Annotated in this window: 48 protein-coding genes (2 of these 48 only partly in view); 24 read left to right on the forward strand and 24 right to left on the reverse strand. The window is 67.1% G+C overall.

Going from position 1 to position 57,671, the window contains the following annotated elements:
• From VHP37_18950 to VHP37_18965, 4 genes are all read right to left on the reverse strand, one after another.
• Positions 1–734 carry the 5' portion of an aldolase gene (locus VHP37_18950; protein ID HEX2828440.1) on the reverse strand. Its footprint begins 43 nt before the window's first position, so the window shows 734 of its 777 coding nt (coding positions 1–734); its start codon is at positions 732–734; its stop codon lies beyond the left edge, outside the window.
• Positions 735–798: 64 nt separating this feature from the next.
• Positions 799–1,758 (reverse strand): tripartite tricarboxylate transporter substrate binding protein, encoded by a 960-nt coding sequence (locus VHP37_18955; protein ID HEX2828441.1) that lies wholly within the window; start codon positions 1,756–1,758, stop codon positions 799–801.
• Positions 1,759–1,884: 126 nt separating this feature from the next.
• Positions 1,885–2,850: a tripartite tricarboxylate transporter substrate binding protein gene (locus VHP37_18960; protein ID HEX2828442.1), complete on the reverse strand. Its 966-nt coding sequence runs from the start codon at positions 2,848–2,850 to the stop codon at positions 1,885–1,887.
• Between the two features lie 21 nt (positions 2,851–2,871).
• A complete protein-coding gene (locus VHP37_18965) occupies positions 2,872–3,633 on the reverse strand; it encodes a c-type cytochrome (protein ID HEX2828443.1) in 762 nt (253 codons plus the stop codon).
• 85 nt (positions 3,634–3,718) lie between these two features.
• On the opposite strand from VHP37_18965, the gene VHP37_18970 reads away from it, so the two are divergent.
• Positions 3,719–5,212: an aldehyde dehydrogenase gene (locus VHP37_18970; GenBank protein ID HEX2828444.1), complete on the forward strand. Its 1,494-nt coding sequence runs from the start codon at positions 3,719–3,721 to the stop codon at positions 5,210–5,212.
• A 124-nt stretch (positions 5,213–5,336) separates the two neighbouring features.
• On the opposite strand, the gene VHP37_18975 is transcribed toward VHP37_18970, so the two are convergent.
• The 3 genes from VHP37_18975 to VHP37_18985 are packed head-to-tail and all read right to left on the reverse strand — an operon-like array spanning position 5,337 to position 7,266.
• Positions 5,337–5,921 carry a thiamine pyrophosphate-dependent enzyme gene (locus tag VHP37_18975; protein ID HEX2828445.1) on the reverse strand — a complete coding sequence of 195 codons (585 nt, stop codon included), beginning with the start codon at positions 5,919–5,921 and terminating at the stop codon, positions 5,337–5,339.
• 14 nt (positions 5,922–5,935) lie between these two features.
• Positions 5,936–6,460 carry a thiamine pyrophosphate-binding protein gene (locus tag VHP37_18980; protein ID HEX2828446.1) on the reverse strand — a complete coding sequence of 175 codons (525 nt, stop codon included), beginning with the start codon at positions 6,458–6,460 and terminating at the stop codon, positions 5,936–5,938.
• Positions 6,461–6,519: 59 nt separating this feature from the next.
• Entirely contained in the window at positions 6,520–7,266 is a 747-nt protein-coding gene (locus VHP37_18985) for an SDR family oxidoreductase (GenBank protein ID HEX2828447.1), read from the reverse strand.
• 151 nt (positions 7,267–7,417) lie between these two features.
• Here VHP37_18985 and VHP37_18990 point away from each other — a divergent pair, with 151 nt between their 5' ends.
• Positions 7,418–8,164: a response regulator transcription factor gene (locus VHP37_18990; GenBank protein ID HEX2828448.1), complete on the forward strand. Its 747-nt coding sequence runs from the start codon at positions 7,418–7,420 to the stop codon at positions 8,162–8,164.
• On the opposite strand, the gene VHP37_18995 is transcribed toward VHP37_18990, so the two are convergent.
• Positions 8,138–9,364 (reverse strand): TIGR03862 family flavoprotein, encoded by a 1,227-nt coding sequence (locus VHP37_18995; GenBank protein HEX2828449.1) that lies wholly within the window; start codon positions 9,362–9,364, stop codon positions 8,138–8,140. The genes VHP37_18990 and VHP37_18995 overlap by 27 nt on opposite strands.
• 228 nt (positions 9,365–9,592) lie before the next feature.
• Between VHP37_18995 and VHP37_19000 the strand changes: the two genes are divergently transcribed.
• The 3 genes from VHP37_19000 to VHP37_19010 all read left to right on the forward strand — a co-directional run bounded on the left by VHP37_19000 (position 9,593) and on the right by VHP37_19010 (position 14,624).
• Positions 9,593–11,800 (forward strand): acetate--CoA ligase family protein, encoded by a 2,208-nt coding sequence (locus VHP37_19000; GenBank protein HEX2828450.1) that lies wholly within the window; start codon positions 9,593–9,595, stop codon positions 11,798–11,800.
• Positions 11,797–13,344 carry an altronate dehydratase family protein gene (locus VHP37_19005; GenBank protein HEX2828451.1) on the forward strand — a complete coding sequence of 516 codons (1,548 nt, stop codon included), beginning with the start codon at positions 11,797–11,799 and terminating at the stop codon, positions 13,342–13,344. The genes VHP37_19000 and VHP37_19005 overlap by 4 nt, the downstream gene beginning before the upstream one ends.
• A gap of 245 nt (positions 13,345–13,589) precedes the next feature.
• Complete coding sequence (locus VHP37_19010) at positions 13,590–14,624, forward strand: hydroxyacid dehydrogenase (GenBank protein HEX2828452.1); 1,035 nt, start codon at positions 13,590–13,592, stop codon at positions 14,622–14,624.
• A 48-nt stretch (positions 14,625–14,672) separates the two neighbouring features.
• Here VHP37_19010 and VHP37_19015 read toward each other — a convergent pair whose 3' ends face one another.
• From VHP37_19015 to VHP37_19025, 3 genes are all read right to left on the reverse strand, one after another.
• A complete protein-coding gene (locus tag VHP37_19015) occupies positions 14,673–15,617 on the reverse strand; it encodes a tripartite tricarboxylate transporter substrate binding protein (protein HEX2828453.1) in 945 nt (314 codons plus the stop codon).
• 112 nt (positions 15,618–15,729) lie between these two features.
• Positions 15,730–16,308, reverse strand: a complete 579-nt coding sequence (locus VHP37_19020) for a VOC family protein (GenBank protein HEX2828454.1) — start codon at positions 16,306–16,308, stop codon at positions 15,730–15,732.
• 145 nt (positions 16,309–16,453) lie between these two features.
• Positions 16,454–17,386 (reverse strand): fumarylacetoacetate hydrolase family protein, encoded by a 933-nt coding sequence (locus tag VHP37_19025; protein ID HEX2828455.1) that lies wholly within the window; start codon positions 17,384–17,386, stop codon positions 16,454–16,456.
• A gap of 111 nt (positions 17,387–17,497) precedes the next feature.
• Between VHP37_19025 and VHP37_19030 the strand changes: the two genes are divergently transcribed.
• From VHP37_19030 to VHP37_19060, 7 genes are all read left to right on the forward strand, one after another.
• Positions 17,498–19,609 (forward strand): ATP-dependent helicase, encoded by a 2,112-nt coding sequence (locus VHP37_19030; GenBank protein ID HEX2828456.1) that lies wholly within the window; start codon positions 17,498–17,500, stop codon positions 19,607–19,609.
• A gap of 534 nt (positions 19,610–20,143) precedes the next feature.
• A complete protein-coding gene (locus VHP37_19035; protein HEX2828457.1) occupies positions 20,144–22,507 on the forward strand; it encodes a Tex family protein in 2,364 nt (787 codons plus the stop codon).
• 787 nt (positions 22,508–23,294) lie between these two features.
• Entirely contained in the window at positions 23,295–29,276 is a 5,982-nt protein-coding gene (locus VHP37_19040) for a HAMP domain-containing protein (protein ID HEX2828458.1), read from the forward strand.
• A gap of 1 nt (position 29,277) precedes the next feature.
• On the forward strand, positions 29,278–31,065 hold the full coding sequence (locus VHP37_19045) for a response regulator (protein HEX2828459.1): 1,788 nt from the start codon (positions 29,278–29,280) through the stop codon (positions 31,063–31,065).
• A 57-nt stretch (positions 31,066–31,122) separates the two neighbouring features.
• On the forward strand, positions 31,123–31,518 hold the full coding sequence (locus VHP37_19050; GenBank protein HEX2828460.1) for a hypothetical protein: 396 nt from the start codon (positions 31,123–31,125) through the stop codon (positions 31,516–31,518).
• A 3-nt stretch (positions 31,519–31,521) separates the two neighbouring features.
• Positions 31,522–31,791: a DUF5985 family protein gene (locus tag VHP37_19055; GenBank protein HEX2828461.1), complete on the forward strand. Its 270-nt coding sequence runs from the start codon at positions 31,522–31,524 to the stop codon at positions 31,789–31,791.
• A gap of 2 nt (positions 31,792–31,793) precedes the next feature.
• Complete coding sequence (locus VHP37_19060; GenBank protein ID HEX2828462.1) at positions 31,794–32,057, forward strand: DUF5985 family protein; 264 nt, start codon at positions 31,794–31,796, stop codon at positions 32,055–32,057.
• A 117-nt stretch (positions 32,058–32,174) separates the two neighbouring features.
• Here the strand turns inward: VHP37_19060 and VHP37_19065 are convergent, their stop codons facing one another.
• On the reverse strand, positions 32,175–32,804 hold the full coding sequence (locus tag VHP37_19065; GenBank protein ID HEX2828463.1) for a hemerythrin domain-containing protein: 630 nt from the start codon (positions 32,802–32,804) through the stop codon (positions 32,175–32,177).
• A gap of 145 nt (positions 32,805–32,949) precedes the next feature.
• Between VHP37_19065 and VHP37_19070 the strand changes: the two genes are divergently transcribed.
• Positions 32,950–33,333, forward strand: a complete 384-nt coding sequence (locus VHP37_19070; protein ID HEX2828464.1) for a DUF2237 domain-containing protein — start codon at positions 32,950–32,952, stop codon at positions 33,331–33,333.
• A 212-nt stretch (positions 33,334–33,545) separates the two neighbouring features.
• Here VHP37_19070 and VHP37_19075 read toward each other — a convergent pair whose 3' ends face one another.
• Together VHP37_19075 and VHP37_19080 are read right to left on the reverse strand one after the other, a co-directional pair.
• A complete protein-coding gene (locus VHP37_19075) occupies positions 33,546–33,725 on the reverse strand; it encodes a DUF3606 domain-containing protein (GenBank protein HEX2828465.1) in 180 nt (59 codons plus the stop codon).
• 27 nt (positions 33,726–33,752) lie between these two features.
• Positions 33,753–34,352 (reverse strand): glutathione S-transferase N-terminal domain-containing protein, encoded by a 600-nt coding sequence (locus tag VHP37_19080; protein ID HEX2828466.1) that lies wholly within the window; start codon positions 34,350–34,352, stop codon positions 33,753–33,755.
• 59 nt (positions 34,353–34,411) lie between these two features.
• Here VHP37_19080 and VHP37_19085 point away from each other — a divergent pair, with 59 nt between their 5' ends.
• The gene (locus VHP37_19085; protein ID HEX2828467.1) at positions 34,412–35,968 is read left to right on the forward strand and encodes an ATP-dependent DNA ligase; all 1,557 of its coding nucleotides are present in this window, start codon (positions 34,412–34,414) and stop codon (positions 35,966–35,968) included.
• Here the strand turns inward: VHP37_19085 and VHP37_19090 are convergent.
• A complete protein-coding gene (locus VHP37_19090; protein HEX2828468.1) occupies positions 35,965–36,597 on the reverse strand; it encodes a hypothetical protein in 633 nt (210 codons plus the stop codon). The genes VHP37_19085 and VHP37_19090 overlap by 4 nt on opposite strands.
• Before the next feature lie 133 nt (positions 36,598–36,730).
• Between VHP37_19090 and VHP37_19095 the strand changes: the two genes are divergently transcribed.
• Positions 36,731–37,528: an enoyl-CoA hydratase gene (locus VHP37_19095; protein ID HEX2828469.1), complete on the forward strand. Its 798-nt coding sequence runs from the start codon at positions 36,731–36,733 to the stop codon at positions 37,526–37,528.
• Positions 37,529–37,798: 270 nt separating this feature from the next.
• Here VHP37_19095 and VHP37_19100 read toward each other — a convergent pair whose 3' ends face one another.
• The 3 genes from VHP37_19100 to VHP37_19110 form a co-directional block, all read right to left on the reverse strand.
• Positions 37,799–38,710 carry an adenylate/guanylate cyclase domain-containing protein gene (locus VHP37_19100; GenBank protein ID HEX2828470.1) on the reverse strand — a complete coding sequence of 304 codons (912 nt, stop codon included), beginning with the start codon at positions 38,708–38,710 and terminating at the stop codon, positions 37,799–37,801.
• A 64-nt stretch (positions 38,711–38,774) separates the two neighbouring features.
• Entirely contained in the window at positions 38,775–39,734 is a 960-nt protein-coding gene (locus VHP37_19105) for a tripartite tricarboxylate transporter substrate binding protein (protein ID HEX2828471.1), read from the reverse strand.
• On the reverse strand, positions 39,731–40,789 hold the full coding sequence (locus VHP37_19110; GenBank protein HEX2828472.1) for a metal-dependent hydrolase: 1,059 nt from the start codon (positions 40,787–40,789) through the stop codon (positions 39,731–39,733). Before VHP37_19110 ends, VHP37_19105 begins: the two co-directional genes overlap by 4 nt.
• 186 nt (positions 40,790–40,975) lie before the next feature.
• Here VHP37_19110 and VHP37_19115 point away from each other — a divergent pair, with 186 nt between their 5' ends.
• The 5 genes from VHP37_19115 to VHP37_19135 all read left to right on the forward strand — a co-directional run bounded on the left by VHP37_19115 (position 40,976) and on the right by VHP37_19135 (position 46,875).
• A complete protein-coding gene (locus VHP37_19115; protein ID HEX2828473.1) occupies positions 40,976–41,167 on the forward strand; it encodes a hypothetical protein in 192 nt (63 codons plus the stop codon).
• A 12-nt stretch (positions 41,168–41,179) separates the two neighbouring features.
• Complete coding sequence (locus tag VHP37_19120) at positions 41,180–43,075, forward strand: ATP-binding cassette domain-containing protein (GenBank protein ID HEX2828474.1); 1,896 nt, start codon at positions 41,180–41,182, stop codon at positions 43,073–43,075.
• Positions 43,076–43,115: 40 nt separating this feature from the next.
• Positions 43,116–44,522: an alkaline phosphatase gene (locus VHP37_19125; protein HEX2828475.1), complete on the forward strand. Its 1,407-nt coding sequence runs from the start codon at positions 43,116–43,118 to the stop codon at positions 44,520–44,522.
• A 104-nt stretch (positions 44,523–44,626) separates the two neighbouring features.
• Positions 44,627–45,547 (forward strand): methyltransferase domain-containing protein, encoded by a 921-nt coding sequence (locus tag VHP37_19130; protein HEX2828476.1) that lies wholly within the window; start codon positions 44,627–44,629, stop codon positions 45,545–45,547.
• 74 nt (positions 45,548–45,621) lie between these two features.
• A complete protein-coding gene (locus VHP37_19135) occupies positions 45,622–46,875 on the forward strand; it encodes a M48 family metallopeptidase (GenBank protein ID HEX2828477.1) in 1,254 nt (417 codons plus the stop codon).
• Here the strand turns inward: VHP37_19135 and VHP37_19140 are convergent, their stop codons facing one another.
• A complete protein-coding gene (locus VHP37_19140) occupies positions 46,876–48,654 on the reverse strand; it encodes a glycoside hydrolase family 15 protein (protein HEX2828478.1) in 1,779 nt (592 codons plus the stop codon). It abuts the gene before it with no gap.
• Between the two features lie 36 nt (positions 48,655–48,690).
• Between VHP37_19140 and VHP37_19145 the strand changes: the two genes are divergently transcribed.
• From VHP37_19145 to VHP37_19155, 3 genes are all read left to right on the forward strand, one after another.
• Positions 48,691–49,860: an alpha/beta hydrolase gene (locus tag VHP37_19145; protein HEX2828479.1), complete on the forward strand. Its 1,170-nt coding sequence runs from the start codon at positions 48,691–48,693 to the stop codon at positions 49,858–49,860.
• Between the two features lie 177 nt (positions 49,861–50,037).
• Positions 50,038–51,006 carry a tripartite tricarboxylate transporter substrate binding protein gene (locus VHP37_19150; protein HEX2828480.1) on the forward strand — a complete coding sequence of 323 codons (969 nt, stop codon included), beginning with the start codon at positions 50,038–50,040 and terminating at the stop codon, positions 51,004–51,006.
• 4 nt (positions 51,007–51,010) lie between these two features.
• Positions 51,011–52,495: a tetratricopeptide repeat protein gene (locus VHP37_19155; GenBank protein HEX2828481.1), complete on the forward strand. Its 1,485-nt coding sequence runs from the start codon at positions 51,011–51,013 to the stop codon at positions 52,493–52,495.
• Between the two features lie 29 nt (positions 52,496–52,524).
• On the opposite strand, the gene VHP37_19160 is transcribed toward VHP37_19155, so the two are convergent.
• From VHP37_19160 to VHP37_19180, 5 genes are all read right to left on the reverse strand, one after another.
• Entirely contained in the window at positions 52,525–53,514 is a 990-nt protein-coding gene (locus VHP37_19160; protein HEX2828482.1) for a tripartite tricarboxylate transporter substrate binding protein, read from the reverse strand.
• A gap of 17 nt (positions 53,515–53,531) precedes the next feature.
• Positions 53,532–54,926 carry an MmgE/PrpD family protein gene (locus VHP37_19165; GenBank protein ID HEX2828483.1) on the reverse strand — a complete coding sequence of 465 codons (1,395 nt, stop codon included), beginning with the start codon at positions 54,924–54,926 and terminating at the stop codon, positions 53,532–53,534.
• A 95-nt stretch (positions 54,927–55,021) separates the two neighbouring features.
• A complete protein-coding gene (locus tag VHP37_19170) occupies positions 55,022–55,342 on the reverse strand; it encodes a hypothetical protein (GenBank protein HEX2828484.1) in 321 nt (106 codons plus the stop codon).
• A 4-nt stretch (positions 55,343–55,346) separates the two neighbouring features.
• Positions 55,347–55,556 (reverse strand): hypothetical protein, encoded by a 210-nt coding sequence (locus VHP37_19175; GenBank protein ID HEX2828485.1) that lies wholly within the window; start codon positions 55,554–55,556, stop codon positions 55,347–55,349.
• 363 nt (positions 55,557–55,919) lie between these two features.
• Complete coding sequence (locus VHP37_19180; protein HEX2828486.1) at positions 55,920–57,086, reverse strand: acyl-CoA dehydrogenase family protein; 1,167 nt, start codon at positions 57,084–57,086, stop codon at positions 55,920–55,922.
• Between the two features lie 63 nt (positions 57,087–57,149).
• Here VHP37_19180 and VHP37_19185 point away from each other — a divergent pair, with 63 nt between their 5' ends.
• Positions 57,150–57,671, forward strand: partial view of a DEAD/DEAH box helicase gene (locus VHP37_19185; protein ID HEX2828487.1) — the start only. 3,954 nt of this gene lie beyond the right edge of the window; only the first 522 of its 4,476 coding nucleotides appear in the window; it begins with the start codon at positions 57,150–57,152; the stop codon falls past the right edge of the window.

Consider the following 57,671-nt stretch of genomic DNA (forward strand, 5'->3'; position numbering starts at 1 on the left):
AAGTAATGAAACGTCGCCCCGACCGCTTTCGGCTTGAGGCGATAGTCGTGCGCTTCCTTCGCGAGCGCGGGCTCCAGTTGCTTGATCGGCCCCACCGCGCGCGCGAGTAGCTGCATGCGCGCGGCGCGCTCGATGAAGACCGACAGCACCGCGGCTTCTTCCATCGTCGAGCATGCGCAGAGCTGGCCGTGGTGCGCGAGCAGGATCGATCGGTTGTCGCCGAGCGCGTTGTGGATGATCTCGCCTTCCTCGTCGCCGATGGGCGGCCCCGGCCAGTGCGGCAGGAACGCGCAGTCGTCGTAGAACATCGACGTGTCCATGTGCGCGGCGACCAGCGGCTCGCCGGTGAGCGACAGCGCCGAGCAATACGGCGGATGGGTGTGGATGATCGCGTTCACGTTCGGCCGGTGCCGGTAGATCCACAGGTGAAAGCGGTTCGACGGGTTCACCATGCCGTCGCCGTCGAGCAGGTTCAGATCGTCGTCGACGAGCACGATGTTGCTCGCCTGCGCTTCGTCGAACCCCAGGCCGAAGGAGAGCATCCAGTACGTGCCGGGCTTCTCCGCGCGCGCGGTGATCTGACCGGCCAGCGCCGACTCGTGGCCTTCGTCGGCGAGGATGCGGCACGCCAGCGCGATCTTCTGGCGCAGGTTCCATTCGGGGGTGCGCAGGTGCCTGGCCATCTCCTGCGTGGTGCGCTCGTGGTAGGCCTCTTTGGGACGGATGACTGCCATTCGGTTCTCCTCAGATCAAGTCAAAACCAGGGTCAGACCCCGGTGAAGCCGGGGTCTGACCCTTTTATTCGACGTGGGCGCCGGCCTCTTTCGCGGTCCGGCTCCATTTCGCGAGCTCCTTGTGCACGAACTCGCCGAGCTGCTCGGGCGAAGTGCCGATCACTTCGGTGCCGAGTCCCTGGAAGCGCTCTTTCACTTCGGGCTGCTTGAGCGCCTTCAGGATCTCGGCGTTGACGCGCGCGACGATCGCCTTCGGCGTGCCGCGCGGCGCATAAAAGCCGTACCAGTTCTCGGCGACGATGCCGGGGAAGCCGAGCTCGACCGTCGTCGGCACATCGGGCATCACCGACGAGCGCCTGGCGCTGGTGATCGCGAGCGCACGCGCGCGGCCGGCTTTGATGTGCGGCGAGAGCGCGAGCATGGTCTCGAACGCCGCGGAGATCTGTCCGCCGGCGAGCGCCGCGACGGTGGGGCCGCCGCCCTTGAAAGGCACGTGCGTCATCTGGATGCCCGCCTGCCGCTTGAAGAGCTCGCCGGCGAGATGGAAGACCGTCCCGTTGCCGGCCGAGCCGAAGGTGAGCTCGCCGGGTTTGGCCCTGGCGAGCGCGATCAGCTCCTTGAGCGTCTTCGCCGCCACCGAAGGGTGGGCCGCGAGCACGATCGTCGCCGACGCCGCGAGGGTGATCGGCGCGAAATCCTTCTCGGTGTCGTAGGACAGCTTCGAATAGATGCTGGGGTTGATGACGTGGCTCGTCGGCGCCATGAGCAGCGTATAGCCGTCCGGCGCGGCGTGCGCGACGATCTCGGTGCCGATCACGCCGCCCGCGCCGCCGCGGTTGTCCACGACGACCTGCTGTCCCAGTGCGTCGCCGATCTTCTGCGCGACGACCCGCCCGATGATGTCGGTGCCGCCGCCGGGCGGGTAGGGCACCACGAGGCGGACCGGGCGCGACGGATACGACTGCGCAGGGGCCGTCGAAGCGAAGCATGCTGCGAATGCTGCTGCGATGATGCGTGCGAACATCCGTGCCCTCCGTATTCGGGAAGACCCGTCATTCCCGACCGCGCGGAAGCGCGAAGCGATCGGGAATCCATTTTACAAATTGAAACGTCGAAATGGATTCCCGCATTCGCGGGAATGACGATCTGTTCAATCGGCTTTCATCCCCCGTTCCTTGATGACCTTGCCGTACTTCTGGGCTTCGCGCTTCAGATGCGCCGAAAGCTCCTCCGGCGTGCTCGCGATCACCTCGAGCGCGCGGTCGGCGAAGCGCTCTTTCTGCTCGGGCGTGCGGAAGGTCGCGCGGATCTTGTCGTTGAGCAGCGCGATCGCCGCAGGCGGTGTCGCCCTGGGCGCGACCAGCGCGTGCCACGTGGTGAACTCGTAACCCGGCACGCCCGCTTCGGCGATCGTCGGGACGTCGGGCAGCACCTTCTGCCGTGTCGTCGTGGTCACGCCGAGCGCGCGCAGGCGCTTGGAGAGCACGTGCGGATAGGTCTCGCTGACGCTGGTGAAGGTGATCTGCGTCTCGCCGCTCATCGTCGCGATCACCGCCGGCCCGCCGCCCTTGAACTGCACCGCGACCAGATCGGTCTTGGCGAGATAGTTGAAGAGCTCGCCCGAGATGTGCGGGTTGGTGGCGACGCCGGCCGAGCCGTAGTTGAGCTTCCCGGGATTGGCTTTCGCCAGCGCGATCAGCTCCTTCACGTTCTTCACCGGCAGCGACGGGTGCACCGTCAGGACCGACGACGATCCGCAGATGAGCGATATCGGCGCGAAGTCGTTGACCGGATCGTACGGGACGCGGCTGTAGAGGAACTGGTTGGTGACGAACGGCAGCGTGTTGATGAGCAGCGTATAGCCGTCGGGCGCCGCGTTCTTGACCACTTCGCTGCCGATGTTGCCCGACGCGCCCGAGCGATTGTCGACCACCACCTGCTGCCCGAGCGGTTTCGCGAGGTCGTTGGCGAGCAGGCGCGCGACGAGGTCGACGCTGCCGCCGGGCGGGAAAGGCGAGACGATGCGGATCGGTTTCGCCGGATAGGTCTGTGCGAACAGCGCGCCGCTGAAGGCGAGCGCGCAGGCGGCGCTCGCGGCGATACCTCTTCTTCGCATGCTTTCTCCTCCGTTATCGGGCTAGTCCCAGCCCATCTGATGGCCCGAGACGAGCCTCATGTCGATCTTCTTGATGCCGGCGATGCGCTTCACCGCGGCGTAGGCGTCCTTCACGACCTGCGGCGTGCCGACGATGCCGACGATGGCGACCGTGCCGCGCTCGGCTTCGACCTTCGTGTTCGGCAGGTCGACATCCTTCATCTTCGCGAGCGCCGCGCGCACCGCGGCGACGAGCGCTTCGTCGGGAACGTCGACCGCCGCACGCTCGCGCTCGAGCGTCGCTTCGGCGGTGCGGTACTCGGCTTCGGACAGCTTGCCGTCGCGGTTCGCGTCGAAGCGCGCGAAGTGCCTGGCGAGCACGGCATCGGCGGCGACCTCGTTGCGGGAAAGGCCGCCGTCGAAATCGCGGTCGAGCGCGATGAAATCGGCGTCGGTGATGCCGAGCGCGTCGTAGCGCGCGGCGTCCTTGAGGACGGTCGGCTCGATCCCCGCCGCGCCGATCATGTAGTCGACGATCGCCTTGATCTCCGCGTCGGAGAGATCGTCGTGGCCGCCTTTGGCCATCATCGCGGTGTTGGGGATACCCTTGATCGCGTTGCGATAGATCGTCGAGATACCGGGCCGTATGCGCGCGGTCCACTCCGCCTTGTCGCCGACCTTGGGCGCGCCGTTGATGCCCGGCAGGTGGCACACCGCGCAGTTCTTCATGTAGCTCTCTTCGAACGAGGCGCCGCCGGCGAGGGAGCTCGAGGTGAGAAGCAGCGCGGCGAGTGCGTGTCGCATGGAGTGACGGCCTTGTCCGTGACGGACGTAGAATAGCCCAAGCTTTCCCATCCCTTCATCACCTCATCACTTCATCACCCCAGATATGGATACTGCGACCGCCACACTCACGCGCTACAGGATGTACATCGGAGGCGAATGGGTCGACGCCGCCTCCGGCGCGACTTTCGAATCGTCCAACCCCTATACCGGCAAGCCGTGGGCGCTGATCCCGCGCGCGGGCGCCGAAGACGTCGACCGCGCGGTCAAGGCCGCGCACAAGGCGTTCAGCGAAGGGCCGTGGCCGAAGATGACCGCGACCCAGCGCGGCGCGCTGCTGCGCAAGCTCGGCGACCTCATCGCGCCGCAGGCGCGGCATCTCGCCGAGGTCGAGGTGCGCGACAACGGCAAACTCATCTCCGAGATGGGCGCGCAGACGCAGTACATGGCGCAGTGGTACTACTACTTCGGCGGTCTCGCGGACAAGGTCGAAGGCGCGGTGCTGCCGACCGACAAGCCCGACACGTTCAACTACACGCGGCTCGAGCCGCTCGGCGTGGTCGCGGCGCTCGTGCCGTGGAACTCGCCGCTGCTGCTGACGGCATGGAAGGTCGCGCCGGCGCTCGCCGCGGGCAACACGGTGGTGATCAAGCCTTCCGAGTTCACGTCGGCTTCGCTGCTGGAGTTCATGAAGCTCGTGGAGGAAGCGGGCTTTCCGCCGGGTGTGATCAACGTCGTCACCGGTTTCGGTCCCGAGAGCGGCGCCCCGCTCGTCGAGCATCCGCTGGTCGCCAAGATCACCTTCACCGGCTCGGACGCGACCGGCCAGCGCATCTACGAATCGGCGGCGAAAGGGCTGAAGCGCGTCAGCCTGGAGCTCGGCGGCAAGTCGCCCAACATCGTCTTCGAGGACGCGGAGATCGACAACGCGGTGAAAGGCGCGATCTCGGGCATCTTCGCGGCGACGGGGCAGACGTGCATCGCGGGCTCGCGGCTGCTGGTGCAGCGCTCGATCCACGACGAATTCGTCGAGAAGCTCGTCGCTTTCGCGAAGACCGCGAAGATGGGCGATCCGATGAGCGCCGATACGCAGGTGGGCCCGATCACCACGCCGCCGCAGTACCAGAAGGTGCTGCAGTACATCGATGTCGCGAAGGGCGAGGGCGCCAACGCCGCGCTTGGCGGCGCCAAGGCGACCGGCCTCGGCGACGGCTGGTTCGTGCAGCCCACGATCTTCACCGGCGTGAACAACCAGATGCGCATCGCGCAGGAAGAGGTGTTCGGGCCGGTGCTGTCGGTGATCCCGTTCGAGGACGACGAAGACGCGCTGCGCATCGGCAACGGCGTGGTCTACGGCCTCGCCGCGGGCGTGTGGACCCAGAACATCAAGCGTGCGCTGACGATGGCGAACCGGCTGCAGGCCGGCACGGTGTGGGTGAACACCTATCGCGCGGTCAGCTTCATGTCGCCGTTCGGCGGTTACAAGCGCAGCGGCATCGGCCGCGAGAGCGGACAGGAGATGATCAAGGAATACCTCCAGACCAAGAGCGTCTGGATCTCGACGGCGACGGAGGTGCCGAATCCGTTCGTGATGCGGTGATGAAGTGATGGGGTGATGCCACCTCGTCATTCCCGCGAAGGCGGGAATCCATTTTGACGTTCGGGCTTCAAAAATGGATTCCCGATCGGTCCCGCTGGCGCGGTTCGGGAATGACGTACGACGGTCAAACCCCGATTCGCAGCTCTTTGCGCATATCCGCGATCGCCTGGTTCTTGGTGCGCCTGATCCAGCGCTTGCGCACGCCGATCGCTTCGTTCTCGACTTCCGGCACGACTTTCATCGCGACGAAGACCGGTCCCGGTCCGTTCATGATCTCGGGCAGCGCCTTGCCGAACGCTTCGAGCTCGGTGAAGGCGTAGGCGCGCGGGTAGCCCGCGCCTTTCGCGATGAGGTCGTACTGGACGTTCTTCGCGTTCGGCACCGGCTGGCCGCCCGTCGTGCCGTAGCACTCGTTGTCGAGCATGAAGTGATAGAAGTTCGCCGGCTTCTGTTCGGCGACCGTCATCAAGACGCTGAGACTCATCTGCAGATCGCCTTCGGAATCGATCAGCACGACCCTGCGCTTCGGCAGCGCCATCGCCAGGCCCAGCGCGAAGCCGCAGTGTCCGCCCATCGCGGGATCGCCGAGCGGCACGTCCATCGGGCCTTCGCTGATGTTGATCCAGTGGCGCCCGCCGCGGCCGGGGACGACGATGGCGTCGCCGCGATATTTGGCGAAGAGCTCGAGCGCGTCTTTGGTGTTGAACATTCTCCCGTCCCCCCTTATTTCGCCACGAAGCCGTGGTACTCGTCGCCGACGAGCACGGCGACCGGCCGGTTGGTCTTCTTCGCCTCTTCGAACGCGACGTCGATGCGCGGCGCGTCGGCATCGCTCTCGATGAGGTAGTAGTTGATGTTGAATGCGTTGAGGAAGCGCTCGGTGTAGACCGCCGCGGTGTCGGTGGTCACGCCGTGACGCGTCCAGCCGCGCAGGCCCACCATCAGCACGACCGGGATGTCGAGGCCGAGCAGCCAGCCGCGGATCGAATCGCCCGACTCCATCAAGCCGGTGTTCTGGATGAGGATCAGCGGCTTCGCGCCGCCGGCGTGCAGACCCGCGGCGATCGAAGCGGCGAGGCCTTCGCGCGGAACCGCGACGAGCGTCAGCGTCGGCTCGGCTTTCATCAGCAGGTAGAGCCAGTTCGTCTCGCTGTCGGGCAGCCACACGACGTGCGTCACGCCGTGCTTCTTCATCTCGCGCAGGACGGTTTCGGGACTGAGGTGCGTTGCTACGACGGTGTCGTTCATTTCCCCTCCTTTAATGGGGTCAGGTCCACATTTCGGCGAAATGTGGACCTGACCCCGATTTACGCAAACATGTACTGACCGCCATTGATGTGCAAAGTCTGGCCGGTGATGAAGCCGCCGCCGGGACCGCAGAGAAAGCGCACGGCCGCGGCGATCTCGTCGGGCTCGCCCCAGCGCCCCAGCGGAATCTTGCCCTTGGGCGCATCCTTGGGCGGGCGGTAAGCGGGCCGCGTGGTGTTCATGTTGCCGGGCGACACGCAATTGACGCGGATGTTGTGCTCCGCCAGCTCTTTCGCCAGCGCGCGCGTGAGGCCGACGAGTCCGTTCTTGGCCGCCGAGCTGCTCGCCTTGCCGACCGCGCCGGAGAGCGCGTTGTCGCCGCCGAGGGTGATGATGTTCCCGCCGCGCGAATCGATCATCGACGGCAGCACCGCCTTGATGCAGTGGAACGAGCCGTCGAGCGAGATGCTCATGATCTCGCGCCACTGCTCGAACGTCATGTCCCTGAACGGGGTCTCACGCCGGATCGATGCGTTGAGCACGAGGATGTCGATGCGGCCGAAGCGCTTCAGCACGCCGTCGACCATCTCCTTCACCGCGGCCGCGTCGGCGACGTCGGCCATGCAGGTCTGCGCCTTGCTGCCCGCGCCGCGGATCCGCTCGACCACCGCGTCGGCCTGCTCGCGCGAGCTTCGGGTATTGACCGCGACCGCGCAGCCCGCGTCAGCGAGCGCGAGCGAGATCGAGCGTCCGATGTTGAGCGCGCCGCCCGTGACGAGCGCAACCTTACCCTCGAGCTCCCCCATATCTTTTCCCAATCCGGCGATTCCGGTCGATGGTAGCAGACCCGGGCGTGGCTTATTTCTCGGAGCCTAAGCAGCAAAGGACTGTCCCCGTCCCGGGGTTGTAATAGACTAGTCCGGTTAGCGTCCTGGCGCGCTCCGAAGGGGGGTAGTCGTGAAGATCCTGATCGTTGACGATCATCCGCTCATACGCGAAGCGATGCGCTCGGTGTTGAAGCAGCTCGACGACGCCATACAGGTCCTCGAAGCCGGCACGTGCGAGGAGGCGCTGACCGCCGCGTCACGCGAGCCCGACCTCGCCCTCATACTCCTCGACCTGCGTCTCCCCGGCACGAGCGGCCTCGACGGGCTGCAGGTGCTGCGCGAGCGCTATCCGAACGTCCCCGTCGTCGTGCTGTCGGCTTCCGAAGACCGCGGTGAAGTGATGCGCGCGCTCGATCTGGGCGCGATGGGCTTCATACCGAAGACCCAGCCGAGCGGCGTGATGATCGGCGCGCTGAAGGTGGTGCTGTCCGGCGGCGTCTATCTGCCGGCGGACGTCATGTCGCAGGCGGAAGCCGCGCCCGCGGCGCAGCCGCAGGAAGACGAAGGCGTGTACGACCCGAAGACGCAGGGCGCCGAGCTCGGGCTCACGCCGAGACAGGCCGAAGTGCTGTCGCTGCTGATCCAGGGCAAGCCCAACAAGCTCATCTGCCGCGAGCTCAACCTCGCCGAAGGCACGGTCAAGATCCACGTCGCGGCGATCCTGAAAGCGCTCGGCGTCATGAACCGCACGCAGGCGGTGGTGGCGGTGAGCCGGATGGGATTGAAGCTCGGTCCGCTGCGCCCGCGTCCCGGGACTCAGCCGCCCGGCGGGCCCAACGGCGGCTCGCCTTCATCCGCTCGCGCCGTTCGCCAGTAGCCGGTCGCGCGCGCCGATCCCGGCCGCGCGGCCGCTCGCGAAGCACGCCGTCAGCAGATAGCCGCCGGTCGGCGCCTCCCAGTCGAGCATCTCTCCCGCGCAGAAAACGCCCGGCAGCACTTTCAGCATGAGGCGCTCGTCGAGCGCTTCGAACGGCACACCCCCGCCAGTGCTGATCGCCTCCGCCAGCGGTCGCGCCCGCGCGAGCGTGAGCGGCAGGCGCTTGATCGCCGCGGCGAGCGTCTCCGGACGCGCGATCTCTTCGGCGGACAACACCTCGCGCAAGAGACCGATCTTCACGCCTTTCATGCCCGTGCGGCTCTGGACGTGGCTCGACAGCGAGCGCGAGCCGCGAGGCTTCGATAGCGCATCGACCAGGCGCGCTTCGGTCCGGCCGGGGGCGAGGTCCAGCGCCAGCGTCGCACGGCCGTCCGCTTCGATCGCGTCGCGCAGCCGGTCCGACAGCGCATAGACGAGGCCGCCTTCGACACCGCTCGCGGTGACGACGAATTCGCCCTGACGCGACGCGTCGCCGGCCGACGCCGCGACGGCCTTCACCGGCGCGCCGGCGTGACGCGCCTTGAAATGATCGCTCCAGTCGACGTCGAAGCCGCAGTTGGCGGGTTTCAGCGGTGCGAGCGCGACGCCGCGCTCGCCGAGGATGCGCACCCAATCCGCGTCGGAGCCGAGCTGAGGCCAGCTTCCGCCGCCGAGCGCGAGCACGACCGCGCCGGCGCGCACGTGCTTCCCGCCTTGCGGCGTCTCGAATGCGAGCTCGCCGTCATCGTTCCAGCCCAGCCAGCGATGGCGCACGTGGATGCGCACGCCGGATTCGCGCAGGCGGTGCAGCCACGCGCGCAGGAGCGGCGCGGCTTTCATCTCGTGCGGAAAGACGCGGCCGGAAGTGCCGACGAAAGTTTCGATGCCGAGGCCGTGGACCCATGCGCGGAGGTCTTCCGCACCGAAACCGGCGAGCAGCGGCTCGAGCGCCGCGCGGCGCGCGCCGTAGCGCGACAGGAAGGCTGCGCGCGGCTCGCTGTGCGTGAGGTTGAGCCCGCCCTTGCCGGCCATGAGGAGCTTGCGCCCGACCGAAGGCATGCGCTCGTAGACGTCGACCTGGATGCCCGCGGTTGCGAGGACCTCCGCGGCCATCAATCCCGCGGGTCCTGCTCCAATCACTGCTATCGATTTCAAAAGCATTGACCGCAAAGGACGCAAAGGACGCAAAGGAAAAAGAAACGTCATTCCCGACCCGCGACAGCGGAAAGGATCGGGAATCCATTTCAAGAAGCTTTCAGATCGATTCCCGCCTGCGCGGGAATGACGATGGTTCTAAACCTTGGCGTCCTTTGCGTCCTTGGCGGTTAAAAAGTCTTTAGAATGCGGGCTCCCGTTCGACTTTCGCCGCAGATCCGCAGCGGCAACCGCATGAGCTCCCGCGAATTTCCCGACCTCACGCGCCTCATGGCGCCGCGAGCGGTCGCTATTGTAGGCGCGACCGACGACACCACGCGCTTCGGCGGCCGCCTGATGCGCCAGATGCTGAAGTTCGGCTACGCGGGCCGCATGCTGCCCGTGAATCCGAAGCGCGACGAGATCTTCAGCCTGCCGTGCTTCAAATCGGTCGCCGCGCTGCCCGAGGCGCCGGATCACGTCGGCCTCATCGTTCCCACCAAGCAGGTACTGCCGGTGCTGCGCGAGTGCCACGCGACCGGCATTCGGTTCGCCACCGTCTTCAGCGCAGGTTTCGCCGAGACCGGCACGGCCGAAGGCCGCGCGATGCAGGACGAGATCTCCGCCTTCGCGCGCGAGAGCGGCATGCGCGTGATGGGGCCGAACTGCTACGGCGTCATCAACTTCAACGATCACTTCGCGATCACCGCGAGCGCGAGCCTGTCGCCCGGGATGGCGAAGCGCGGCAACATCGCCGTGGTCAGCCAGAGCGGCGGCTTCGGCACCGTGAACGTGATGTGGCGCGCGATGCAGGCGGGCCTCTCGATCAATTTCTCGGCGAGCACCGGCAACGAAGCCGATCTCGACGCGGCCGACTTCGCGCACTGGATGGTCGAGCACGAATCGACCGAAGTGCTGCTGATGGCGCTGGAAGCGGTGAAGGACGGCACGCGCTTCATCGCGCTCGCCGAGCGCGCCGCGGCGCTCGAGAAGCCCATCGTCGTGCTCAAGTTCGGCCGCACCGCGACCGGCAGCCGCGCCGCGGCGTCGCACACCGGCGCGATGACCGGCGCCGACGAAGTGTTCGACGCGGTGTGCAGGCAGTACGGCCTCATCCGCGTGCAGGATTCCAAGGACCTTTACGAGACCGCGATCGCGCTGCGCGGCAGGCGGCTGCCGAAAGGCCGCCGCATCGCTTCGATGTCGCTCTCGGGCGGCAACGTGGTGCAGATGGCCGACGTCGGCGAAGCGCTGGGTCTCGAATGGGCCCCGTTCAGCGACGCGACGCAGGCAGAAGTGCAAAAGCTCCTGCCGGGCTACGGCACGCTCGCCAACCCCACCGATCTCACGTCGCTCGCGAGCGGACAGCGCGACATCGTGAAGCGCGCGCTCGAGACGATCGCGGCGGATGCGAACATCGACATCCTCGCGCCGGCGTTCACGTTCCCGCGCCGCGCCGAGCTCGCGCAGTCGATGGAGCTCGCGGCGAGCTGCGGCAAGCCGGTGTTCGTGCTGGTGTCGGGCATGTGCCTCGACGAGCCCGAATTCACGGTCGAGAAGATCGTCGAGCAGGGCGTGCCGGCGTATCGGGATCTCGTGCCGTGCCTGACGGCGGTGCGGGCGGCGGCGGGGTACCGGGAATTCCTCGATCGATTCAAAGAGAGGAACCCCACCCCCCTCCCGGCCTCCCCCCTGAGGGGGGAGGAGAAAGACATGGCCTCCCCGCTGAGGGGGGAGGAGAAAAACATTCCCTCGCCCTCAGGGGGAGGGTCAGGGTGGGGGTGGGGTTCAACCACGTCCCTCACCGAACGCGAATCGAAAGAGCTGCTCGCAACCTACGGCATCCCCGTCACCCGCGAGCGCCTCGCGCGCACCGCCGACGAAGCGGTGGCGCTCGCGAACGAGCTCGGCATGCCGGTCGCCCTCAAGATCGAATCGCCCGACATCGCGCACAAGACCGAAGCGGGCGGCATCCGGCTGGGGCTCGCGACCGCAGGTCGGGTGCGCACCGCGTACGACGAGATCGTCGCCTCGGCCCGCGCGTACGCAGCGGATGCGAGGATCAACGGCGTGCTCGTGCAGGAGATGGCGCCGCGCGGGCTGGAGATGATCGTCGGCGTGACGACCGATCCCCATTTCGGCCCGGTGATCGCGGTGGGGCTGGGCGGCATCCACGTCGAGGTGCTGCGCGACGTCGCCTATCGTATCGCGCCGGTCGACGACGCCGAGGCGCGCCTCATGCTGAAGGAGCTGAGAGCCTACAAGCTGCTCGAAGGCGTGCGCGGGCAGCCGCCGCGCGACCTGGACGCGCTGTGCGACGCGATCGTGCGTCTTTCATGGCTCGCGTTTGAAAACCGTGATGAAATCGCCGAAATCGACGTCAACCCCCTGGTCGCCCTGGAGCGCGGTGTGCTCGCGCTCGACGCGCTGGTCGTAACGAAGAAATCAGGAGCTTCGCAATGATCGAAATCCACGAGAAACCCGCCGCCGGCTCGGCCATCCGCCTTCACGACAACGACAACGTCGTCATCGCGCGCACCGACCTGCCGATCGGCGCGAAGCTGGAGAGCGAAGGCCTGACACTGAAGAGTCAGGTGCAGGCCGGTCACAAGATCGCCGCACGCCCGATCAGCAAGGGCGAGCCCATCCTCAAATACAACGTGACCATCGGCTTCGCCGCGCAGGACATCGCGCCGGGGACGTTCGTGCACTCGCACAACATGGAGTTCCGCGAGTTCGATCGCGACTACGCCCACGCGTCCGAATACAAGCCGGTCGACATGATTCCCGAAGCGGAGCGCGCGAGCTTCATGGGCATCGTGCGCGACAACGGCCAGGTCGGCACGCGCAACTACATCGGCGTGCTCTCCAGCGTGAACTGCTCGGCGACGGTGGTGAACAAGATCGCCGAATACTTCACCCAAGAGCGCCTCGCGGAGTATCCGAACATCGACGGTGTGGTCGCGTTCGCGCACGGCACCGGCTGCGGCATGGAGATGACCGGCGAGCCGATGGACCTGCTCCGGCGCACGATGGCCGGCTACGCGACGCACGCGAACATCGCCGGCGCGCTCATCGTCGGCCTCGGCTGCGAGCGCAACCAGATCAAGGGTCTCATGCAGGAGCAGAAGCTCGAAGTGAGCGATCGGCTGCAGACCCTCGTCATGCAGGAAGTCGGCGGCACGCGAAAGACGATCGAAGCGGGCATCGAAGCGGTGAAAGCGATGCTGCCGGCGGCGAACCGCGTCACGCGCACGCGCGTGCCGGCGAGCCACATCACCGTGGGCCTGCAGTGCGGCGGCTCGGACGGTTTCTCGGCGATCACCGCGAATCCGGCGCTCGGCGCCGCGGTCGATCTGCTGGTGCGTCACGGCGGCACCGGCATCCTTTCCGAGACCCCCGAGATCTACGGCGTCGAGCACACGCTCACGCGCCGCGCGCGCTCGCGCGAAGTCGGCGAGAAGCTGATCGAGCGTATCCGCTGGTGGAAGGACGAATACACGCCCGGCCGCGACGCTCAGATCAACGGCCGCGTCTCGCCCGGCAACCAGCACGGCGGTCTCGCCAACATCTTCGAGAAGTCGCTGGGCTCGTCGATGAAAGGCGGCACCGGCCCGCTGATGGAGGTGTATCGGTACGCCGAGCCGGTGCGGCAGAAAGGCTTCGTCTTCATGGACACGCCCGGCTTCGACCCGTGCTCCGCCACCGGCCAGATCGCCGGCGGTGCGAATCTCGTCGCTTTCACCACCGGCCGCGGCTCGTGCTACGGCGCGAAGCCCGTGCCGTCCATCAAGCTCGCGACCAACACGCCGATGTTCCTGCGCATGGAAGAGGACATGGACGTGAACTGCGGCACCATCCTCGACGGCACGTCGACGGTGCAGGAGATGGGCCGCATCATCTTCGAGTACCTGCTCGCGGTCGCGTCGGGCGAGCCTTCCAAGTCCGAGCTCCTGGGGCTGGGAGACCACGAGTTTGTCCCCTGGAATATCGGCATCGTGAGTTAACAGCAAAAGCATCAACACGGAGGGCACGGAGGAAGGCACGGAGGGCACGGAGGAACGACAAATGCGTCATCGCGAGGCGTCTCCGGCAGGAACGCCGTGGCGATCTCGTGCGCACGTTACGGACGTTCCGGGATTGCTTCGTCGCGTTGCTCCTCGCAATGACATCGTTGGTTTTCCTCCGTGTCCTCCGTGCTCCTCCGTGCCCTCCGTGTTCAAGCTTCTTGTTTTCCCTGTCTGAAGAATCGATGTCGCAACACGTAATCCTCGTCACCCACACCCAACTCTCCGACGCAGCAAAACAACTGATGGCCGACCGCGGCGCCCGCGCGGTCTACATGACGCCGCCGGTCACCGAAGACAAGCTCATCGACGCGATCGACCGCGACAGCATCGCGGGCGTGCTCATGCGCATGTCGCCGCCGTTCACCCGCCGGGTCATCGCAGCCGCACCGACGATGAGGATCATCGTCAAGCACGGCGCGGGCGTGGACACGGTCGATCTCGACGCGGCGACCGAGCACGGCGTGATCGCGGCGACCACGGGCGACGCGAACGCCGCCCCGGTCGCGGAGTGGGCGATCGCGGCGATGATGAGCCTCGCGCGCGACATTCCGCGCCTCGATCGCGAGCTTCGCGCCGGCGGCTGGGCGAAGGGCGCGTATGCCGGCCACGAGTTCCGCGGCCGCACGCTGGGCGTGATCGGTTACGGCGCGATCGGCCGCCGCGTGGCGGAGACGGCGCGCGCGCTCGGCGTGAACGTCGTGGCGTATTCGCGCAGCCAAAAGCGATCGGTGGACGGCGTGCGCTGGGAGACCGATCTCGATCGCCTGCTGTCGAGCGTCGACATCCTGAGCCTGCACTGTCCTCTCACCGACGGGACCCGGCATCTCATCGGGAAGCGCGAGCTCCGGCTCATGAAACCGACGGCGATACTGGTCAACACGTCACGCGGTCCGGTGGTCGACGAAGCGGCCCTGACGCAGGCGCTCACCGACGGCACGATCGCCGCCGCGGCGCTCGATGTCTTCGCGCAGGAGCCGACGCCGAAAGACAACCCGCTGCTCGACCTGCCGAACGTGATCGTCTCGCCTCACGTCTCGGCGATGACCGAGGAAGCGATGACGCGCATGGGCCTCTCGACGGTGAACCAGATCCTCGATTACCTCGAGCATGGCGCCGTGATCCGCGAGAACGTCGCGAATCCGGCGGTGCTGGAGAGGTTTGTAAAACACCCGTCATTCCCGAACCGGGCCAGCGGGGCTGTCGGGAATCCGGTTTGATCTTTACGGTTTGAAACATGGATTCCCGCCGGCGCGGGAACGACGGCATCACTGCACGTCGATCCGCCGCTCCGCGACGATCTTCTGCCACTTGCGGATCTCGCCGTCGACTTTGCGGGCCATCTCTTCGGGCGTGCTCGGCTGGACGTTGTTGCCCATGTCGGTGACGCGCTTGCGGATGTCCGGCTGCTCGAGGACGGCATGGATCTCGCGGTTCAGGCGCATCACCACCGCCCGCGGCGTCGCCCGCGGCGCGCCGATGCCGTTGAACGAAGTGACTTCGTAGCCCGGGACCGTCTGCGCGAGCGTCGGCACGCCGGGGAACTGCGGCGCGGGCGTGAGCGACGTGACCGCGAGCGCGCGCATGCGCTTCGCTTCAACCTGCGGATACGCGCTCGTCGTCGTGGTGAAGATGACGTCGAGCCGTCCGGCGATCAGCTCGTTGTTCGGCTCCGCGCCGCCTTTGAACGGCACGTGCGTCATCTCGGTTCCGGTCATCGCGCAGAACAGTTCGGCCGCGAGGTGGAACACCGAGCCGGTGCCGACCGAGCCGTAGACGAGCTTGCGCGGGTTCTTCTTCGCCGCCGCGATGAGGTCGCTCACGTTCTGCATCGGCGAGTCGTGCTTCACGACGACGACGAACGGGTACGTCAGCACGAGCGATATCCACGCGAAGTCGCGCACCGGGTCGTACGGGAGGTTCTTCGTCACCGCCGAATGCGCGGTGAACGCGCCGCTGATGAAGAGCAGGGTGTGGCCGTCGGGCGTCGCCTTGGAGACGAACGAGGTGCCGATCAGCCCGCCCGCGCCGGGCCGATTCTCGACGATGACGTTCTGGCCGAGCCGCTCGGCGAGCCGCGGCGCGATGAGGCGGCCGACGGTATCGGTGCTGCCGCCGGCGGCGAACGGCGACACGAGGCGGATGGGACGCGGCGCGGGATACGATTCGGCAGCTACTGCATGGCCGGAGCCCAGTATCGCTCCGCAAAACACGCCCCCTGCAATGCGAGCGCCTCGCGATTGCTTCGTCACTGCGTTCCTCGCAATGACCCGCAACGGTCATCGCGAGGCGGCGAAGCCGCCGTGGCGATCTCGTGGCGCACGCTTACGCGAGCGCCGGCGTGACGCGCCGCCGTTTGGCAGTCGCTTCCGCGATGCGCTTCTGGATGTCCGCGCGCCACTCGGCGCCGGTCTTGAAACCGGGCATGGTGCGGACGGTCTTCTCGATCGTCGCCCACAGCTCGTCGTCGGGCAGCGAGAGGTCGATCTCCAGGCGGCACGGCTGCGGCACGTACCACGGCGTGTCGATCAGGAGCTCGACGCGATTCTTCTCCGGATCGTGCAGGTACACCGACAACGTGTTGCCGTGGAGGACCGGTCCGAGCTCGGTCGCGTCCTCGTGCTCGATGCCGCGCCGCAGCTCGCGCAGCGTATCGAGGCTGTCGACGCGGAACGAAAGCTGGTTGACGATGTTGTAGTTGAGATCGGCGGGCCGCCCGCTCGCGAGCACGACCTGGTGGTGCTCGCGCGGGTCGCGCGTCATGAACACGATCTCGCCGCGGCCGCCCGAGAGCTCGCCGCGATCGCTGATCGCGAAGCCGAGGAAGCCCGAATAGAAGTCGACCATCTTCGGCATGTCGGTGACGTAGACGCCGACGTGGCTCAAGGTGAGGTGATAGGACATGAAGTGCTCCGAAGACCTGGTGTCATCACCGCGCAGGTGACGTGAAAGCGTCATTCCCGCGAAGGCGGGAATCCATTTTTCAATCGGTCCTCAACGTCAAAATGGATCCCCGCCTGCGCGGGGATGACGGGTAAATACGCTACGGCTACGCCTTTGCGTATTTACCCGTCAGCTGCGGCGTCGTCGGCGGATCGAGCTTCTTGTTCTGCCGGTCGAGCCGCGTCTCGCGGCCCCACGTGCGCTTGAGGTCGTCCTTCACCTTGAACTTGAGGCGTCCCAGCTTCTCGGTCTCGATCTCGACCGTGTCGCCGTCCTGGAAAGCCGACAGGCCGCGATGGTTGGTGCCGGTCGCGAGGATGTCGCCGGCCTCGATGGTATGGATAGCGCTCACCCACTCGATGCAGCGCGGGATCTTGTGCGCCATGTCGTCGGTGTTGAAGTTCTGCTTGATCTCGCCGTTCACCCACAGCTTGACCTGGAGCTTGTGCGGATCGGGAATCTCGTCGGCGGTGACGATGCACGGTCCGATCGGGCAGAAGGTCTCGCGCGACTTCATCTGATAGAAGGTGTTGCCCGACGGCGGCAGGCCGCGCGCCGAGCCGTCGATGAAGTTCATGTAGCCGAAGATGTAGCTCATCGCGTCGGCCGCCTTGACGTTGGTCGCGCGCTTGCCGATGACCAGCGCGACTTCGGCTTCGCCTTCGAAGATCGTCGCCGGCACGTCGGGCAGCACCATGGTGTCGCCGTCGCCGATGACGCTGCTCGGGCTCTTGTGGAAGGCGTTGATCGGCGCCGGCGCCTCGCGCGTGCCGTCCTCCATGTAGTTCACCGCCATGCAGTCGATGTTGTGCGGCTTGGGCAGCGGCGGGCGGATGCGCACGTCGGAGAGCGGCACGCCTTTGCCTTCGGAGGCGGCTTTCTCGAGCTTGGGCCGGAACTCCTCGAAGCGCTCGATCAAACCTCGCATGAGGTCCTGCGGCGTAAGGCGCGGGATGTCCTTCACCGCGTCCATCACGTCCACGATCGCGTCGCCTTTGATGACGCCGAGCCGGAAATCGTTGAACAGAGCGAGCTTCATATCCCCTCCTTTTGAGCCGTTCGAGTGTGCGGCTATTGAAACACCCGCGCGGCGGGTTGTCATCGCCGCCCCGGGCTGGATATGCATACAGGCCTGCGCCATAATGCGCGCATGACGACCGTCCTCGAAGCGCCTCCCGCGAAAAGCTGGCTCGACAGCCTCAACCCCGCGCAGCGCGCCGCCGCGACTCACGGCGCGCCCGCCGACAAAGGCGCCTGGACCGCGGGTCCACTCCTCGTCATCGCGGGGGCGGGCACCGGCAAGACCAACACGCTCGCGCACCGCGTCGCGCACCTGATCCTCAACGGAGTCGCGCCCGAACGCCTGCTGCTGCTGACGTTCTCGCGGCGCGCCGCGCACGAGATGATCCGCCGCGCGCGGCGCATCGTCGCCCGGGCGACCGCGCGCGCGGAGGACGACGACGCGCTCGCGCCCGGCCTCGCGCGTCTCACGTGGGCGGGCACGTTCCATTCGGTCGCCAACCGGCTGCTCCGCAAGTACGCGGCGAACGTCGGCCTGCAGCCCGCGTTCAGCGTGATCGACCGCGGCGATTCGGCCGACCTCATGGACCTCGCGCGCCAGGAGCTCGGATTCTCCTCGAAGGACAAGCGCTTCCCGCGCAAGGACACGTGCCTCGCGATCTACTCGCACTGCGTGAACACGCGCGGCGCGCTGGAGCGCACGCTCGCGGACGTGTACCCGTGGTGCGCGCAGTGGCACGCCGAGCTGAAGCAGCTCTTCCGGCGCTACGTCGAAATGAAGCTCGCGATAGCCGTGCTCGACTTCGACGATCTGCTGCTCTACTGGCACGCGCTCATGCAGGACCCGGCGCTCGCGGCCGACGTGGGCGCGCTCTTCGACCACGTGCTCGTCGACGAATACCAGGACACCAACACGCTGCAGGCGGAGATCCTGCACGCGCTCAAGCCCGACGGCGCGGGGGTGTGCGTGGTCGGCGACGACGCGCAGTCGATCTATTCGTTCCGCGCCGCGACGGTCGAGAACATCCTCGAGTTTCCCGAGCGCTACTCTCCGCCCGCGCGCATCGTCACGCTCGACGAGAACTATCGCTCGACGCAGGCGGTGCTCGATTCGGCCAACGCGCTGATCGCCGAAGCGTCGCGGCAGTATCAAAAGCGCTTGCAGTCTTCGCGCGGCGCGGGAGTGAAGCCGCGCTACGTCACCGTCCTCGACGAGCAGGCGCAGGCCGATTACGTGGTCGAGCGCGTGCTCGCGGCGCGCGAGCAGGGCGTTGCCCTGCGTAAACAGGCGGTGCTGTTCAGGAGCTCGCACCACAGCGACGTGCTCGAGCTCGAGCTGGTGAGGCGCAACATCCCTTACGTGAAATACGGCGGATTGAAGTTCCTCGAAGCGGCGCACGTGAAAGACCTGCTCGCGGTGATGCGCTGGGCGGATAACCCGATGAACCGCATCGCCGCATTCCGCGTGCTGCAATTGCTGCCCGGCGTCGGGCCGGCCGGCGCCGACAAGTGCGTGAAGAGCTTCGAGGCGTCGTCGTTCGACTGGGCCGCGCTCACGCGCTATCGCCTGCAGACCAACGACGTCGACGACTGGCGCGCGCTCGTGGACCTGCTGGTCGCGCTCGCGGCGCCCGAAGCGCCCTGGGCCGGGCAGGTGCAGCTCGCGCGCCAGTGGTACGAGCCGCACCTCCTGCGCATTTACGATGCCGCGACGCCGCGAGCGGCGGATCTCGAGCAGCTCGAGCGGATCTCGACGCAGTTCGCCACGCGCGAAGCGTTCCTCTCCGAGCTCACGCTCGATCCGCCGCGCGCCAGCGGCGATCTCGCCGGGACGCCGCTGCTCGACGAGGACTACCTCATCCTCTCGACGATCCATTCGGCGAAAGGGCAGGAGTGGGACAACGTGCACGTGCTGCACGTCACCGACGGCACCTTCCCGAACGAGTTCGCGACGGGCAAGGCGGAGCTGATCGAGGAGGAGCGGCGGCTGCTCTACGTCGCGATGACGCGCGCGAAGAACGAGCTCGATCTGGTCGCGCCGCTGCGCTATTACGTGACGCAGCAATCGCGCAGCGGGGACACTCACGTCTACGGCACGCGCTCGCGGTTTCTCACGGCGTCGGTGATGAAGTCGCTGGAGCCCGTGACATGGCCTGCGGCAGCCGCCGTCGTGCGCGAATCGGCCAGGGCGGAGCTGCCGCGCGTCGATGTTGCGGCGCGCCTCCGCAATCAGTGGGCCTGAGCTTCATTCGCGCGCGTGAAAAATTGTCACTTGTCAGCGCTCACATCGAGTAGCAGACTGGAATCGCTTCGTGACGCGCGCTCCATCGGCTTGCCGGAAGGAGGTCACGCCGCGAAGTTGAGGCAGTCGCCGATGTCTGGCGCCTGTCGTTCAACACTACCTTTCGGTAGATCGCGATGCGCCGTCCAGTGCCGCAAGGGCACCGGAACCCGTTAAAGGGTGTCATCGGCCACGCGTAGCAGCACCCAAACGCCGGGCCGCCGCAAGGCGCCCGGCGTTGCCATGTACACGGCTTGAAAAGCAAATTAACCGCAAAGGACGCAAAGGACGCAAAGGTTTACAGTGGTCAGCACGCACTCGAGCACGATGCTTCGCGGCACTCGAGCCCGTAAAGGCATTTGATTTGGCTTTCCTTTGCGTCCTTTGCGTCCTTTGCGGTTCAATGCTTTTGATTTTGACCTGATGTCAAGACTTGGCGATGGGCCGCGATGTGGCCACAATGCGCCGCAGCTTTTTTCGACGAACCGCCATCCGATGTCCGCGACGCAAACCCCCGCAGCAAACCTCAAGATCGTTCAACTCATCGCGCAGGAGCTCGGCGTCAGGCCGCAGCAGGTCGAAGCGGCGGTCGCGCTGCTCGACGAAGGCGCGACCGTGCCGTTCATCGCGCGCTATCGCAAGGAAGTGACCGGCAATCTCGACGACACCCAGCTGCGCACGCTCGAGGAGCGGCTGCTCTACCTGCGCGAGCTGGAGGAGCGCCGCGCCGCGGTGCTCGCGTCGATCGAGCAGCAGGGCAAGCTCACCGACGAGCTGCGTGCGCAGATCGAAGCGGCGACCACCAAGCAGGAAGTCGAAGACCTTTACCTGCCCTACAAGCCCAAGCGCCGCACCAAGGCGCAGATCGCGAAGGAGGCGGGGCTCGAGCCGCTCGCCGATGCGCTCTTCGGCACGCCTGCGCTCGACCCGCAAACCGAAGCCGCGAAGTACGTGAACGGCAAGCCGGCCGCCGACGGCGGCGTGCCGGACGTGAAGGCCGCGCTCGACGGCGCACGCGACATCCTTGCCGAGCGCTTCGCCGAGACCGCGGAGCTCCTCGCCAAGCTGCGCAAGCTGATGTGGGAGCAGGGCGTCGTCAAATCGAAAGTGGTCGAAGGCAAGGAGGCCGCGGAGGAAGAGAAATTCCGCGACTACTACGACTATGCCGAGACCATCCGCACGATCCCGTCGCACCGCGCGCTCGCGCTCTTCCGCGGACGCAATGCCGGCGTGCTCGCGCTCAACCTGCAATTGCCGGACGAGCTCGAAGCGCAGCAGCCCCATCCCTGCGAAGCATCGATCGCGGCTCACGTCGGCATCGAAAATCTCGGACGCGCCGCCGACAAGTGGCTCGCCGACACCGTGCGCTGGACGTGGCGCGTGAAAGCGTCGCTGTCGATCTCGAGCGAGCTCATGACGCAGTTGCGTGAAGCGGCGGAGACCGAAGCGATCCGTGTGTTCGGCCGCAATCTGCGCGAGTTGCTGCTCGCCGCGCCGGCCGGTCCCAAGGCGGTGCTCGGCATCGACCCCGGTATCCGCACCGGCTGCAAGATCGCGGTCGTCGACTCGACCGGCAAGCTCCTCGAGACAACGACTATTTACCCGCACGAGCCGCGGCGCGACTGGCAGGGCTCGCTCGCGGCGATCGCGACGCTCGCGGTCAAGCATGGCGTTCAGCTCGTCGCGATCGGCAACGGCACCGCGAGCCGCGAGACCGACAAGCTCGCCGCCGAAGCGATCAAGCTCGTCGCAGCGAAAAAGCCCGAGCAGCAGATCGCCAAGGTGGTGGTGTCGGAAGCGGGCGCGTCGGTGTACTCCGCGTCCGAGTTCGCGGCGAAGGAATTCCCGGAGCTGGACGTAAGCTTGCGCGGCGCGGTGTCGATCGCGCGCAGGCTGCAGGACCCGCTGGCGGAGCTGGTGAAGATCGAGCCCAAGGCGATCGGCGTCGGCCAGTACCAGCACGACGTGAACCAGCGCGCGCTCGCGCGCACGCTCGACGCGACGGTCGAGGACTGCGTGAACGCCGTGGGCGTGGACGTCAACACCGCGTCGGCGCCGCTGCTCGCGCGTATCTCCGGACTCAATTCGACGCTCGCCAGGAACCTCGTCGAGTACCGCGACGCGAACGGCGCGTTCCCCAACCGCGCGGCGCTCACCAAGATCCCGCGCTTCGGCGCCAAGACGTTCGAGCAGGCCGCGGGGTTCCTGCGCATCAACGCCGGCGACAACCCGCTCGATCGCTCGTCGGTGCACCCCGAAGCCTATCCGGTGGTCGAGCGCATCCTCGCCAAGCTGGCCAGGCCGATCGCGGAAGTGATGGGGCGCGGTGAAGTGCTGCGCAACCTCGCCGCGTCCGAGTTCACCGACGAGAAGTTCGGCGTGCCGACGGTGCGCGACATCCTCGCCGAGCTCGAGAAGCCCGGCCGCGACCCGCGTCCGGCGTTCAAGACCGCGGTCTTCAGGGAAGGCATCGAGAAGGTGTCGGACCTTCAGGCGGGGATGCTGCTCGAAGGCGTGGTGACGAACGTTGCGGCCTTCGGCGCCTTCGTCGACGTCGGCGTCCACCAGGACGGGCTGGTACATGTGTCAGCGCTCGCTAACCGCTTCGTCAAGGATCCGCACGAGGTGGTCAAGCCCGGCCAGATCGTCAAAGTGAAGGTGCTCGACGTCGACGTGAAGCGCAACCGCATCGCGCTCACCATGAAGCTCGACGACTCCGCGGCGCCGGTCCGCCGCACTGGCGGCGAGCGCTCGCAGCGCGATTCGCGGCCGCAGCAGAATCCCAGGCCGCAGCAGCGGCGCCCCGAGCCGCAGCTCACCGGAGCGATGGCGCTGGCCTTCGCCAAGTTGAAGAAATAGATCTCGCGTGGCGCCGCGAGGCGCCTAAGCGCGCCTTCGCGCGGGGAGGCGCGGCTCGCCGCGCCGACCAGCGGTGTGGACCTTTCCGTCGGTAAGTTTTACCTGGCAACGCACCTTTTGCTGGCGTGGCCTTCCTTAGTTGCCACGCAAGTATCTGATCGCAGGCCTTAAAGTAGGTTTGGCATGTGTTTTGCATGGCGTGCAGACCGCGCAATTTCCGGACCGCAAGGCCCGCGGGTTGCGCGCGCGGGGGAGTCTTCGTCCGCCACCAAGCCAAGAAGCGCAAAACGTGCGCGCCGGCCGGATCGGGTCTGCGCGCATCCCATAACGACGATGCTTACGATGGAGAGCACCGACTCAAATGGGCCGCAGTGCACGCGGCGCGGGTCGAAACGGCGCAAAGCCGGGACGGCGCACGCCTGTATCCCGATCACATTCCGTACCTACCAGCTCCACTTACCGAGTTAAAGCCCAAGCCATGCAGACGATCCCGACCGGAGAAGTCCTCGTGACCCCGACGCCTGTACCCCGCATCGAAGGCGACCCGCCGCCCGAGCTGCGCGAGCTGCTCGCGGCATTGCAGTCGGTGCGCGAAGGCGATTTCTCGGTGCAGCTCCCCGGCGACTGGACGGGCATGTACGGCAAGCTCGCCGACACCTTCAACGACATCGTGCGCTCCAACCGGCGCATGTCGGACGAGCTGACCCGGGTCGGCAACTCGGTCGGTAAGCAGGGCAAGACGCGGCAGCGGCTGCGCGCCGACCGCCACAGCGGCGCGTGGGGCGAGATGGAGAACTCGGTCAACACGCTGATCGACGACCTGCTCTGGCCGACCGCGGAAGTGACGCGGACCATCGCCGCGGTCGCGAAAGGCGATCTCTCGCGAACGATGCGGCTCGACGTCGACGGCCGCCCGCTGCAGGGCGAGTTCCTGCGCTCGGCGACGCTGGTCAACAACATGATCGAGCAGATGCAGGTCTTCACCTCGGAAGTGACGCGCGTGGCGCGCGAGGTCGGCACGGACGGCAAGCTCGGCGGCCAGGCGCAGGTGAAAGGCGTGTCGGGCGCGTGGAAGGACCTGACCGACAACGTGAACTACATGGCGAACAACCTCACCGCGCAGGTGCGGAACATCGCCGAGGTGACGATCGCGGTGGCGAACGGCGACCTGTCGCGCAAGATCACGGTGGACGTGCGAGGCGAGATCCTCCAGCTCAAGGAGGCGATCAACACCATGGTGGACCAGCTCCGCTCGTTCGCGTCGGAAGTGACGCGGGTGGCGCGGGAGGTGGGCACCGAAGGCAAGCTCGGCGGCCAGGCGATCGTGCCGGGCGTGGCGGGCACGTGGAAAGACCTGACCGACTCGGTCAACGCGATGGCGACCAACCTGACGGTGCAGGTGCGCAACATCGCGGAGGTGACGACGGCCGTGGCGCGCGGCGACCTGTCGCGCAAGATCACGGTGGACGTCAAAGGCGAGATTCTCGAGCTGAAGAACACCATCAACACCATGGTGGACCAGCTCAACGCGTTCGCCGCGGAAGTGACGCGGGTGGCGCGCGAAGTCGGAACCGAAGGCAAGCTCGGCGGCCAGGCGCAGGTGCCGGGTGTCGCGGGCACCTGGAAAGACCTGACCGACAACGTCAACTCGATGGCCGGCAACCTCACCGACCAGGTGCGGAACATCGCCGAGGTGGCGACCGCCATCGCGTCGGGCGACCTGTCGCGCAAGATCACGGTGGACGTGAAGGGCGAGATCCTGCTGCTCAAGGAAACGCTCAACACCATGGTCGAGCAGCTCCGATCGTTCGCGTCCGAAGTGACTCGCGTGGCGAGGGAAGTCGGCACCGAAGGCTCGCTCGGCGGCCAGGCGGTCGTGCCGGGCGTCGGCGGCACCTGGAAGGACCTGACCGACTCGGTGAACGCGATGGCGACCAACCTGACCGGTCAGGTGCGAAACATCGCCGAGGTGACAACCGCGGTCGCGCGCGGCGATTTATCTCGCAAGATCACGGTGGACGTGAAAGGCGAGATCCTCCAGCTGAAAGAGACCATCAATACGATGGTCGACCAGCTCAACTCGTTCGCGTCGGAAGTGACGCGGGTGGCGAGGGAGGTCGGCACCGAGGGCAAGCTCGGCGGGCAGGCCGCGGTGCCCGGTGTCGCGGGCACGTGGAAGGACTTGACCGACTCGGTGAACGCGATGGCGACCAACCTCACCGGGCAGGTGCGGAACATCGCGGAAGTGACCACCGCGGTGGCGCGAGGCGACCTCTCGCGCAAGATCACGGTGGACGTGAAGGGCGAGATCCTCGCGCTCAAGGAAACGATCAACACCATGGTCGACCAGCTCAACTCGTTCGCGGGCGAGGTGTCGCGCGTCGCGCGGGAGGTGGGCACCGAAGGCAAGCTCGGCGGCCAGGCGCAGGTGCCGGGCGTCGCGGGCACGTGGAAAGACCTGACCGACAACGTCAACTCGATGGCCGGCAACCTGACCGCGCAGGTGCGCAACATCGCCGAGGTGGCGATCGCGATCGCGAACGGCGACCTGTCGCGCAAGATCACGGTGGACGTGCGCGGGGAGATTCTCGAGCTCAAGAACACGCTCAACACCATGGTCGACCAGCTCAACTCGTTCGCGGGCGAGGTGTCGCGCGTTGCGAGGGAGGTCGGCACCGAAGGCAAGCTCGGCGGCCAGGCGCAGGTGCGAGGCGTCGCGGGCACCTGGAAAGACCTGACCGACAACGTGAACTGGATGGCGGGCAACCTCACCGCGCAGGTGCGCAACATCGCGGAGGTGGCCACCGCCGTGGCGCGCGGCGATCTGTCGCGCAAGATCACGGTGGACGTGAAAGGCGAGATCCTCGAGCTCAAGAACACGCTCAACACCATGGTCGACCAGCTCAACGCGTTCGCGTCGGAAGTGACGCGGGTGGCGCGTGAGGTGGGCACCGAAGGCAAGCTGGGCGGCCAGGCGCAGGTGCCGGGTGTCGCAGGCACCTGGAAGGACCTGACCGACAACGTCAACTCGATGGCCGGTAACCTCACCGCCCAGGTGCGGAACATCGCCGAGGTGGCGACCGCCATCGCGACCGGCGACCTGTCGCGCAAGATCACGGTGGACGTGCGCGGCGAGATCCTCCAGCTCAAAGAAACCATCAACACGATGGTCGACCAGCTCAATTCCTTCGCCGGTGAGGTGTCGCGGGTTGCGCGCGAGGTGGGCACCGAAGGCAAGCTCGGCGGCCAGGCGCAGGTGCCGGGTGTCGCGGGTACCTGGAAGGACCTGACCGACAACGTGAACTGGATGGCGGGCAACCTCACCGCGCAGGTGCGGAACATCGCGGAGGTGACGACCGCGGTGGCGCGCGGCGATTTATCTCGCAAGATCACGGTGGACGTGAAAGGCGAGATCCTCCAGCTCAAGGAAACCATCAACACGATGGTGGACCAGCTCAATTCCTTCGCGTCGGAAGTGACCCGGGTGGCGCGCGAGGTGGGAACCGAAGGCAAGCTCGGCGGACAGGCCGGCGTGCCGGGGGTGGCGGGCACGTGGAAGGACCTGACCGACAACGTGAACGTCATGGCGGCCAACCTCACCAACCAGGTGCGAGGCATCGTGAAGGTGGTGACCGCGGTGGCGAACGGCGACCTGCGGCAGAAGCTCACCGTGGAATCGAAAGGTGAGGTCGCGGCGCTCGCCGACACGATCAACTCGATGACCGACACGCTCGCGACCTTCGCCGAACAGGTGACGACGGTGGCGCGCGAGGTCGGCGTGGAAGGCCGTCTCGGCGGCCAGGCGAACGTGCCGGGCGCCGCCGGTACCTGGAAGGACCTGACCGCAAACGTGAACCTGCTCGCGCAGAACCTGACGACCCAGGTTCGCGCGATCGCCGAGGTGGCGACCGCGGTGACCAAGGGCGACCTGACCCGCTACATCCAGGTCGACGCGTCGGGCGAGGTGGCGGAGCTGAAGGACTACATCAACGCCATGATCGGCAACCTGCGGGCGACGACCGACCGCAACACCGAGCAGGACTGGCTGAAGACCAACCTCGCCAAGTTCAGCCGGCAGATGCAGGGCCAGCGCGACCTCTTCACCGTCGCGCAGATGCTGCTCTCCGAGCTGGTGCCCCTGGTCAACGCGCACCAGGGCGTCATGTACATCATGGATTCGGACGGCAGCGAGCACCTGCTGAAACAGCTCGCCGGCTACGCCGATACCAAGGAAGGCGACGACCCGCGGCGCTATCGCATCGGCGAGGGACTGGTCGGGCAGTGCGCGGTGGAGAAGCAGCGCCTCATGCTCTCCGACATCCCCGAGCAGTCGATCCACATTTCGTCGGGCTTGCTCACCGCGAGGCCGCGCAACGTGATCGTGCTGCCGGTGCTGTTCGAAGGCGAAGTGAAAGCGGTGATCGAGCTCGCGTCGCTCACCGAGTTCACCGCGTCGCACCTGGCGTTCCTCGAGCAGCTCACCGGCTCGATCGGCATCGTGCTGAACACGATCGAGGCGACGATGCGGACCGAGGGCCTGCTCAAGCAGTCGCAGGAGCTCGCCGCCGAGCTGCAGACCCAGCAGAAAGAGCTGCAGCAGACCAACGACGAGCTCGCGCAGAAAGCGCAGCTGCTGGCCGCGCAGAACGCCGAGGTCGAAAGAAAGAACCAGGAGATCGACCAGGCGCGGCGCGCGGTGGAAGAGAAGGCCGCGGAGCTCGCGCTCACCTCGCGCTACAAGTCCGAGTTCCTGGCGAACATGTCGCACGAGCTGCGCACGCCGTTGAACTCCATCCTCATCCTCGGCCAGCAGCTCGCCGAGAACAACGACGGCAATCTCTCCGCGCGCCAGGTCGAGTTCGCGCAGACGATCCACGGCGCGGGCACCGACCTGCTGAACCTCATCTCGGACATTCTCGACCTGTCGAAGATCGAGTCCGGCACGGTCACGGTGGAGTGCGAGGAGCTGCCGTTCGCGCACCTGCGCGATCTCGTGCAGCGCAACTTCGGCCACGTGGCGGAAGCGCGCAAGCTGTTCTTCAACAACGAGTTCGATTCCGCGCTCGGCTCGAAGCAGATGACGACCGATCCGAAGCGCCTGCTGCAGGTGCTGAAGAACCTGCTGTCGAATGCCTTCAAGTTCACCGAGCAGGGTGGGGTGCGGCTCGAAGTCGCGCCGGCGGCCGACGGCTGGTCGCCCGACCATCCGGTGCTGTCCAAGGCCGACGGCGTGGTGCGCTTCTCGGTGACCGACAGCGGCATCGGCATCCCGCCGGAGAAGCAGAAGCTCATCTTCGAAGCGTTCCAGCAGGCCGACGCCGGCACGTCGCGTAAATACGGCGGCACGGGTCTTGGCCTCGCGATCTCGCGCGAGCTCGCGAGCCTGCTCGGCGGCGAGATCAGGCTCTCCTCGATGCCGGGCGTGGGCAGCACGTTCACCCTCTACCTGCCGATGAGCTACGTCGGTCCGGCGTCGGGCAAGGCGGCTTCGACCGCGCCCGCGCCGCAGGCCGACAGCGCGACCTTCCAGCCGATCGTCCTGCCGGCGCCGCGCGTCGAGGAGATCGCGGACGACCGGGAGAACCTCGAGCCCGGCGACGCGGTGCTGCTCATCGCCGAGGACGACCCGCACTACGCCAAGGTCCTGCTCTCGCTCGCGCGCGATCACGGCTTCAAGGCGCTGGTGGCGATGCGCGGCTCGGAGGCCCTGGCCCTGGCGAGGAAGTACAAGCCGACCGCCGTGTCGCTCGACATCTTCCTGCCCGACATGCTCGGCTGGACGGTGCTCTCGCAGCTGAAGCAGGACCCGGCGACGCGCCACATCCCGGTGCAGATCGTCACGGTCGAGGAAGAGCGCCAGCACGGGCTCGAGCGCGGGGCGTTCGCGTACCTCAACAAACCGCTCACGACCGACAGCATCGAGGCCGCGTTCGACCGCATCCGCAGGTTCGCCGAGCCGAGGGCGCGTCAATTGCTAGTCGTCGAGGACGACCCCGCCGAGCGCATGAGCATCGAAGAGCTGATCCGCCACAACGACGTGCACATCACCTCGGTGGGCACGGGGGCGGAGGCCCTCCGGATGATGCGCGAGAAGACGTTCGACTGCGTGGTGCTCGACCTGAAGCTTCCCGACATCTCGGGCTTCGACCTCCTCGCCGAGGTGCAGAAGGACGAGGACCTGCGCGACATTCCGATCATCGTCTTCACCGGCCGCGAGCTGACGCCGGACGAGGAGACGCAGCTCAGGAAGATCGCGAAATCGATCGTGCTGAAAGGGGTGCAATCGCCCGAGCGCCTGCTCGACGAGACCGCGCTCTTCCTGCACCGCGTGGTGGGCGACCTGCCGCCCGCGAAGCAGCGTATGCTCGAAAGCCTCAACCAGAGCGACGAGGCGCTGGTCGGCAAGAAAGTGCTGGTGGTCGACGACGACGTGCGCAACATCTTCGCGCTGACGAGCCTGCTCGAGCGCCACCACATGGAGACGGTGGTCGCGGCCTCGGGCGAGGAAGCGATCAACATCGTTCAGAACACGCCCGAAGTCTCGCTCGTGCTCATGGACATCATGATGCCGGAGATGGACGGTTACGAAACGATGCGGCGCATCCGTCAGGAGCCGCAGTTCCGCATGCTGCCGATCATCGCCCTCACCGCGAAGGCGATGAAAGGCGACCGCGAGAAATGTCTCGAGGCCGGCGCGTCCGATTACATCGCCAAGCCGGTCAACACCGATCAGCTGCTCTCGCTGATGAGGATGTGGCTGCACCGCTGACATGAACGCTGAAGACAAAGTCAACATCCTGCTCGTGGACGATCAGCCCGCGCGGCTGATGAGCTACGACGCGATCCTCGGGGTGCTCGGGCAGAACCTCGTGCACGCACGCTCGGGGACCGAGGCGCTGCAGCGCCTGATGGAGAGCGACTATGCGGCGATCCTGCTCGACGTGAACATGCCGGGCATGGACGGTTTCGAGACCGCGGCGATGATCCACCAGCACCCGCGCTTCGAGAAGACCCCGATCATCTTCGTGACGGCGGTGCACGTCACCGACCTCGACCAGTTGAAGGGCTACCAGCTCGGCGCGGTCGATTACGTCTACGTGCCGGTCGTGCCCGAGATCCTGCGCGGCAAGGTCGAGGTGCTGGTCGAGCTCTACCGCCAGCGGCGCGAGCTCGAGCGCCTCAATCGCACCCTCGCCGTGGCCAACGAAGACCTCGCCGACGCCAACGCGGCCCTTCAGGCGGAGAAGGCGCGCGAGCTCGAGGCGCTCAACAAGACGCTCGCCGGGGCGAACGCCGAGCTCGAACGAGCGAACAAGACCCTGCAGGCCGAGGTCGCCGAGCGGGTGCGCGCGCAGGAAGCGCTCGAAGCGGCCGACCGGCGCAAGGACGATTTCCTCGCGATGCTCTCGCACGAGCTGAGGAACCCGCTCGCGGCGATCCAGGGCGCGATCGAGCTCATGCAGAGGAAGGCGATCGACGACAGCCAGCTGCTGTGGGCGCGCGACGTCCTGTCGCGCCAGAACCGGCACCTGTCGCGCCTCATCGACGACCTGCTCGACGTCTCGCGCATCACCATGGGCAAGCTCACGCTGCACAAGGAAGCGGTCGAGCTGCGCGACGTGCTGCAGCACGCCGTCGAGACCGCGCGTCCGCTGCTGGAGATGCGCGGCCACACGCTCAGCCTGCGGCTGCCCGATCAGGGCCTGCACGTGAAGGGCGACGCGGTGCGCCTGTCGCAGGTCATCTGCAACCTGCTCACCAACAGCGCCAAGTACACCGACGAAGGCGGCGCGATCGAGCTCTCGCTCGAGCATGCGTCCGGCGCCCCGGGCACCGAAGGCGACGCGGTCGTGCGCGTCAGGGACAACGGGCGCGGCATATCGAAGGAAGCGCTGTCCCGGCTGTTCGAGCCGTCGACGCACGAAGAACGTCTCAATACCGGCGCCCACGGCGGCCTGGGCATAGGCCTCATCGTCGTGCGCGGCCTGGTGCAGATGCACGGCGGTTCGGTCGAGGCGCGCAGCGAAGGTCCCGGACGCGGCAGCCAGTTCACGGTCCGCCTGCCGCTGATCGCAACGGAGGAATTCAAGATGACGGTAGCACCCACGCGCGACGCGGCTGCGACAGCGGCGTCCGCAACGCCCGAGGAGTCGCCCCTGTCGATCCTCGTGGTCGACGACAACCAGGATTCGGCGTGCAGCATGACGCTGCTCCTGGAGCTCCAGGGCCACAAGGTGCAGGTCGCGCACGCAGGCCACACCGCGCTGCGCATCGCCGGCGAATGCTCGCCGGACGTGATCCTGCTCGACATCGGCATGCCCGGCATGAACGGCTACGAGGTCGCGCGGCAGCTCCGTGCGCAGCCGGCGTTCCACGACACGCTGCTGATCGCCGTCACCGGTTACGGCCGCGCGTCGGACGTGAAGCAGACCGAGTCGGCGGGGTTCGACCACCATCTCGTCAAGCCGATCGATTACGACAAGCTGCAGTCGCTGCTCACGGCCCGCGCCGGCCGCGGCCGCGACCCGCAAGCTGCAGGCGCGCGCGAGCGCGTGTGACGGGGGCGGTCCCTGAACAGACGATTCACATGAGAACGCGCGGCTAGACGCGCGCGCATGGTCAGGATGGAAGATCCCGATTTCCCGGAGGCATTGCGCGCGTTCATACGCGAGCACATACCGGACGTCGACGCGGCCGAGCTCCTGCTCAAGCTCGCGCGCGAGCCGGGGCGCGAGCACGCGGTGCCTACGCTCGTCGGCGAGCTGCAGCCGTCGGCGATCTCGGAGGCGACCGCGCGCCGGCACCTGTCGAGCTTCGAGGAGCGCGGCCTGGTGCAGTCGGTCGGCGACCTCTTTCGGTACAGCCCGGCGTCCACCGACGTCGACGCTTGCGTGCAGGCGCTGATGCGCGTCTACAACGCGCGCCCGGTCACCATGGTTCGGGTCATCTACGCGCTGCGCGACGAGAAGATCCGTTCTTTTGCCGACGCTTTCAGGATCAAGAAGAAATAACGCATGGACACGTTCAAGGCGGTCCTTTACCTCATCGCAATGCTGACCAGCGGCGCCTGCATGCTGCTGCTCTTCCGCGCCTACGCCAACAGCCGGCTGCGCATCCTGCTCTGGAGCGCGCTGTGCTTCGTGGGGCTCACGGTCAACAACACGCTGCTCTTCGTCGACCTCGTGCTGCTGCCGGACTCGATCGACCTGCGGCTGTACCGCCACCTCGCGGCGCTCGTCGGCATGCTGTTCCTGATCTACGGCTTCATCCGGGAATCGGAGTAGGGATGATCGATTTTCTGTCCGGTGCGGTGACGCTCGCCTACGTCGTGGGGAGCCTGTATTTCGTGCAGTTCTGGAAGCGGACGGCCGACCGCCTGTTCCTCGCGTTCGCGCTGGCGTTCGCGCTCCTCGCCCTCAACCAGGTCGGCGTGTTCATGATGGGGCTCGAGGACGAGCGCTACAACTACGTGTACATCCTGCGAGTGCTGGGGTTCGCGCTGATCCTGCTGGCGATCGTCGATAAGAACATCGCGCGACGGCGGCGGTGACGCGATTCAGGAAGTGACGGATAAGGCGGTGACGGGTTAAAGCGTCGCGGCGTTTTTCGTCACCGCTTTATCCGTCACCGTAGTATCCGTCACCGCCTTATCCGTCACTTTTTCTTCCTACGTCCCCGACCCCAGCCCCATCCCGCGCGCCACGCGCGACATCAGCCCGTCGGAGTCGCCGCCGGAGCTTCCCGCGCTGCCGCCGCCGCCCATGAGCTCCATCTTGCGCGCCTCGAGCTGCTCGCCGAGCGCCTTGGTATCGAGCTTGGTCTTGCGCACCTGCGGGAAGAGCTCGTTCTGCTCCTCCTTGACGTGGTGCTTGATGTACTCGCCGAGGACTTTCACCTTGGCTTCCCACATCTCGCCGCTGCCGCCGCCTTCGATCTGCGCGATCAGGTCTTTCGCGCTCTGATGCTCGACCGTCGCTTCGGCGATCAGGTCCTTGTCGCGGATCGCGCCGCGCGCGGCCGGGTAGAAGATCTCTTCCTCGATCTGCGCGTGGACCGTGAGCTCGTTGCAGATCCGCTCGGCGAGCGCTTTCTTGCGGTCGTCCGAGCGTGTCTTCTCGAACTGGTCGAACAGCTTCTGGACGTTCTGGTGATCGGTGCGCAGCAGGGTCAGCGCATCGGTGGCGCCGCGCGAGGCGCGTGCGGACTTCTTCGAGGCGGATTTCCTCGATGCGGTTTTCTTCGAAGCCGTCTTCTTCTTCGACGGCTTGCGAGCTGCCGATTTCTTGCGTGCTGCCATGCGTCTTCTCCCGTGTATGAGACACGGCCGTCGATGCAACGGGTGTTCCCATGCGCCGCGGTTACGATGGCGGCATAGGGCGATCGGCGCCGGCAGTTCTTGTTATGATGCTCGTCCTCGCCACTCGCTCGTTTCGATCATCGCCATGTCAGAGGCCGTATCCGAAGAGAAGAACGTGCTCGGCGGTGCGCTGCAGGCGTGCAGCTTCGCACCGCTCACCGGGTTTTTTCGCGACGGCTGCTGCTCGACCCGCGGCGAAGCCGGCGTCGCCCATCTGGTCTGCGTCAAGGTGACCGCGGATTTCCTCGAGTTCTCGCGCGAGCGCGGCAACGATCTCATCACGCCGCGCCCGGAGATGCGCTTTCGCGGGCTCAAGCCAGGCGACCGCTGGTGCCTGCACGCGCTGCGCTGGGTGGAAGCGTGGGAAGCCGGCATGGCGCCGCGTGTGGTGCTCGAGGCGACCAATGCGAAGGTGCTGGAGATCGTGCCTTTGGAAGCGCTGAAACGTCACGCGCTGGACCTGCACTAGGAACGCCGTCATTCCCGAACCGCGGTAGCGGGGCTGTCGGGGATCCATTTCTTGAAGGTCAAAATGGGTTCCCGCCTGCGCGGGAATGACGCTTCGGGTCGCCTTCGCGGGAATGACGCTCCGCATCACCTGCGCAGGGATGACGCTTCGGGTCGCCTTCGCGGGAATGACGCTCCGCATCACCTGCGCGGGGATGACGCGCCTGCGGCGCGTCAGGTTTTGCCGACGTGCTGCTGGGTATCCGAGACGATGAGTCCCGCGTCTTCGACGGCTTCGGAGAGCTCGTCAGGCGTGACGCCGAGCTCCTGGGCGAGCTTGCGCGCTTCCCACGACTCGTCGTCCTCGACGAGCGTGCGGTCACCCTTGGCGTGGTCTTTGAGGTCGTCTTTCATGCCCCGTACGCTGCAAGATTCGTGCGGTCAGCCCGCCTGCGGGGCGCGCCGGAACGATTCGCGCTGTGCGAGGCGCTCGGCGAGCTTCGCCAAGTTGGGGTGGGCCTCGCGCCACGCGACCTCCGGCAGCACCGCATCGAGGTAACCCAGTGCGTATCCGGCCGCGATATCGGCGAGCCCGAAGCGGCCGCCGTAGCAGAACTCGGCAGCCCCCAGCTCTTTTTCCATCGCCGCGAGACCCCGCTCGATCTTGAGGCGCTGCCGCTTGTGCCAGTCCTCGTCCTGCCTGCGCTCGCGGTCGTGCGAGGTCAGCACCGTGGCGTCGGCGATGCCGTCGCCGAGCGCTTCCCAGCGCTTCACGTCGATGCGGCCTTCGAAATCTTCCGGCACGAGGCGCGGCTCGCGCTTGTAGCCTTCGAGGTATTCGACGATCACCGGCGAGTCGTAAATCGCCTTGCCCGCGTCGGTGACGAGCACCGGGATCTTGGCGAGCGGGTTGTATGCCGGCACCGGCGAATCGGGCGTCGACGCCCGCGCCTGGACGTATTCGTACGGGATGCCTTTTTCTTCGAGGACGATGCGCACCTTGCGCGCATACGGGCTGCGGTCGACGCCGAACAGTTTCATGTGGACTCCTCCGGTTTTCTGCATTGTAAGGGGTCTGTTTGTTGCTCCGCGACGCTGCGATGACGCTCCTCGCCCACATCGTCGACGCTTCCGGCCGTGTCTCATCGACCTCGAGCCGGCTCGAGAAGATCCGCGCCATCGCCGACACGCTGCGGCAGGTCGCGCCGGAGGAGATTCCCGTCGCGATCGCCTACCTGTCCGGCGAGACGTGCCAGGGCAAGATCGGCGCGAGCTACGCGAGCCTGCGCGAAGCCGCCGAGTCGCCGCCGGCAGCGTCCCCCTTTCTGCAGCTCGGCGACGTCGACCGCGCGTTCGCCGGGCTCGTGACCATCAAAGGCAAGGGGTCGTCGGCCAGGCGTGCCGAGACGTTGGCAGCGCTCTTCTCGCAGGCGACCGCGCCGGAACAGGACTTCCTGGTGAGGCTCGTCGTGGGCGAGCTGCGGCAGGGCGCGCTGCGCGGGTTGATGCTCGAAGCGATCGCGGCCGCCGCGGCGATACCGGTCGCGGACGTGCGCCGCGCGGCGATGTCGGCAGGCGGGTTGGGCGACGTGGCGAAGGCTGCCCTGACCGAAGGCGCCGCGGGCCTCTCGGCGTTCACCGTAAAGCTCATGCAGCCGGTGCTGCCGATGCTGTCGCAGTCGGCGCAGAGCGCCGGCGAAGCGCTCGAGGCGCTCGGCGGCACCGCCGCTTTCGAATGGAAGCTCGACGGCGCGCGCGTGCAGGTGCACAAGTCGGGCTTCGACGTCCGGGTCTACACGCGCAACCTCAACGACGTCACCGAGCGCGTGCCGGAGATCGTCGCGGCGGTGCGTGCGTCGCGCAGCGCGAGCCTGATCCTCGACGGCGAGGCGATCGCGCTGCGTCCGGACGGCTCGCCGCTCTCGTTCCAGCTCACCATGCGCCGCTTCGGCCGCAAGCTGGACGTCGAAGCGATGCGCGCCGAGCTGCCGCTGTCGGTGTACTTCTTCGATTGCCTCTGGCGCGACGGCACGGCCCTCATCGACCATCCGGCGTCCGAGCGCTTCGCGGCGCTCGAGGCGAGCGTCCCGGCGGACACGTTGATTCCTCGCATCGTGACCTCCGATGCGGGCACAGCAGAAGCTTTCATGGATGAAACGATCGGCAAAGGCCACGAAGGCGTCGTCGCCAAAGCGCTGGCCGCGCCGTACGAAGCGGGACGCCGCGGGGCGAGCTGGATCAAGGTCAAGCGCGCCAACACGCTGGACCTCGTCGTCCTCGCGGCCGAATGGGGGCACGGCAGGCGCAGCGGCTGGCTGTCCAACCTGCACCTCGGCGCGCGCGACGAGGCGAACGGCGGCTACGTCATGCTCGGCAAGACTTTCAAGGGGCTCACCGACGAGATGCTGCGCTGGCAAACCGAGGCGTTCGCCAGGCACGAATCGCATCGCGACGGCTGGACCGTCTATCTCAGGCCCGCGATCGTGGTCGAGATCGCGTTCAACGAGATCCAGGAAAGCTCGCAGTATCCGGGCGGGCTGGCGCTGCGCTTCGCGCGGGTCAAAGGCTACCGGCCCGACAAGCGGCCGGAGGAAGCCGACACGATAGACACCGTCCGCGCCCTATACAGCGCACAGGTTCACGCCGGCGCTGCTTAGTCGGGCAGGTGGTCGCCCTGTTTCTTCACGAGCGCTTTGGCCCCGTCGGTCCACTTCGGCGGCTTGTCGCCGCTCTTGGCGGCGGCCTGCTGGGGCGGCGCGGCGGCCGGCGCGGCGGCCGGCTTCTGCACGACCGGCGGAGGCGCGATGGGTGTGGGCGAGGGCACGACCTTCGCGGTCTCGACCGGCTTCGCGGGCGGCGCGGCCTTGGACAGATCTGCCTTGCCGGCGCTCCGGGCGCCTTTCGTGTCCGGCGCGGACGCGACGGCGGGCTCGGCGGCTTTCGCTTTCGCGGCCCTGGTCCGAGCGATCTTGGCGCGCGCTTCGCGGGGCAGATAGCGGTTCGCGCAGCGGTGGATCTCGCGGTTGGTCGTGAATTGCAGGCAACGCCGCGCATCGGCGTCTTTCAGATGGCGGCTGTTGGTCGTGACGAGCCGCGGGATCTTCGGCTCGACGACCTTGGGGACCGGCGCGGCGGCCGAGGCCGGCGCGGGCGGCGCCGCAAGCTCGCGCGACTGCGGCACGGCCGAATCCGGGATGGCGCGCGGCACGGCGGGCTCGTAGGTCGTCTGTGCGCACACCGGCGCGGCGGCGAAGAGCGCTAAGGCCGCAATCCAGATGCTTTTCATCGTGAGCTCCCGTGGACTTCGAAAACCGCAAATTACGCGCAAAACGCGTGCGAGCGCAATGTCATAATCGAATCAAACGCCTGCAGCATCCCGCGTTCCCACCTGAAACCGATCTCACCTGAAGGAGGAAACCATGAGCCTTTCCACGACCGACAAGCTGATCGCCCGCAAAGAGAACGGCATCGGCTGGGTGATCTTCAACCAGCCGGAGCGCCGTAACGCGATGACGCCCGAGATGACCGACAGCATGCGCATCGCGCTCGAAAGCTATGCGACCGACGACGAAGTGCGCGTGGTGATCCTGCGCGGCGAAGGCGACAAGGCTTTCGTGTCCGGGGCCGACATCTCCAAGTTCGCCGAGACCCGCTCGACGCTGGAGCTCGTGCGCGCGGGCGACGCGCGCTCCGAAGCGGCCAACCGGGCGCTGCGCGAGTGCCCGAAGCCGACGATCGCGATGATCCGCGGCTACTGCATGGGCGGGGGACTGGGTGTGGCGCTGGCGTGCGACCTGCGCATCGCGGCCGAAGGGTCGCGCTTCGGCGTTCCGGCTGCCAAGCTCGGCGTGGGCTACAAGTACAGTGGACTGAAGCGCCTGGTCGACATCGTGGGCCCGTCGTTTTGCGCCGAGATCTTCTATACGGGCCGCCAGTTCAGCACCGACGAAGCGCTCGCAATGGGCCTGGTGAACCGCGTGCTGCCCGCCGACCAGCTCGAGAAATACGTGATGGACTACGCGAAGACGATGGCGAACAACGCGCCGCTGACGATCAAGGCGGTGAAGCGCTGCCTGATCGAGATGCGCAAGAACGAGGCGGAACGCGACATCGAGCTCTGCGACACCATGGTGGAAGCGTGCTTCGCGAGCACCGATTTCACCGAAGGCCGGACGGCGTTCATGGAGAAGAGGAAGCCGGCGTTTACGGGCCGGTAACAGATCGTCATTCCCTCGAAGGTGGCGCGCGCCGCGTCATTCCCGCGAAGGTGACGCGCAACATCATTCCCGCGAAGGTGACGCGCAGCGTCATTCCCGCGAAGGCGGGAACCCATTCGACGCGCAGCGTCGTCCTGGCGAACGCCAGGATCCATTTTCGACGATGTTGAAAGTCAACATGGCTCCCGGATCGTGTCCGCTATCGCGGACAGGTCCGGGACGACGCGACTACCTCGCGTCGGCTAGCGCGCGGTCGGGAATGACGAAATCCTACCGGTCCGTAGCGCGGCGGCCTTCGTGGCGGTAGCGGATCAGGTTGTCGGTGTTCTGATCCGCCGCCATCCCCACCGAGATGACCCCGCTGCCCGCGAGGTGCACCGCCTCGCGCCGCAGGAATTGCGGGATGCCGCTCTGGTCGGGGACGACGAAGGTGCCGTTGCTGCTGTGGTCGGTGAGGACGAAGCTCGTGCGCTGCACCTCGATCGTCGCATGGCGGCGCGAGGCGAGCTCGCTCTCGATGACGAGGCCGCAGGTGTTCTCGCGCCCGATGAGGAGCGGCGGCGCGGTGGTTTCCATCCGCAGCTCCTTGCCGCGGTGGATGAGCACCAGCGCCGCGCCGGCTTCGCGCTTCGCCGACGGCACGATGATCGTGACGTTGGTCGCATCGCCGATGTAGCTGTAGATCTCGAGCGACTCGGGCCGGCCTTTGACCGACGTCGTATCGAGGAGGCGCACGGTGGCGCGCTCCTCCGGCCGCAGGCGCTCGGCGCACGCGCCGGACATGAGGATCTCGCCGGGCCCCGAGCGCGCGAGCACGCGGGCCGCGACGTTGACCGTGTCGCCGTAGACGTCCGCGTCGGCGCGGATCACCGGACCCACGTGCAGCCCGATCTTCAGCCGAAGCTGGCCGTCGCGCAGCGCGTCCTGGATCTGTATCGCGCTGCGGTAACCCTGGAATACCGTCGGGAACGTGACCATCGCGCCGTCGCCGATCGTCTTCACCACGGTGCCGCCGTTGGCGGCCGTGGTATCGGCGACCACCTTCAGACACTGCGCCGCGAGATTGTGCGCGACGCTGTCGCCGAGGTCGTGATAGAGCCGTGTGCTGTCGCAGATGTCGGCGAACAGGACGGTGAGCGTCTCGGCGGCTAGTGTTTCGGACGTGTCGGGCGGTTCGCCCATTACACGGGTCTCCCTGGTCTGGCGGGGCGGCGAAGGCGATTGTCGCCCATCGGCCGCCGGCGGTTCAATCCACTCGGATGTTCGCACGCACGATAACCGCGCGCCATTGCATTAAGTCCTTGCGGATGTGCTCAGCGAGCGCCTCGGGCGTTCCGCCTTCGGGCTCTATTCCGTTGGCGAGGAGCGTCTTCTCCATCTCGGGCGCGTTCACGATCTTTCGGACTTCGCCGTTCAGCCTATCCTGGATCGCGCGCGGCAGCCCTTTCGGCGCGATCAGGGCGTGCCAGTTGGTCGCCTCGTAGCCGGGCAGGCCGGATTCGGCGATCGTCGGCACGTCGGGATCGGCGCGCGTGCGTTTGGCGCTGGTCATACCGAGCACCCGCAGCTTGCCCGCGCGCGCGTACGGCATGCCCGTCTGCGGCGGCGACCACACGAGCTGGATCTCGCCGGCCATGAGATCCACCAGCGCCGGCGCGCCGCCCTTGTAGGGCACGTGCATCATCTTCACACCGGCCTGGTGCAGAAAAAGCTCGGTCGCGAGGTGCACGATGGTTCCCTGGCCGGCGGTGCCGAAAATGACCTGCCCGGGTTTGCCCTTCGCGAGCGCGATCAGCTCCCGGGCGTTCTTCGCCGGGAGCGAAGGGTGCGCCAGCACCGCCAGCGGCCCTTTGCCTTCCATGACGATCGGCGTGTAGTCGGCCAGCGCATCGTACTTGATCGAGCGTACGCTGGGATTGATCGTGTAGCTCGGCGTGATCTGGGTCAGCGTGTAGCCGTCGGGGGCCGCGCGCATCCCCATGTCGAAACCGAGGCTCGCCCCGCCGCCGGGGCGGTTGTCGACGATGACCTGCTGGCCGAGGGCTTCGCCCAGCTTCTGGCCGATGAGCCGCGCGACGAAGTCGGAGCCGCCGCCGGGCGCGAACGCCACGATGACGCGGATGGGTTTGACGGGATACTGCTGGGCGTGCGCGGTCGCGGCAGCGCAGGCGATCGCAGCCGCCGCGCACACGATACGGTTTCTCAAGTCTTGCCTCCGGATTTGCGGGATGCGGGCCGCGAGGGCTCGCGTGCGAGCGACGCCGGGTCGACGCCGCGCAGCATCGCGAAGAAGCGCGCGCGCTTGTCGCCGGACCAGTCGCGAAACGTATGGAACGCGACGTGGTGCTCTTCGCGCTCGGGAAAGATCTCGATCCCCCACAAGGGACGCGTGTCGTCGGGCAGCATCGAGTAGCGGATGTCGCCGATGACATTGGGCCGCGTCGGGTGGCGGGCGAGCCAGCCGTTCGACACTTTGGCGAAACGAACGACGTCGGCGGCCTGCACGCTGTTGAGCGTGAGCGGGGGCACGAGATCGATCGGGTCGACGCGCCTCGCGTGCCCGCCGGCATACAGACGGGGCGCCGAGAAGGCTCCGACCCGCACCGCGTCCACCACGTAGTCGGCGCCGGCCTGGTACACGCAGCGCCACACCAGGAGGTTGCCGAGCGTGGGCTTCACTTCATACCGCTCGACCTTGTGTCCGCGCTTCGCCGCGGTGCGCTCTATGAAAGTTTCGGCGCGCTCGCGCTGTATCCAGCCGACGGTGAGATACGACGCCGCGAGCACGAGGGTCACGGCGGCGGCGCTCGCGCTCCTGCGCCGGTAAGCCGCGATCGCGCCGAAGAGCAGGATCGCGGTCACGACCGGATCGATCACCGCGACGACGTTCGCCGCGAACCTGCGGTCGCTGAACGGCCACAGGAGCTGGGTGCCGAAGCTGGTGCAGGCATCGAGCAGGATGGCCGAGAGATAACCGGCGAGCGACGCGACGAAGAGCGGCAGGAAGCCGAGCCGGCCCTTGAGCGCCAGCCACAGCACACCCGCGACGAGCGCGGCGCCGACCGGCGCGGCGACGAAAGAGTGCGTGAACTGGCGGTGGAACTCGAGCACGAGCAGCGGATCGGTGTCCGATCCGATCAGCACGTCGGCGTCGGGCAGCAGCGCCGCGGCCGCGCCGGCGAGCAGCGACAGCCGCGTGCGCGCGCGGTCCGCGGCATAACCGCTGACCGCGCCGAGCAATGCGTGAGAGAGGAGATCCATTCGATTTGGAAATGGATTCCCGGTAGCTCCGGCTCGCGCCGGCCGGGAATGACGGTGTTTCGTCATTCCCGCGAAGGCGGGAATCCATCCTGATTTCGTACCGGTCGAATGTAGCGTGAACCGGTCAGCGCGCAAAGAAGCGCAGGCCAGTCGTGCTACCCTACGGTGCCGTACTCCCACTTCGTCATGAAGACCTTACTCGCCGTGCTCGCGCTGACGTGTCTCGCTTCCGGATGCACCGTGCTCTCGGTCACCGGCAGCGTGGTTTCGACGGGCGTCTCGGTTGCAGCGACCGCGGTCGAAACCGGGGTCAGCGTCGCCGGCGCCGGCATCCGAGGCGTGGCGCACGCCGTCACGCCTTCCGACGACAAGAAATAAAGCCGGCTCTCCATGCCTTTGCTCACGCTCGACCGGGCGTCGCTCGCCTTTGGCGATGCGCCGCTCCTCGATCACGCCGACCTCGAGCTCCAGCCCGGCGAGCGCGTCGCGCTCATCGGGCGTAACGGCAGCGGCAAGACCAGCCTGTTCAAGGTGCTCGCGGGACAGCAGGCGCTCGACGACGGCACGGTGTGGCGCTCGCCGGGACTGCGCGTCGCGTTCGTCGCGCAGGAGCCGCCGCTGGATCCGCAGCACACCGTGTACGAAGCGGTCGCCGCGGGCCTCGGCCATCTCCAGCGCACGCTGACCGAATATCACCGGCTGACGCAAAGCCTGTCGACTTCGCCCGCAGACCTCGAGCGGCTGCACGCGCTCCAGCACGAGCTCGAGCACGGCGACGGTTGGCGCATCAACTCGCGCGTGGAAGCGCTGATCGACAGGCTCGCGCTGCCCGCGGACGCTCTCGTGGGCGAGCTGTCGGGCGGCCTGCGCAAGCGCGTCGCGCTCGCGCAGGCGCTGGCGTGCGATCCCGAAGTGTTGCTGCTCGACGAGCCGACCAACCATCTCGACATCGCCGCGATCGAGTGGCTGCAGGACCTCATCCACGGCTTCAACGGCGCGACGCTCTTCATCACCCACGACCGGCGCTTTCTCGACGAGGTCGCGACGCGCGTGATCGAGCTCGACCGCGGCCGGCTCTCGAGCTTCGACGGGACGTACGCGGAGTATCAGCGGCGCAAGGACGAGATGCTCAACGCCGAAGCGCTCGCCGCCGAGCGCTTCGACAAGCTGCTCGCGCAGGAAGAGGTGTGGATCAGGAAGGGCATCGAAGCGCGGCGCACGCGCAACGAAGGCCGAGTGCGCAGGCTGCAGGAGCTGCGGCGCGAGCGCGCCGAGCGCCGCGACCGCCTCGGGCAGGTCGAGTTCGCGCTGGCGCAGGGCGAGCGCTCGGGGCGCATGATCGCCGAGCTCTTCGACGTGTCGAAGGCATACGACCGGCCGATCATCCGCGATTTCAGCACCCGCATCGTGCGCGGCGACCGCATCGGGCTCGTCGGTCCCAACGGCGCGGGCAAGACGACGCTGCTCAAATTGATCCTGGGCGAGATCCAGCCCGACAGCGGCCGCATTCGCCGCGGCACCAACCTCGAGGTCGCGTACTTCGACCAGCTGCGCGAGCAGCTCGACGACGAGGCGACGCTCGTCGACACGATCAGCAAAGGCGCGGACTACATCGAGATCGGCGGCACGAAGAAGCACGTGATGAGCTATCTGGGCGACTTCCTGTTCCGGCCCGAGCGCGCACGCGCGAAGGTCTCGGCGCTGTCGGGCGGCGAGCGCAACCGGCTGCTGCTCGCGCGGCTCTTCTCCCGCCCCGCGAACGTGCTCGTGCTCGACGAGCCGACCAACGACCTCGACATCGAGACGCTGGAGCTCCTCGAAGAGCTGCTGCAGGAATACGACGGCACGCTGTTCCTGGTGAGCCACGACCGCGCCTTTCTCGACAACGTGGTCACCTCGGTCATCGCTTTCGAAGGCGACGGGCGCTTGCGCGAATACGTCGGCGGGTACTCCGACTGGGTGCGGCAGCGGCCGGCGCCGGCCGCGCCCGAGCAGGCCAAGCCCACGCCGCCGAAGCCCGCGCCCCAGCCCGCGTCACGCGCCAAGCCCGTCAAGCTCACGTTCAGGGAGACGCGCGAGCTCGAGGCGCTGCCCGGCCAGATCGAAGCGCTGGAAAAAGAACAATCGGAGATCACCGCGCAGCTCGGCGACAGCGAGCTTTATCGCACCGATCCGGATAGAGTAAAGGCGCTCCAGCAGCGTTACAGCGACATCGAAAACGAGCTGATGAACAGCCTCGCGCGCTGGGAGGCGCTCGAAGCGAAGCAGGCCGCAACCAAAACGTAGGGTGCGTGGTCACGCACCGTGCAGGACCACCGGAGGGGAGATGACCCAAAGTCTGCTGCGCGCCTGCGCCGCCGCGTTGATCGCAGTCGCGCTGACCGTCCTGGGCGGCTGTGCGGTTCAGCCCGAAACCCGCGCCGCTTCGCCGAAAAACATCATCATCCTCTACGGCGACGGCGCCGCCGCGACCCAATGGGAGCTCGGCCGCTACACCAGCCGCGAGCTGCGCAACGCGCCGTATGCGGTTACCGACGTGGTGTTCAAACGCGGCACGCTCGGCCTGCTCTCCACCTCGTCGGCGAGCTCGCCGGTGACCGACTCGGCAGCCGCCGCGACCGCGATGTCCACGGGCCGCAAGACGAACAACGACATGGCCGGCGTCACCGCCGACGGCAAGCCCGCGACGACCCTCATGGAGATCGCGAAGGCGCGCGGCAAGCGCATCGGGCTCGTCACGACGGCGACGGTGTACGACGCCTCGCCCGCGGCTTTCAGCGTCCACGCGAAATCGCGCCGCGAATACCAGAGCATCGTCGACCAGCTCTACGCGCTCGAGCCCGACGTGCTGCTGGGCGGCGGCCGCGATTACTTCCTGCCGAAAGGGCAGGGTCCCGGCAGGCGCAGCGACGCACGCGACGTCGTCGCGGCGTTCCGCGGCAAAGGCTATGCGGTGGTGCAGGATCCGGCGGCGCTGACTGCGACGACGGGCCCACGCCTGCTCGGGCTTTTCGACGACCAGGACATGGATCACGAGATCGACCGGCAGCCACGCGAGCAGCCGTCGTTCGGCGAGATGGCGGCCGCGGCGCTGCGCGTGCTGTCGGCGTCGAATCCGAGCGGCTTCGTGCTGTTCCTCGAGAACGAGAACATCGACACCGCCGGCCATCGCAACGACGCCGCCGCGCTGGTGCGCGATCTGTGGGCGTTCGACGAAGGCGTCCGCGCCGCTCTCGACTTCCGGCAGAAAAACCCCGACACGCTGATCGTCGTCACCGGCGATCATGAGACCGGGGGCTTGAGCATGACCTACGCCCAGAAGGACCTCTCGACGCTGTCGTCGTCGAACCGCTTCTACCCGCAGCGCGCGCACCTCGACCTGCTGATGGGCATTCGCGGCTCGCTCGACAAGGCCGCGAAGCGCCTCGGCCGCAAGCCCGCGCCCGAGCTCCTCGACAAGGTGCTCGCCGAGCAGTTTCCGGGATTCACCCTCGATGCCGACCTGCGCGCGGCGCTCCTTTCGGGCGCGGCGCTCGACCGCAACGCCGCCTACGTGCCGCACGCCGTGCTCGGCCGCATGGTCGCCCGCCAGACCGGCATCTACTGGGGCACCAGCGGCCATACCACCGAGCCGGTGGCGGTCGGGGCGATCGGCCCCGGCGAGACGCTCTTCAGGGGCTATATGGACAACACCGACTTCGCCAAAGCGCTCCACACGCTGCTGGGTCGCTAGCCGCATCGCCGGAACAAGCGGCGGGGATGCCCGCTATTCGCGGCTTCGTCCGGACCGCGCGGGAGCAAAAATAGCGGCTCTTCCACGCATCCGAGAGCCGCGACGTGATCACCGAAAGCCAGAGCGAAAGCTCGTACCTGGGCCAGTTCATTCCCGTTCATTACCACCACAACATGCTGATGGACGAGAACCGCATGGTCCCGTTCAAGGCGGCGATCGACTACGCGGTCTTTCCCGGCGCCAAGGTGCTCGAGCTCGGCGGCGGCACCGGCGTGCTGTCGTGGTTCGCGGCCCAGCATGCGAGCAAAGTCTGGTGCGTCGAGTTCAACCCCGACATGGTGCGCGAGGCGCGGCGGTTTCTCGCCGCGAACCCGAACGGTCACAAAGTCGAGGTGGTGCACGCGGACGCTTTCGAATACCTGCCCCCCGAGCCGGTCGACGTCGTGATCTGCGAGATGATCCACGTCGGCATGCTCAGGGAGAAACAGGTCGAGGTGATCGAGGCTTTCAAGCGCCGCTACAAGGCGCGCTTCGGCGGGCCGCTGCCGCGCTTCATCCCCGAAGCGGTGCTGATGGCGGTGCAGCCGCTGCAGCAGGACTACAGCTTCCACGGTTTCAACGCGCCGATCGTGCAATTCCAGGATCACGGCAAATCGGAACGCACGGTCGAGCTCTCCGAGCCGATGATCTACAGCACGCTCGACTTCACCTATCCGGTCGGGATGGACATCGCGTGGGAAGGCGATTTCACCATCGCCCGCGCCGGCACCGTCAATGCGCTGCGCTTCGTCACGCGCAACATCCTCGCGGTCACGCGCAATCCGCCCGGGACGATCGACTGGCTGAACCACTACATGGCGCTGCCGCTCGCGCAACCGATGCGCGTGCGCGAGGGCGACGTGCTGCGCGTGGGTTTCGGCTATCGCGCCGGCGGGTCGATCCCGTCGCTGCAGGCAAGCCTGCGCGCGGAGGTGGTTCAGGACGAGGTAGTCGAGCAGGAGACGAGGGTTCGCGCCTGCGCTTGAAGTCGCTGAAAACGCGCTGTGCCGCATTGCCGCGCGCGTGATAGATTTTCGAGAAAAACAGCGGGGAGGAATCCATGCGCACCTGGCTGATCGCGGCGCGTATCGCGCTCGGCATCGCGCTGCCGGTGCTTGCCGGTTGCGCCGCCAATGCCGTCACCGGCCGCAGCCAGCTCCTGCTGGTGTCGGAGGAGCAGGCGATCTCAGGCTCGGCTTCGGCCTACACGACCATGATCGGCGGCCTCGACAAGAAGAAGCGCCTCGAGCGCGGCACTGCCCGCGTCGAGCGCGTGAAGGAGATCACTAACCGGCTGGTCGCGGAGGCGGTGCGCTTCCGTCCGGATTCGGCCAACTGGCGCTGGGAAGTGCAGGTGATCGACGAGCCCAAGACGGTCAACGCTTTCTGCATGGCCGGCGGCAAGATGGGCATCTACACCGGGTTCTGGGAGAAGCTCCACGCGAGCGACGACGAGGTCGCGGCGGTCATGGGTCACGAGATCGGCCATGCGCTGGCGAGTCACACGCGCGAGCGCATGTCGGTCAGCATGGCGACCGGCATAGTGACGGCGGTGCTCGCCGCCGCTGTCTCGAACAGCAGCAATTACGGCCGCAACAGCGCGGCGCTCGGCACCGCTGCCGCGGTCGCCGTGACGTTGCCCAACAGCCGCGAAGGCGAGACCGAAGCCGACCAGATCGGCATCGAGCTCGCGGCCCGGGCCGGTTACGACCCGCGCGCGGCGGTGACGCTGTGGCAGAAGATGGCGAAGGAAGGCGGCGGACCTATCGAGTTCCTCTCGACCCATCCTTCTCCCGAGAACCGCGCGCAGCGACTGAACGAGCTCATCGCGAAGGTCGACCCGCTGTACCGCCGCGCCAGAGCGAATCCGGCCAGGGATCTGCCGGACTTCCTCAGTCCGAATCCTTCCGAACGACCGGCGGGGACCGCCTCGCGCACCGATTACGTGGCGCGCGTCGCCGCCGAGCCCGAGGTGATGACGTTCGTCTCGGAGGATTTCGATCGATTCAAGTCGGGCAAAGCAGTGTTCAGCTGCACTACCGAGTGCGCGCTCGCCTACGGCTTTCAGAAGAGCACATGGAAGACGCTCTACGAAAAGCACCAATGGCGCGACCTCGCGCTGCGCGTGATGAAGGTCGGCTACGACAACGATCTCTCGTACTTCCTGCTCGCGGAAGCGGCGAACGGCATGGGGCTGAAGGACGCCGCCGCGACCTACCGCAGGCGCGCGAAGGCGGCGACCGCCGCCGGCAAGACCTGCGGCGGCTCGTTCAACACGTGTGAAGGATTGCTGGTCGGCGAGACGACGCCGTAATTACACCGCCACGGGCGGCGGCGTCCCCTGCAGCCGGCACAGGCACGCGATGATGGCCACGTGCGAGAGCGCCTGCGGGAAGTTGCCGATGAGGCGTTTCGCGTGCGGATCGTATTCTTCCGCCAGCAGCCCCACGTCGTTGCACAATCCCAGCACGCGATCGAACATCGCCCGTGCCTCGTCGCAGCGGTCGAGCAGCGTCAGCGCGTTCGCGAGCCACAGGGTGCACGCGATGAACACGCCTTCGCCGGGCGGCAGGCCCTCCACGTTCGGATCGGTGCGGTAGCGCATCACCAGTCCGTCGACGACGAGCTCGCGCTGGATCGCGTCGATGGTGCCGAGCACGCGCGGATCGTGCGCCGGCAGGAACCCGACGAGCGGGATCATGACGAGGCTCGCGTCGACCTCCTTGCAGCCGTAGTACTGCACGAACGTGCCGCGCCCGGCGTCGTAGCCGTTGCGGCACACGTCCTCGTGTATCTCCGCGCGGATCGCGCGCCAGCGCTCGAGCGGCGCTTCGAGCTCGAACTGCTCGGCGGACGCGATCAGCCGGTCGAACGCGAGCCACGCCATCACTTTCGAGTGCGTGAAGTGCCGCCGCGGGCCGCGCACTTCCCAGATGCCTTCGTCGGGCTCTTGCCACGCCGTTTCGAGGAACTCCGCGAGCGCGAGCTCGACCTTCCAGGCGTCGCCGTTGGGCTCGATGCCTTCCGCGCGCGCGACGTGCAGCGCCGCCGCGACCTCGCCGAACACGTCGAGCTGGAATTGCGTGAAGGCGGCGTTGCCGATGCGCACGGGTTTGGAGCCCATGTAACCCGGCAGCCACGGCAGCTCGATCTCGGTCAGGCGGCGCTCGCCCGCGAGGCCGTACATGATGTTCACCTGCGACGGCGTTCCCGCGACCGCGCGCACGAGCCACAGGCGCCACGCGCGCGCTTCGTCGATGTAGCCGCTGCGCATGAACGCGAACAGCGAGAACGTCGCGTCGCGCAGCCAGCAGATGCGGTAATCCCAGTTGCGCACGCCGCCGATCTTCTCGGGCAGCGAGGTCGTCGGCGCGGCGACGATGCCGCCGGTCGGCGCGTAGGTGAGTGCCTTCAGCGTGATCAGCGAGCGCATCACCGGGTCGCGATGCGGGCCGTCGTAGGTGCAGCGCGACGACCACGTTTTCCACCATTCGTAGGTATGCGCGAGCGCGGTCTCGGCATCCAGCGGCGGCGGTGCGTCGTCGTAGGACGCATGCCACGTCATGACGAACGCGACCGATTCGCCTTCGCGCATCTCGAAGTCGGCGACCGTGGTCAGCGCTTCGCCGCGCAGCTTCACCGGCGTGTGGATCGTCAGGCAGTCGGGACCCGCGACGGCGCGCCAGCCGTCGCGCGACTGCGACACCCACGGCACCACCGCGCCGTAATCGAAGCGCACGACGAGCTGCATGTGCATCGCGACCGCGCCGCGCGTGCCGCGCACGATGCGCACCAGCCGCGGATGGTTGGCGCGCACGCGCATGAAATCGACGACCGTCACCGCGCCGGTCGGCGTGACGTGCTCGGTTTCGAGCACCAGCGTGTCTTCGACGTAGCGCCGCGTCGTCGAAAGGACCTCGCCCGCCGGCGCGAGCAGCCAGCGGCCGTGCTCGGGCGTGCCGAGGAGGGCGGCGAAGCACGCGCCGGAATCGAAGCGCGGCAGGCACAGCCAGTCGATGGAACCTTCGCGCGCGACCAGCGCCGCCGAGTGGCAGTCGCCGATGAGGGCATAGTCTTCGATCGGTGAGGGCATGGTCGGGCGGGCTATACTCGGGTGCAGGAGGAGGTCATGCACATTCCGCTAGCGATCAACATGCCGATCAAGCTGTTGTGCGTGCTGATCCTGCTGACCTCATGTACGACCATGTCGACCGACGCACCCGATTCGAGCCGTAAGCTGATCCTTGCCGAGCAAGGTTACTTTTTCGTCGGCGGCCACTATACCAAGACCGCCGACGGCGAGATCCGCGTCGGCCAGATGTACGTGCAGTACCAGATCCCCGAGAATCGCACGCAGCCGTATCCGGTCGTGATGTGGCACGGCGGCGGCCAGACCGGCACCAATTTCATGGGCACGCCCGACGGGCGCAAAGGCTGGGGCGATGACTTCCTGCAGCGCGGCTACGCGGTGTACATCGTCGATCAGCCCGGACGCGCGCGCTCCGGTTTCTTCACCGACGTCTACGGTCCGACGCGGCGGCCGAACACCGGGGCGATGTCGAGCCGCTTCACCGCGCCCGAGAAGGGCAATCTCTATCCGCAGGCCAAGCTCCACACGCAGTGGCCCGGCAGCGGCGTGCCCGGCGACGAGACCTTCGATCAGTTCTTCGCGTCGCAGGTCGAGGACATCCGGGATCTCAACGTCATCGAGCAGATGAACCGCGACGCGGGCGTCGCGCTGCTCGACAGGATCGGACCTGCCGTACTGCTCACGCACTCGCAGTCCGGACCGTTCGGCTGGGCGCTCGCCGATGCGCGGCCGAAGCTCGTCAAAGGCATCCTTGCAATCGAGCCCAACGGCCCTCCGTTCTACGAGAACACGATCGTCGGCGAAGCGAAGGGCTGGTTCCAGGACGGACCGATGGGCCGCGCGTGGGGGATCACGCGCAACGCCCTGACGTACTCGCCGGCGGTGAACGACCCGAAAGACCTGCGCATGACGCGCGAGGCCGCGCCGAGCGGGCCCGATCTGGTGCGCTGCTGGCTGCCCGCGCAGCCCGCGCCCCAGCTCACCAACCTGAAAGGCATTCCGATCCTGATCGTCGCGAGCGAAGCGTCGTACCATGCGCCGTACGATCACTGCACGTCGCAGTACCTCCGCAACGCCGGCGTGGCGAACGACTTCGTGCGCCTCACCGATCTGCACATCCACGGCAACGGCCACATGATGATGCTCGAGAAGAACAATCTCGAGATCGCGGCGTTTCTGGATCGGTGGAGCCGCGAACACATCAAATGAACGTCATCCTGGACCGCGCGCCAGCCGACGCGACATTGTCGCGTCGTCCCGGACCTGTCCGCGACAGCGGACGTGATCCGGGAGCCATTTTGAATTTACGTCAATATGGGTCCCCGCCTGCGCGGGGACGACGCTGTGCGTCGCCTTCGCGGGAATGACGTATTTACGAGGAGAACCATGAGCATCAAGAAGATCTTCGCAGCGGCGGCCCTCGCCGCTGCCGCCGCATGCGCACACGCGCAGAGTTATCCGTCCAAGCCGATCCGCCTCATCCTGCCGTTCCCGCCGGGCGCGCCGAGCGACCTTGTCGGCCGCACGATCGGGCAGAAGATGGGCGAGCAGATGGGGCAGAACCTCGTTCCGGACAACCGCACCGGCGCGGGCGGCACGGTCGGCCTCGCGCTCGTCGCCAAGTCGCCGCCCGACGGCTACACGGTCATGGTGAGCTCGCCGACGATCGCGCTGTCGCCGCTGCTCTATTCGAATCTTCCCTACGACGTGATGCGGGACTTCGCGCCCGTCGCGCGGCTGGCATCGATCGAGAACGTGCTGCTCGTGCACCCTTCGGTGCCGGCGAAGACGCTGAAGGAGTTCATCGCGCTCGCGCGCGCGCAGCCGGGCAAGCTCAACTACGGCTCCGGCGGTCCGGGCACGACCAACCATCTCGCCAACGAGCTCCTGAAGAGCCTGGAGAAGATCGACATGGTTCACGTGCCTTACAAAGGCGCGACGCTCGCGACGACCGCGCTCATGGGCGGCGAAGTGGACGAAGTGATCGTGTCGGTCGCGTCGGTGCTGCCGCTCATCAAGGCGGGCCGCGTGAAGCCGCTCGCCGTGCTGTCGGAGAAGCGCGTCAAGACGCTGCCGCACGTGCCGACCTCGACCGAGGCGGGCCTGCCCAACTTCAAGATGTCGATCTGGTACGGCATGTTCGCGCCGGCCGGCATGCCGAAAGAGATCGTGCAGCGCCTGTATCGCGAAGCGGTGAAAGCGTACGAGGATCCGGCGCTCCTGAAGCACATGGCCGCGGCCGGCATGGATCCGTGGCTGGGCACGCCCGAGCAGATGGGCGCGCTGCTGAAGAACGAGATGGCCCGCTATTCGAAGATCATCCAGGCGGCGGGCATCAGGAAAGACGCGCTGTAACGCGATGCTCCGGAATCTGCTCCGCGGCGCGTTCCGGCGCCGCGAGCCCGGTGCGCAGGAGCGTTACGACCGCGCAGTCCGGCTGGAGCAGCAGAAGCGACTGACCGAAGCGGTCCGGCAATACACCGCCGTGCTCGCTCTCGGCGCCGAAAGCGCGGCGGTGCATGCGCAGCTTGCGAATTGCTACGCGCGCCTCGGGCGCGGCGCCGAGGCGGTCCCGCATTACCGTCGCGCGGCCGAGCTCGATCCGCGGGCGGGCTACGTCGAGCACAGCGTGCTCGGCGCGCTCAACTTCGTCCCGGACATCACGCCAGAGGCAGTGTTCGAAGCGCATCGGGCATGGGGAGAGCGGCTCATGGCGAGCGTGCGGCCCGTGTTGCAGCACAGCCGTTCGAACGAGCGCATACGCGTGGGCTACGTCTCGCCCGACCTGAGACGGCATCCGGTGACATATCTCTTCGCGCCGGTGCTGGAGCACCACGACCGCGCGCGCTTCGAGATCTACTGCTACGACCCGGTGGGCGATGGGGACGCGGTGACCGTGCGGCTCAAGCGCGCGAGCGAGCACTGGCGTGAGGTCGCCGGGCGATCGGACGAGGCGATCGCGGAGACTGTGAACGACGACCGTATCGACATCCTCGTCGACCTGGCAGGCCATACCACGCACTCACGGTTGCGCGCGTTCGCGATGAAGCCGGCGCCGGTGCAGGTGAGCTGGCTCGGCTATTTCAATACGACAGGGCTGCCGACGATGGATTACTTCATCAGCGATCCGCACTCGTCGCCCGAAGGGCAGCAGCGGTGGTTCAGCGAGAGTCTGTGGCGGCTGCCGCACACGCGCTTTCCGTACGAGCCGCCCGCGTTCGCGCCCGAGGTCGGGCGGCTTCCGGCGCGCGCCAGGGGCGGCGTCACGTTCGGCTGCTTCAACAACCTCTCGAAAGTGAACGATCGCGTCATCGCGCTGTGGGCGCGCGTGCTCGACGCGGTGCCGGGAAGCCGTGTGAAGATCGTCGCGATCGGCCTGCACGACGAGGGTAATCGCGAATACTGGCGCGAGCGATTCGCGAGTCGCGGCATCGCGCCGGACCGTGTCGAGCTCTCGCCGTTCCTGCCGCACGAGGCGCTGCTCGCCGCGTACGGCGAGGTCGACATCGCGCTCGACCCGTTTCCGTTCGCGGGCGGGCTGACGAGCCTCGAAGCGCTCTACATGGGCGTGCCGGTGGTCACGCTGGAGGCGCCGATGCTGCCGGGCCGTCAGACGATCTCGTTCCTGCGCAATGTGGGGCTGGAGACGCTCGTCGCGGCGGACGAGGAGGCGTACGTCGCCGCGGCAGTGCAGCTTGCAGACGATCTCGACGCGCTCGCCGCGCTGCGTGCCTCGCTGCGCGAGCGGATGCGCGCGTCGCCGCTGATGGATTACGCCGCCTTCACGCGCGACTTAGAGAAAGCGTACGAGCAGATGCTGGACGTCGTTCCCGACCCGCGATAGCGGAAGGGATCGGGAATCCATTTTGACGTTCAGTCGAGTCGTATGTTCGCCGCCTTGATCACCTTCGCCCAGCGCCCCGACTCTTCGCGCATGTAGCGCGTGAGCTCTTCGGGCGAAGATGGCGACGGCTCGGCGCCGGCGCCCATCAGGCGCTGATGCACGTCGGGCGCGGCGAGCGCTTTGGCGACCGCGCCGTTCAACTGCGTCACGATCTCCTTCCTCATGCCTTTCGGGCCGAAGAGGCCGTACCACGTGGTGTATTCGTAGCCGGGGACGCCCGCTTCGGCGATCGTCGGCACGTCGGGCAGCGCGGGCGAGCGCTTGCCGCTGCCGATCGCGAGCATCTTCACGCGGCCGTTCTTCCAGTGGCCGAGCACCGTCGGGATGCTCGAGAACTGCAGCTGCACGTTGCCGGCGATCAGATCGTTCATCGCGGGACCGCCGCCTTTGTACGCGACGTGCACGATGTCGATCTTCGCCATGTACTTGAGCATCTCGCCGCCGAGATGGTTGGGCGTGCCGATGCCGCTGGAGGCGACGTTGAGCTTGCCGGGATTGGCGCGCGCGTAGGCGATCAGCTCCTTCACGTTGTTCGCCGGCAGCGACGGCGTGGCGACGAGCGCCTGCGGATTGACGTTGGTGCGGCTGATCGGCGAGAAATCGCGAAACGCGTCGTAGGGGAGCTTGGCTTGCAGCAGCGGGTTGATGACCATCCCCGAGGACGTGCCGAGCAGCAGCGTGTATCCGTCCGACGGCGCCTGCGCGACGATCATCGTCGCGAGCACCCCGCCCGCGCCGCCGCGGTTGTCGACGACCACCGGCTGCCCGAGTATCTCGGAGATCTTCTGCGCCACCGGGCGCCCGACGAAGTCGGTGGTCCCGCCCGGCGGGTAGGTGATGACGAAGCGGATCGGGTGAGTCGGGAAAGCCTGTCCTGAGCCTGTCGAAGGGCTCTGGGCCGCCGCGAGCGTCGCGGCGCAGCCGAGCGCGGCCGCAACGGCCGTGGTGACGCGTTTCATGTTGCCTCCTCGTGTTGTTATCGCAGCAGGTCGACGATTTCGTCGATGTCGTCGATCTCTTCCAGCCGTTGCAGTGCTTCAAAAGCTTGCCGGGGGTCTGACCCCGTTTTATCGGGGTCAGACCCCGGTTTGTACGCGCAATCCATGAACTTCACGCGCAGATCGTCCCACGACAATTCGCGTGCGGGCGAGCCCGGCGCCTTGTCGACGCGGATCGTCTCGCTGCGGCCGTCGCGCAGCTTCACCTCGACCTGCACGAAGCCGCGGCTGCCCGAGCTCCTCTTGTCGAAATCGGGATCGTCGCCGCGCGACGAAGCATCCTCGCGCGCGTCGATGCGATCGTACAGGGCCGCGATCTCCGGACGGTTGACCGCCTCGTCGGTGAACGTCGCGATGGCGTACCCGCCGTCGAGCGCGCCGGCCGCGAGCGCGTACTGCAGGCTGAACTTGCTTTCGAGCCCGGTCGTGGGGCGCGGATAGGTGAGCACCTGCATGCCGCCCGGCGGCATGCGGCAGACGATCTTCTCGACGTCCTGCGCTTCGAAGCCGAGCTTGGCGCGCAGCGCCAGCAGCCCGTCCATCGCGCGATGGCACGCATAGCAGCACGGAAATTTTTTCAGCGCGAGCCCCGGATCGCAGATGACGAACGGACGGCCCAGGCGCTCGGCGGTGAGATCGGCGTCGGACTCGGCGACCCCGAGCGTCGAATAGAGGCCGGACTTGGCTTCGAGGATATCGTCGGCGGCGGTGAAGCCGCACGACGCGAGGCGCCATGCGGTGAGCGCGCTGCGCGCGGCGATCCCGGTGTGCAGAGGCTTGGTCATCGTGCCGAAGTTGCGGCGCAGGCCGCTCGCCATCGACGCGGCGATGCCGAAAGCGATGCGCGAGGTCTCGACGTCCGCGCGGTGGATTTTCAGCAGGGCAGCCAGCCCGGAGAAGAGCGCGAGCGAGCCGGTCGCGTGGTAGCCGCGGTGGTAGTGGCCGACGGTCATGCCGAGGCCGATCTTGCCGCCGATTTCGATGCCGATGACGTAGGCTTCGAGGAAGTCGCGGCCGCTGACGCGCCTGCCGTCGAGGCTCGCGAGCGCCGCGGCGAGGATCACCGCCGACGGATGCGCCGGCATCATCGACAGCACGTCGTCGTAATCGAGGGCGTGGCCGAAGGTGCCGTTGACCAGCGCCGCGGTTTCGGGCGAAGCGGTCGTCCCGGTGCCGAGGATGGGAACGTCGCCCGGCGCGCGCGACGCGGCGACGTAGCGCTCGAGCGGTTCGGTGACTTCGGATTTCGCGCCGGACAGGATCGCCGCAAACGTGTCGGCGATCGCCTTCTTCGCCTTGGGAATTGCGTCGGGAGGTAGTGCGGCGAGCGTCGTCTCGTGGATGAACGCGGCGACGCGTGCGGTGGCGGACATCAGCGACTCCGATGGTCGGGCATCGCCCGATTATCGCATCGCGAAAGTCCGCGAGCGCCGGCGCTTATGCACCGACGCTGGTAGAGCGCTGCGCTTTAGCGCTTGCCGGTCGCTGCGCCGGTCGGATCGATGATCGCGCCGCCGGCGGGTCCTGCACCGTCGCGCGACATGCCGGGCGGCGTGTTGCCGCGCTGGTTTTCCTTCTCGCTGGGCCCGGTCGTGCCGGAGCCGCTGCCCATCGTTCCGCCGGTGCCGGAGGGCACCGCGACGTTGCCCGAATCGGTCGGCACGATCGCCTTGGAGGCGCTGATCGAGCCGTCAGTCGTCTTGTCCGCGGTGGTTGCGGCGACCGAGCACGCGCCGAGCGGCAGCGCCAGCACGATCGCGAGCGCCGCGGCAGTGCCGCGCGCGTTCACGGTCTTACCCCAGCACGGTCACGTCGGGCGAGCGCAGTCCGGCTGCGCGCGCGAGCATGGCCGCGTATTGAACGGCTGCGTCCTTGGTCTTGAAGACGCCGCCGGGAATGACTTTGCGCGAGAAGGCGACGACCCACGTCGCGGCGCTCGCACGAGCGACGACGAAAGCGGATTTCCTGCGGCGTTCGATCTGGCCAGTAGACTTGCGGTTCATGTTCGGTCCTTTCTGATCGTTTTAGGGGGACTGCCACACGGCCTCTCCCGACGCCTAGCCTTGACGCAGAAACCGTGCCAGGCGCCGTGCTGCCCTGCGGAAGCGCAATGAAAGTCAGTGTAGGCGCGAGGCCGCGCGGGCGATGCGCGGATTAGCGCCGGAAAACCGGGCTTTCCGGCGTTAAAGAAACCCGAGATCATGTCGTGTCGGGCGGACGAAAAGGCGTTCGTCGCCGATTCCCAACAGCGCGGTTTTACATTCGTGGAAAAAATGGGACAAAGGTCCACGCCGCTGGTCGGTGCGGCTGAAGCCGCACCTCCCCGCGCGACGGCGCGCTTATGCGCCTGGCGGCGCGACGCGAGATCAATATGACTTGGGGAGTCCGAGCACCTTCTCGGCGATGAAACAGAGGATGAGCTCCGGGCTCACCGGCGCGATCCGCGGGATGAACGCTTCGCGCAGGAAGCGCTCGACGTGGTATTCCTTCGCATATCCCATGCCGCCGTGCACCATCACCGCGGTCTCGCAGGCCTGGAAGCACGCTTCGCCGGCGAGATACTTCGCGGCGTTCGCTTCCGCCCCGCACGGTCGACCGGCGTCGTACAGGCTCGCCGCCTTATACGCCATGAGGTTCGCCGCCTCGAGCGCCATCCAGCAGCGCGCGAGCGGGTGCTGGATGCCCTGGTTCCGGCCGATCGGGCGGTCGAAGACGACGCGCTCGCGGGCGTACTCGGCCGCGAGCGACAGCGCCGCCTGGCCGAGTCCGACCGCTTCCGCGGCGACCAGCACGCGCTCTGGATTGAAGCCGTGGAGGATGTATTCGAAGCCGCGGCCTTCCTCGCCGACGCGGTCTTCCACCGGCACGCGCAAATCGTCGATGAACAACATATTGGAATCGACCGCCTTGCGCCCCATCTTCTCGATCTCGCGGACTTCGACGTGCGCGCGGTCCAGGTCGGTGTAGAAGAGCGTCAGGCCGCTTGTGGGCTTCTCGACCTCCTCGAGCGGGGTCGTGCGCGCGAGCAGCAGGATCTTGTTGCAGACCTGCGCGGTCGAAGTCCAGATCTTCCGGCCCGACACCACGTAATGGTCGCCGCGGCGGAGAGCCTGGGTCTTGAGGTGCGTGGTGTCGAGCCCGGTGTTCGGCTCGGTCACGCCGAAGCACGCGCGGTCACTGCCTGCGATGAGCGGCGGCAGCCAGCGCTGCTTCTGCTCCGCGGTCGCGTATACGACGACCGGGTTCAGGCTGAAGATGTTCATGTGGACCGCCGACGCGCCCGACATCCCGGCGCCGGACGCGGCGATCGTCTGCATCATCACCGCCGCCTCGGTGATGCCGAGGCCCGCGCCGCCGTACTCCTGCGGCATGGCGATGCCGAGCCAGCCGTCGCGTGCGAGCGTCGCGTGGAAATCGAGCGGAAAACCGCCTTCGCGGTCGCGCTTCGCCCAGTAGTCGAGATCGAATTCGGCGCAGATCTTCGCGACCGCGTCGCGGATCGCCTGCTGGTCTTCGGTGAGTGAGAAATCCATGGGGGAATTCTATCGCGCCGCTTTGGTCCGAATGGACGTACCCTGTAAAATTACACAGTCCCCGTGCTGCCCGTCGACTTCCATCCCGTACTCCGCCGCTGGTGGGAGGACCGTTTTACGGTCGCTTCCGAGGACGGCTCGCGTACGGTGCTCCCGCCGACCGAGGCCCAGGTCGACGGCTGGAAAGCGATCCGCCGCGGTGACGACACGCTGATCGCGGCGCCGACAGGATCGGGCAAGACGCTGGCGGCCTTCCTCACCTCGATCGACCAGCTTTTCCGTGAAGGTTTGGAGCGCGGCTCGCTCCCGGACGAAGTGCGGGTGATCTACGTCTCGCCGCTGAAGGCGCTCTCCGCGGACATCCACAAGAACCTCGCCGAGCCGCGCCGCGAGATCAAGCGGCTCGCCGAGGAGATGGATTTCGCGCCGGTGAAGATCACCGCCGCGGTGAGGAGCGGCGACACGCCGCAGAAGGAGCGCGCGGCGATGCTGCGCACGCCGCCGCACATCCTCGTGACGACGCCGGAGTCGCTCTATCTCCTGATGACGGCCGAGAAGTCGCGCGACATGCTGAAGACCGCGCGC

This window comes from Burkholderiales bacterium (assembly GCA_036262035.1).
Taxonomy (GTDB): Bacteria; Pseudomonadota; Gammaproteobacteria; order Burkholderiales; family SG8-41; genus JAQGMV01.

Coding starts and splice junctions, on each gene's coding strand:
- VHP37_18955 (HEX2828441.1), bottom strand. CDS start 1,758: ATGTTCGCACGCATCATCGCAGCAGCATTCGCAGCATGCTTCGCTTCG.
- VHP37_18960 (HEX2828442.1), bottom strand. CDS start 2,850: ATGCGAAGAAGAGGTATCGCCGCGAGCGCCGCCTGCGCGCTCGCCTTC.
- VHP37_18965 (HEX2828443.1), bottom strand. CDS start 3,633: ATGCGACACGCACTCGCCGCGCTGCTTCTCACCTCGAGCTCCCTCGCC.
- VHP37_18970 (HEX2828444.1), top strand. CDS start 3,719: ATGGATACTGCGACCGCCACACTCACGCGCTACAGGATGTACATCGGA.
- VHP37_18975 (HEX2828445.1), bottom strand. CDS start 5,921: ATGTTCAACACCAAAGACGCGCTCGAGCTCTTCGCCAAATATCGCGGC.
- VHP37_18980 (HEX2828446.1), bottom strand. CDS start 6,460: ATGAACGACACCGTCGTAGCAACGCACCTCAGTCCCGAAACCGTCCTG.
- VHP37_18985 (HEX2828447.1), bottom strand. CDS start 7,266: ATGGGGGAGCTCGAGGGTAAGGTTGCGCTCGTCACGGGCGGCGCGCTC.
- VHP37_18995 (HEX2828449.1), bottom strand. CDS start 9,364: ATGCTTTTGAAATCGATAGCAGTGATTGGAGCAGGACCCGCGGGATTG.
- VHP37_19000 (HEX2828450.1), top strand. CDS start 9,593: ATGAGCTCCCGCGAATTTCCCGACCTCACGCGCCTCATGGCGCCGCGA.
- VHP37_19005 (HEX2828451.1), top strand. CDS start 11,797: ATGATCGAAATCCACGAGAAACCCGCCGCCGGCTCGGCCATCCGCCTT.
- VHP37_19010 (HEX2828452.1), top strand. CDS start 13,590: ATGTCGCAACACGTAATCCTCGTCACCCACACCCAACTCTCCGACGCA.
- VHP37_19020 (HEX2828454.1), bottom strand. CDS start 16,308: ATGTCCTATCACCTCACCTTGAGCCACGTCGGCGTCTACGTCACCGAC.
- VHP37_19025 (HEX2828455.1), bottom strand. CDS start 17,386: ATGAAGCTCGCTCTGTTCAACGATTTCCGGCTCGGCGTCATCAAAGGC.
- VHP37_19030 (HEX2828456.1), top strand. CDS start 17,498: ATGACGACCGTCCTCGAAGCGCCTCCCGCGAAAAGCTGGCTCGACAGC.
- VHP37_19035 (HEX2828457.1), top strand. CDS start 20,144: ATGTCCGCGACGCAAACCCCCGCAGCAAACCTCAAGATCGTTCAACTC.
- VHP37_19040 (HEX2828458.1), top strand. CDS start 23,295: ATGGAGAACTCGGTCAACACGCTGATCGACGACCTGCTCTGGCCGACC.
- VHP37_19045 (HEX2828459.1), top strand. CDS start 29,278: ATGAACGCTGAAGACAAAGTCAACATCCTGCTCGTGGACGATCAGCCC.
- VHP37_19050 (HEX2828460.1), top strand. CDS start 31,123: ATGGTCAGGATGGAAGATCCCGATTTCCCGGAGGCATTGCGCGCGTTC.
- VHP37_19055 (HEX2828461.1), top strand. CDS start 31,522: ATGGACACGTTCAAGGCGGTCCTTTACCTCATCGCAATGCTGACCAGC.
- VHP37_19060 (HEX2828462.1), top strand. CDS start 31,794: ATGATCGATTTTCTGTCCGGTGCGGTGACGCTCGCCTACGTCGTGGGG.
- VHP37_19065 (HEX2828463.1), bottom strand. CDS start 32,804: ATGGCAGCACGCAAGAAATCGGCAGCTCGCAAGCCGTCGAAGAAGAAG.
- VHP37_19070 (HEX2828464.1), top strand. CDS start 32,950: ATGTCAGAGGCCGTATCCGAAGAGAAGAACGTGCTCGGCGGTGCGCTG.
- VHP37_19075 (HEX2828465.1), bottom strand. CDS start 33,725: ATGAAAGACGACCTCAAAGACCACGCCAAGGGTGACCGCACGCTCGTC.
- VHP37_19080 (HEX2828466.1), bottom strand. CDS start 34,352: ATGAAACTGTTCGGCGTCGACCGCAGCCCGTATGCGCGCAAGGTGCGC.
- VHP37_19085 (HEX2828467.1), top strand. CDS start 34,412: ATGACGCTCCTCGCCCACATCGTCGACGCTTCCGGCCGTGTCTCATCG.
- VHP37_19090 (HEX2828468.1), bottom strand. CDS start 36,597: ATGAAAAGCATCTGGATTGCGGCCTTAGCGCTCTTCGCCGCCGCGCCG.
- VHP37_19095 (HEX2828469.1), top strand. CDS start 36,731: ATGAGCCTTTCCACGACCGACAAGCTGATCGCCCGCAAAGAGAACGGC.
- VHP37_19100 (HEX2828470.1), bottom strand. CDS start 38,710: ATGGGCGAACCGCCCGACACGTCCGAAACACTAGCCGCCGAGACGCTC.
- VHP37_19110 (HEX2828472.1), bottom strand. CDS start 40,789: ATGGATCTCCTCTCTCACGCATTGCTCGGCGCGGTCAGCGGTTATGCC.
- VHP37_19115 (HEX2828473.1), top strand. CDS start 40,976: ATGAAGACCTTACTCGCCGTGCTCGCGCTGACGTGTCTCGCTTCCGGA.
- VHP37_19120 (HEX2828474.1), top strand. CDS start 41,180: ATGCCTTTGCTCACGCTCGACCGGGCGTCGCTCGCCTTTGGCGATGCG.
- VHP37_19125 (HEX2828475.1), top strand. CDS start 43,116: ATGACCCAAAGTCTGCTGCGCGCCTGCGCCGCCGCGTTGATCGCAGTC.
- VHP37_19135 (HEX2828477.1), top strand. CDS start 45,622: ATGCGCACCTGGCTGATCGCGGCGCGTATCGCGCTCGGCATCGCGCTG.
- VHP37_19140 (HEX2828478.1), bottom strand. CDS start 48,654: ATGCCCTCACCGATCGAAGACTATGCCCTCATCGGCGACTGCCACTCG.
- VHP37_19145 (HEX2828479.1), top strand. CDS start 48,691: ATGCACATTCCGCTAGCGATCAACATGCCGATCAAGCTGTTGTGCGTG.
- VHP37_19150 (HEX2828480.1), top strand. CDS start 50,038: ATGAGCATCAAGAAGATCTTCGCAGCGGCGGCCCTCGCCGCTGCCGCC.
- VHP37_19155 (HEX2828481.1), top strand. CDS start 51,011: ATGCTCCGGAATCTGCTCCGCGGCGCGTTCCGGCGCCGCGAGCCCGGT.
- VHP37_19160 (HEX2828482.1), bottom strand. CDS start 53,514: ATGAAACGCGTCACCACGGCCGTTGCGGCCGCGCTCGGCTGCGCCGCG.
- VHP37_19165 (HEX2828483.1), bottom strand. CDS start 54,926: ATGTCCGCCACCGCACGCGTCGCCGCGTTCATCCACGAGACGACGCTC.
- VHP37_19175 (HEX2828485.1), bottom strand. CDS start 55,556: ATGAACCGCAAGTCTACTGGCCAGATCGAACGCCGCAGGAAATCCGCT.
- VHP37_19180 (HEX2828486.1), bottom strand. CDS start 57,086: ATGGATTTCTCACTCACCGAAGACCAGCAGGCGATCCGCGACGCGGTC.